The sequence below is a fragment of the Vibrio sp. 1-Bac 57 genome, assembly GCF_037546855.1.
Classification (GTDB): domain Bacteria; phylum Pseudomonadota; class Gammaproteobacteria; order Enterobacterales; family Psychromonadaceae; genus Psychromonas.
Genome location: NZ_JALAAC010000021.1, coordinates 1 through 57,671 on the forward strand (window position 1 = coordinate 1; position 57,671 = coordinate 57,671).

The 57,671-nt window shown below is 38.4% G+C and carries 52 protein-coding genes and 2 pseudogenes (1 of these 54 running past the window's edge); 25 read left to right on the top strand and 29 right to left on the bottom strand.

The window, feature by feature from the left end:
- From MT391_RS13635 to MT391_RS13645, 3 genes and pseudogenes are all read right to left on the bottom strand, one after another.
- A pseudogene (locus MT391_RS13635) lies at window positions 1–165 on the bottom strand (IS110 family transposase); the annotation flags it as partial.
- A 423-nt stretch (window positions 166–588) separates the two neighbouring features.
- On the bottom strand, window positions 589–1,491 hold the full coding sequence (locus MT391_RS13640) for a CPBP family intramembrane glutamic endopeptidase (RefSeq protein ID WP_499498565.1): 903 nt from the start codon (window positions 1,489–1,491) through the stop codon (window positions 589–591).
- Between the two features lie 167 nt (window positions 1,492–1,658).
- Window positions 1,659–2,837, bottom strand: coding sequence for a cystathionine beta-lyase (locus tag MT391_RS13645; protein ID WP_499442086.1), 1,179 nt, complete (start codon window positions 2,835–2,837; stop codon window positions 1,659–1,661).
- A gap of 174 nt (window positions 2,838–3,011) precedes the next feature.
- Between MT391_RS13645 and MT391_RS13650 the strand changes: the two genes are divergently transcribed.
- Window positions 3,012–3,503: a YcxB family protein gene (locus MT391_RS13650; RefSeq protein WP_499498566.1), complete on the top strand. Its 492-nt coding sequence runs from the start codon at window positions 3,012–3,014 to the stop codon at window positions 3,501–3,503.
- A gap of 36 nt (window positions 3,504–3,539) precedes the next feature.
- Here the strand turns inward: MT391_RS13650 and MT391_RS13655 are convergent, their stop codons facing one another.
- On the bottom strand, window positions 3,540–4,409 hold the full coding sequence (locus tag MT391_RS13655; RefSeq protein WP_166372163.1) for a LysR family transcriptional regulator: 870 nt from the start codon (window positions 4,407–4,409) through the stop codon (window positions 3,540–3,542).
- Between the two features lie 101 nt (window positions 4,410–4,510).
- Between MT391_RS13655 and MT391_RS13660 the strand changes: the two genes are divergently transcribed.
- Window positions 4,511–5,722: an MFS transporter gene (locus tag MT391_RS13660; protein WP_499498568.1), complete on the top strand. Its 1,212-nt coding sequence runs from the start codon at window positions 4,511–4,513 to the stop codon at window positions 5,720–5,722.
- A 30-nt stretch (window positions 5,723–5,752) separates the two neighbouring features.
- Here MT391_RS13660 and MT391_RS13665 read toward each other — a convergent pair whose 3' ends face one another.
- The 5 genes from MT391_RS13665 to MT391_RS13685 all read right to left on the bottom strand — a co-directional run bounded on the left by MT391_RS13665 (window position 5,753) and on the right by MT391_RS13685 (window position 8,655).
- The gene (locus MT391_RS13665) at window positions 5,753–6,088 is read right to left on the bottom strand and encodes an NGG1p interacting factor NIF3 (RefSeq protein WP_499498570.1); all 336 of its coding nucleotides are present in this window, start codon (window positions 6,086–6,088) and stop codon (window positions 5,753–5,755) included.
- Between the two features lie 20 nt (window positions 6,089–6,108).
- Window positions 6,109–6,435: a hypothetical protein gene (locus tag MT391_RS13670; RefSeq protein ID WP_499498572.1), complete on the bottom strand. Its 327-nt coding sequence runs from the start codon at window positions 6,433–6,435 to the stop codon at window positions 6,109–6,111.
- Between the two features lie 129 nt (window positions 6,436–6,564).
- On the bottom strand, window positions 6,565–7,398 hold the full coding sequence (locus MT391_RS13675) for a hypothetical protein (protein ID WP_499498574.1): 834 nt from the start codon (window positions 7,396–7,398) through the stop codon (window positions 6,565–6,567).
- Between the two features lie 2 nt (window positions 7,399–7,400).
- Window positions 7,401–8,180: a tRNA pseudouridine(65) synthase TruC gene (gene truC, locus MT391_RS13680; protein ID WP_499498622.1), complete on the bottom strand. Its 780-nt coding sequence runs from the start codon at window positions 8,178–8,180 to the stop codon at window positions 7,401–7,403.
- A 118-nt stretch (window positions 8,181–8,298) separates the two neighbouring features.
- Window positions 8,299–8,655: a YqcC family protein gene (locus tag MT391_RS13685; protein WP_499442079.1), complete on the bottom strand. Its 357-nt coding sequence runs from the start codon at window positions 8,653–8,655 to the stop codon at window positions 8,299–8,301.
- Between the two features lie 365 nt (window positions 8,656–9,020).
- Between MT391_RS13685 and MT391_RS13690 the strand changes: the two genes are divergently transcribed.
- The 13 genes from MT391_RS13690 (at window position 9,021) to MT391_RS13750 (ending at window position 23,227) form a co-directional block, all read left to right on the top strand.
- Window positions 9,021–9,683, top strand: a complete 663-nt coding sequence (locus MT391_RS13690; RefSeq protein ID WP_499498576.1) for a GntR family transcriptional regulator — start codon at window positions 9,021–9,023, stop codon at window positions 9,681–9,683.
- Between the two features lie 4 nt (window positions 9,684–9,687).
- Window positions 9,688–10,560 (top strand): methylisocitrate lyase, encoded by an 873-nt coding sequence (gene prpB / locus MT391_RS13695; RefSeq protein ID WP_499498577.1) that lies wholly within the window; start codon window positions 9,688–9,690, stop codon window positions 10,558–10,560.
- Window positions 10,561–10,647: 87 nt separating this feature from the next.
- The gene (gene prpC, locus MT391_RS13700; RefSeq protein ID WP_499498579.1) at window positions 10,648–11,799 is read left to right on the top strand and encodes a bifunctional 2-methylcitrate synthase/citrate synthase; all 1,152 of its coding nucleotides are present in this window, start codon (window positions 10,648–10,650) and stop codon (window positions 11,797–11,799) included.
- A 5-nt stretch (window positions 11,800–11,804) separates the two neighbouring features.
- Window positions 11,805–14,432 (top strand): Fe/S-dependent 2-methylisocitrate dehydratase AcnD, encoded by a 2,628-nt coding sequence (acnD, locus tag MT391_RS13705; protein ID WP_499498581.1) that lies wholly within the window; start codon window positions 11,805–11,807, stop codon window positions 14,430–14,432.
- Window positions 14,425–15,630: a 2-methylaconitate cis-trans isomerase PrpF gene (prpF, locus tag MT391_RS13710; protein ID WP_499498582.1), complete on the top strand. Its 1,206-nt coding sequence runs from the start codon at window positions 14,425–14,427 to the stop codon at window positions 15,628–15,630. Before acnD ends, prpF begins: the two co-directional genes overlap by 8 nt.
- A 219-nt stretch (window positions 15,631–15,849) precedes the next feature.
- Complete coding sequence (locus MT391_RS13715) at window positions 15,850–17,754, top strand: propionyl-CoA synthetase (protein ID WP_499498584.1); 1,905 nt, start codon at window positions 15,850–15,852, stop codon at window positions 17,752–17,754.
- Window positions 17,755–18,337: 583 nt separating this feature from the next.
- Window positions 18,338–18,997, top strand: a complete 660-nt coding sequence (locus MT391_RS13720; RefSeq protein ID WP_499498585.1) for a PEP-CTERM sorting domain-containing protein — start codon at window positions 18,338–18,340, stop codon at window positions 18,995–18,997.
- 337 nt (window positions 18,998–19,334) lie between these two features.
- Window positions 19,335–19,739 carry a hypothetical protein gene (locus tag MT391_RS13725; RefSeq protein ID WP_499498587.1) on the top strand — a complete coding sequence of 135 codons (405 nt, stop codon included), beginning with the start codon at window positions 19,335–19,337 and terminating at the stop codon, window positions 19,737–19,739.
- A gap of 369 nt (window positions 19,740–20,108) precedes the next feature.
- Window positions 20,109–21,227 (top strand): DUF3549 family protein, encoded by a 1,119-nt coding sequence (locus tag MT391_RS13730; RefSeq protein ID WP_499498588.1) that lies wholly within the window; start codon window positions 20,109–20,111, stop codon window positions 21,225–21,227.
- A gap of 13 nt (window positions 21,228–21,240) precedes the next feature.
- On the top strand, window positions 21,241–21,561 hold the full coding sequence (locus MT391_RS13735) for a DUF3301 domain-containing protein (protein ID WP_240923653.1): 321 nt from the start codon (window positions 21,241–21,243) through the stop codon (window positions 21,559–21,561).
- Window positions 21,562–21,573: 12 nt separating this feature from the next.
- Window positions 21,574–21,918: a hypothetical protein gene (locus tag MT391_RS13740; RefSeq protein WP_166372150.1), complete on the top strand. Its 345-nt coding sequence runs from the start codon at window positions 21,574–21,576 to the stop codon at window positions 21,916–21,918.
- Between the two features lie 2 nt (window positions 21,919–21,920).
- Window positions 21,921–22,697: a Zn-ribbon-containing protein gene (locus MT391_RS13745; protein WP_499498589.1), complete on the top strand. Its 777-nt coding sequence runs from the start codon at window positions 21,921–21,923 to the stop codon at window positions 22,695–22,697.
- A gap of 35 nt (window positions 22,698–22,732) precedes the next feature.
- Window positions 22,733–23,227 carry a CreA family protein gene (locus tag MT391_RS13750; RefSeq protein ID WP_499442111.1) on the top strand — a complete coding sequence of 165 codons (495 nt, stop codon included), beginning with the start codon at window positions 22,733–22,735 and terminating at the stop codon, window positions 23,225–23,227.
- A gap of 211 nt (window positions 23,228–23,438) precedes the next feature.
- Here the strand turns inward: MT391_RS13750 and hemH are convergent, their stop codons facing one another.
- From hemH to MT391_RS13790, 8 genes are all read right to left on the bottom strand, one after another.
- Window positions 23,439–24,461 carry a ferrochelatase gene (hemH, locus tag MT391_RS13755; RefSeq protein WP_499498591.1) on the bottom strand — a complete coding sequence of 341 codons (1,023 nt, stop codon included), beginning with the start codon at window positions 24,459–24,461 and terminating at the stop codon, window positions 23,439–23,441.
- 270 nt (window positions 24,462–24,731) lie between these two features.
- Window positions 24,732–25,481: a bifunctional 2-polyprenyl-6-hydroxyphenol methylase/3-demethylubiquinol 3-O-methyltransferase UbiG gene (gene ubiG, locus MT391_RS13760; RefSeq protein ID WP_499498593.1), complete on the bottom strand. Its 750-nt coding sequence runs from the start codon at window positions 25,479–25,481 to the stop codon at window positions 24,732–24,734.
- 140 nt (window positions 25,482–25,621) lie between these two features.
- Window positions 25,622–25,891: a DUF3081 family protein gene (locus MT391_RS13765; RefSeq protein WP_166372970.1), complete on the bottom strand. Its 270-nt coding sequence runs from the start codon at window positions 25,889–25,891 to the stop codon at window positions 25,622–25,624.
- 315 nt (window positions 25,892–26,206) lie between these two features.
- Window positions 26,207–27,541, bottom strand: a complete 1,335-nt coding sequence (locus MT391_RS13770) for a DEAD/DEAH box helicase (protein ID WP_166372971.1) — start codon at window positions 27,539–27,541, stop codon at window positions 26,207–26,209.
- A 267-nt stretch (window positions 27,542–27,808) separates the two neighbouring features.
- On the bottom strand, window positions 27,809–28,111 hold the full coding sequence (locus tag MT391_RS13775) for a DUF406 family protein (protein ID WP_499442069.1): 303 nt from the start codon (window positions 28,109–28,111) through the stop codon (window positions 27,809–27,811).
- Window positions 28,112–28,215: 104 nt separating this feature from the next.
- Complete coding sequence (locus MT391_RS13780) at window positions 28,216–30,636, bottom strand: glycogen/starch/alpha-glucan phosphorylase (protein ID WP_499498624.1); 2,421 nt, start codon at window positions 30,634–30,636, stop codon at window positions 28,216–28,218.
- A 579-nt stretch (window positions 30,637–31,215) separates the two neighbouring features.
- Entirely contained in the window at window positions 31,216–32,868 is a 1,653-nt protein-coding gene (pgm, locus tag MT391_RS13785) for a phosphoglucomutase (alpha-D-glucose-1,6-bisphosphate-dependent) (protein WP_499498595.1), read from the bottom strand.
- Window positions 32,869–32,901: 33 nt separating this feature from the next.
- Window positions 32,902–33,567 carry a hypothetical protein gene (locus tag MT391_RS13790; RefSeq protein WP_499498597.1) on the bottom strand — a complete coding sequence of 222 codons (666 nt, stop codon included), beginning with the start codon at window positions 33,565–33,567 and terminating at the stop codon, window positions 32,902–32,904.
- Window positions 33,568–33,718: 151 nt separating this feature from the next.
- Here MT391_RS13790 and MT391_RS13795 point away from each other — a divergent pair, with 151 nt between their 5' ends.
- From MT391_RS13795 to fur, 5 genes are all read left to right on the top strand, one after another.
- The gene (locus tag MT391_RS13795; RefSeq protein WP_499498598.1) at window positions 33,719–34,501 is read left to right on the top strand and encodes an alpha/beta fold hydrolase; all 783 of its coding nucleotides are present in this window, start codon (window positions 33,719–33,721) and stop codon (window positions 34,499–34,501) included.
- A 296-nt stretch (window positions 34,502–34,797) separates the two neighbouring features.
- A complete protein-coding gene (locus MT391_RS13800) occupies window positions 34,798–35,019 on the top strand; it encodes a DUF2788 domain-containing protein (RefSeq protein WP_166372977.1) in 222 nt (73 codons plus the stop codon).
- Window positions 35,020–35,121: 102 nt separating this feature from the next.
- The gene (ybfE, locus tag MT391_RS13805; protein ID WP_166372978.1) at window positions 35,122–35,400 is read left to right on the top strand and encodes a LexA regulated protein; all 279 of its coding nucleotides are present in this window, start codon (window positions 35,122–35,124) and stop codon (window positions 35,398–35,400) included.
- Between the two features lie 10 nt (window positions 35,401–35,410).
- Entirely contained in the window at window positions 35,411–35,938 is a 528-nt protein-coding gene (fldA, locus tag MT391_RS13810; RefSeq protein WP_166372979.1) for a flavodoxin FldA, read from the top strand.
- A gap of 27 nt (window positions 35,939–35,965) precedes the next feature.
- Window positions 35,966–36,394 (top strand): ferric iron uptake transcriptional regulator, encoded by a 429-nt coding sequence (gene fur, locus MT391_RS13815; RefSeq protein ID WP_166372980.1) that lies wholly within the window; start codon window positions 35,966–35,968, stop codon window positions 36,392–36,394.
- Window positions 36,395–36,635: 241 nt separating this feature from the next.
- Here the strand turns inward: fur and MT391_RS13820 are convergent, their stop codons facing one another.
- The 8 genes from MT391_RS13820 to clcA form a co-directional block, all read right to left on the bottom strand.
- Window positions 36,636–37,640, bottom strand: a complete 1,005-nt coding sequence (locus MT391_RS13820; protein WP_499498626.1) for a TAXI family TRAP transporter solute-binding subunit — start codon at window positions 37,638–37,640, stop codon at window positions 36,636–36,638.
- 68 nt (window positions 37,641–37,708) lie between these two features.
- A complete protein-coding gene (gene argA / locus MT391_RS13825; protein ID WP_166372981.1) occupies window positions 37,709–39,040 on the bottom strand; it encodes an amino-acid N-acetyltransferase in 1,332 nt (443 codons plus the stop codon).
- A 346-nt stretch (window positions 39,041–39,386) separates the two neighbouring features.
- A complete protein-coding gene (locus MT391_RS13830) occupies window positions 39,387–40,013 on the bottom strand; it encodes a trimeric intracellular cation channel family protein (protein WP_166372982.1) in 627 nt (208 codons plus the stop codon).
- A 318-nt stretch (window positions 40,014–40,331) separates the two neighbouring features.
- The gene (locus MT391_RS13835; protein WP_499498600.1) at window positions 40,332–43,484 is read right to left on the bottom strand and encodes an efflux RND transporter permease subunit; all 3,153 of its coding nucleotides are present in this window, start codon (window positions 43,482–43,484) and stop codon (window positions 40,332–40,334) included.
- Between the two features lie 5 nt (window positions 43,485–43,489).
- The gene (locus MT391_RS13840) at window positions 43,490–44,659 is read right to left on the bottom strand and encodes an efflux RND transporter periplasmic adaptor subunit (RefSeq protein ID WP_166372984.1); all 1,170 of its coding nucleotides are present in this window, start codon (window positions 44,657–44,659) and stop codon (window positions 43,490–43,492) included.
- A 353-nt stretch (window positions 44,660–45,012) separates the two neighbouring features.
- Window positions 45,013–45,363, bottom strand: a complete 351-nt coding sequence (erpA, locus tag MT391_RS13845) for an iron-sulfur cluster insertion protein ErpA (RefSeq protein ID WP_028868371.1) — start codon at window positions 45,361–45,363, stop codon at window positions 45,013–45,015.
- 79 nt (window positions 45,364–45,442) lie between these two features.
- A complete protein-coding gene (locus MT391_RS13850) occupies window positions 45,443–46,171 on the bottom strand; it encodes a DUF6776 family protein (RefSeq protein WP_499498602.1) in 729 nt (242 codons plus the stop codon).
- Between the two features lie 11 nt (window positions 46,172–46,182).
- Window positions 46,183–47,595, bottom strand: coding sequence for a H(+)/Cl(-) exchange transporter ClcA (gene clcA, locus MT391_RS13855; RefSeq protein ID WP_499442064.1), 1,413 nt, complete (start codon window positions 47,593–47,595; stop codon window positions 46,183–46,185).
- Between the two features lie 212 nt (window positions 47,596–47,807).
- Between clcA and hemL the strand changes: the two genes are divergently transcribed.
- From hemL to rraB, 4 genes are all read left to right on the top strand, one after another.
- The gene (gene hemL, locus MT391_RS13860) at window positions 47,808–49,085 is read left to right on the top strand and encodes a glutamate-1-semialdehyde 2,1-aminomutase (protein WP_499498604.1); all 1,278 of its coding nucleotides are present in this window, start codon (window positions 47,808–47,810) and stop codon (window positions 49,083–49,085) included.
- Window positions 49,086–49,481: 396 nt separating this feature from the next.
- Entirely contained in the window at window positions 49,482–51,761 is a 2,280-nt protein-coding gene (gene parC / locus MT391_RS13865) for a DNA topoisomerase IV subunit A (RefSeq protein WP_166372988.1), read from the top strand.
- 3 nt (window positions 51,762–51,764) lie between these two features.
- Window positions 51,765–52,508, top strand: a complete 744-nt coding sequence (locus MT391_RS13870; RefSeq protein ID WP_499498606.1) for a 1-acylglycerol-3-phosphate O-acyltransferase — start codon at window positions 51,765–51,767, stop codon at window positions 52,506–52,508.
- 70 nt (window positions 52,509–52,578) lie between these two features.
- Window positions 52,579–52,944, top strand: coding sequence for a ribonuclease E inhibitor RraB (gene rraB / locus MT391_RS13875; protein ID WP_166372990.1), 366 nt, complete (start codon window positions 52,579–52,581; stop codon window positions 52,942–52,944).
- Window positions 52,945–53,078: 134 nt separating this feature from the next.
- On the opposite strand, the gene MT391_RS13880 is transcribed toward rraB, so the two are convergent.
- The 4 genes and pseudogenes from MT391_RS13880 to MT391_RS13895 all read right to left on the bottom strand — a co-directional run bounded on the left by MT391_RS13880 (window position 53,079) and on the right by MT391_RS13895 (window position 55,857).
- Window positions 53,079–53,486 carry a DUF2750 domain-containing protein gene (locus MT391_RS13880; RefSeq protein WP_499498608.1) on the bottom strand — a complete coding sequence of 136 codons (408 nt, stop codon included), beginning with the start codon at window positions 53,484–53,486 and terminating at the stop codon, window positions 53,079–53,081.
- Window positions 53,487–53,605: 119 nt separating this feature from the next.
- Window positions 53,606–53,857, bottom strand: a pseudogene (ubiK, locus tag MT391_RS13885) (ubiquinone biosynthesis accessory factor UbiK); the annotation flags it as partial.
- 139 nt (window positions 53,858–53,996) lie between these two features.
- Window positions 53,997–54,878, bottom strand: coding sequence for an HTH-type transcriptional activator IlvY (gene ilvY / locus MT391_RS13890; protein ID WP_499498610.1), 882 nt, complete (start codon window positions 54,876–54,878; stop codon window positions 53,997–53,999).
- 109 nt (window positions 54,879–54,987) lie between these two features.
- Complete coding sequence (locus MT391_RS13895) at window positions 54,988–55,857, bottom strand: sulfurtransferase (protein WP_299668342.1); 870 nt, start codon at window positions 55,855–55,857, stop codon at window positions 54,988–54,990.
- A 384-nt stretch (window positions 55,858–56,241) separates the two neighbouring features.
- Between MT391_RS13895 and ilvC the strand changes: the two genes are divergently transcribed.
- Window positions 56,242–57,671, top strand: the 5' portion of a protein-coding gene (ilvC, locus tag MT391_RS13900; protein WP_028868380.1) for a ketol-acid reductoisomerase. The gene runs 52 nt beyond the window's last position; only the first 1,430 of its 1,482 coding nucleotides appear in the window; the start codon lies at window positions 56,242–56,244; the stop codon falls past the right edge of the window.

Sequence of the window (57,671 nt, forward strand, 5' to 3'; positions counted from 1 at the left end):
GCAAGATTCCATCGCCACCAGTGATTGTTTTTCCTTGATTAATAATTCTTTAAGTTTTTGTCTGGACATTGAACGATTAAAGATAACATGACCTCGATGATCGGTTTTACAAACCTGAAATGAATTTTTTGCCAAATCTATGGCAATAACGTTAAAATGATTCATGTATGGGCTCCTAAGTAAAAGTTTGCACTTATTACGTTACTCCTCTGGGAGAGGGAGTCCATACATCTTCGTGGTTAAATCGCCTTTGACTTTAAAAGAAATCAAGCAACCACGAAGCGCTGCGCTTCACGAAGAGCACGAAGGAAAACAACACAAACCCATTAATATTTAAAAAAGCTTTTGACCTTACCTTCTTCACCCTTCGAGCCTTCGTGGTTAAATCGCCTTTGATTTTAAAAAGAATAAGCAACCACGAAGCGCTGCGCTTCACGAAGAGCACGAAGAAAAACAACACAAACCCATTAATATTTAAAAAAGCTTTTGACCTTACCTTCTCCACCCTTCGTGCCTTCGTGGTTAATTAGCTTTTGACTTTAAAAAGCTTTTAATTTAACCATTTTTTACTTTTCGAGGTTTGCTTACTTATGCTTGAAGCTTAATCATCGGATAGGTGAATAAAAAGAAGTGGCACACATTTACTAACCAATGACATAAGATTGCCCACTCTAAACGCTGGGTTTTATAAAGAATATAACCGTAACCAAACCCTGCCACGACTGAAACCAAAATGTAATTAACTCCGCCCATAAAGTGCGCCAACGCAAAAACGCAGGCAATGATGATAGGTGCGAGTATTGCAAATCGAGGCGATATGATTTGTTGTGAAAGCTTAGTTTGCAAAAGTCCTCTAAATAAAGCCTCTTCTGCAACGCAGGTAAAAAGTAAATTGATCGCAATAAATGCCAACCAAAAATCAGGTACTTTAGGGTTAAAGCTGACAATACCAAGTAATAAAGCAACGCTGAGTGTCGCTAAAATAGTACCGATAATGATTAGAGCAGGTTGTTTTAAAGCTAGTTTTTTTGAAGCTAAGCTTTTTGAGTCTATGCCCTTTGAATCTAAAGTTCGCTGTCGTTTTGGCGCTAGCGTTGAAAAGTAGTAAGCGCTCAATAACAAGCCAGCAATGCCCTTATCGAAGTTAGCGTACAGCGTATAAGCGATAGCATCACTGCTAACCTGCTCGTTAACAACAATCGGTAAGTTATTAAAACCAGGTACATAATGCAGTGCAAGACTCAATGACGTGGCTATAAATAATATCGTTATTACTTTGTTTATTATGGGCTGTTTTATATTGAGTGTGCCGTAATATAAAGCAACATAAAACGTAATAGCCACCAGCCCAACTATATTGATATAACCTTCGAGAGCGGCACTGAGTACACTCAACATCAATAACCATAGCCAAATTGGTTGTTTGAAGAATGTTATTTTGCAGAACGGAAACACAGATAAAATCGCTAAGCCTAAAATATAAAAAGTCATTCTCTAGTGCTCATTTTTATTTTCTTGTTAATCGGCTTCAAAGTTGAATTCACTCAATGTGATAAATAGCGAATACTAAAACACAAAAGGAGCCTAAATGGCCCCTTCTTTCGATTCATTCAATAAGCATAAACTGATTATGCGAATTTAAGCTAGCTAGTTACTTACTATTTATTTAGCACAGCATTAAAACGATCAAAACCTGCTTCTAAATCGGCAATTAAATCATCAGGGCTCTCTAAACCAATATGAACACGGATCAAAGGTTTACTGCTATCCCATTTGGTCACAGTTCTAATCTTATCGATGCCCGATACACTTAAAATTAAGCTTTCAAATCCACCCCATGAAAAGCCCATTTTAAAATGATGCATATTCTCGACTAAAGCCGTTAAAGCATGACTATTACCTTCTTTTAATACAAAGGAAAATAATCCATTTGATGCGCTAAAATCACGTTTAAAGAACTCATGCCCAGGACAAGATTCAAAGGCAGGATGGCGAATATGATCCACTTCTGGACGTGTAGCTAACCAGTTGGCAACTTGTAATGCATTCTTTTCATGCTGCGCCATTCTCACACCTAATGTGCGAAGACCACGACTGGCAAGGTACACATCATCCGGTGATGTACATTGCCCCATCAAATAACTGTTTTCACGTAACTGTTCCCAATGCGCTTCATTCGAGGTCGCAGTCCCCATCATCACATCGGAGTGCCCTACTATGTATTTGGTCGCCGCTTGAATAGAAATATCAACGCCCATATCAAATGGACGAGAGTTAATTGGTGAAGCCCATGTATTATCTAACATCACCACCACACCGTGCTCGTGGGCTATTTTACTCAATGTAGGTACGTCTTGGATTTCCATGGTGATTGAACCTGGAGATTCTAAAAATAATACTTTGGTATTGTCTTGAATAAGGTCTTTAATGCCAGCACCAATCATTGGATCATAGTAGGTGGTTTCTATACCAAAGCCAGCGAGTAAAGTGTCGCACAATGCACGCGTTGGTTCATAAGCACTATCAACCATTAAGAGATGGTCGCCAGATTTTAAGAAAGACATAAGTGAATTACTAATTGCTGCAGAGCCTGATGGGTATAAAGCGGTGCCTACACCACCTTCTAACTCTGAAATGGCAGCTTGAAATGCAAAATGTGTTGGCCCACCACGGCGACCGTAAAACAATGAACCGTTTGCTTTATTTTTTGCAGCAAAACGCATCTCTTCCATGGTTTCAAATGTCATGGTAGAGGCACGCACTACCGGTGGATTAATGACGCCATTTGCCCATTTTTTATCACGGCCTAAAGTTACTATCTGCGTTTCTTTTTTCATTTTACCAATCCATCCCATTATTAATAAAGCATTGAAGAATATGATTATATGTTACCACTTCAAATGAAGATAAACAGCGACAAAATTATCATAAGATAGTCTCGATAAATTAGCTTACGGTGGAGAGAAGAAGGTATAATCGTTATTTATATTTTTAGACAAGATAGGTTAAGCATGCAGTTTGAAACGCACTTTATATTAGACCGAGCACATTATGGCGAATGCTTTGACCAATCGATGCTATTAAAAGGGCCACAAAAGCCGCGTTTAGTGTTTATGGCAGGTTTAATTTTAGCGGGTTTGTTTTTTTTGTTTGCAACTGAAGTGCAAGGTTTACTAGCATGGTTTTTCTTTGGGATTGCGGTATTAGAATATTTTAGCTTTAAATACCGTCGTTCATGGTGGTTAATGCGACAAATGATGAGTAAAAACGCAGGTAACAAAATCACCCTTATTTTCGATGAACAAGGTATTGAAAATAAAAGTGTTTACATCAACAACCAATTATCTTGGCAGTCTATTAATAGTTTTTGCGAAACAGATGTGGGCTTTATGCTGAATTTAGAGCAAGGTGGACAACAATATTTGAGTAAATCTTGTTTAGATGCACCTATTCAAGATTATATTGAAAAGCAGTTAAGTGGTAAAAAGATGACTGCCCCATAGCAAATTAAGTAATCAGTTATCTATCACACAGCCCCTTTAGTGATTTTGTTTTACAAACTCTAGGAAGGTTCGGTCAGCTATAGATAAGTAGCCTTTCTTCCTCCATGCGATGGAAATATCAAGGAAGATCGGCTCTTCAAAAGGAATGGAAATAATATCGGGCTCTTTTTCAGTCGCGAGTTCAAGTAAGGCTGAAATGGCAAAATCACGCTTTACAATCTTCAGCATAACCGCCAGTAAATTAGTCTCAAAGGAGAAGTTAGCCGTTAATTTTTGTTGCCGGCAAATATCATCTAATATTTCACGGTGAAAGTACCCCTGCTTAAACATGATTAATTCTTGAGAAAAGAATTCTGCAAAGGAAAGTGACTTTTTATCGGCAAACTCATGTTCAGTATGCACCACAGCTACCATTTGTGAACGGATCAGATGTTCTGAATCCAATGCTTCCGGCAAGTTACGCGCTTGAATAATCCCTAGGTCAATATCGCCATCGAGTAACATTTTTTGTATCGACTGCGCGCCTGCTTCAATCATCACCAGTTTTAATTTAGGATAGCGGCTTTTAAATGCCATTAGTACATCGGGAAAATAATAGGAGCCCATGATACTGGGCACACCTAAGCGCACTTCCCCCTTCTCTAGCCCTCTTAATTCTTTCATGGCAAGCGTTGCATCATCTAATTGTTGAATGATCTGTTTTGCATGACCCAGCAATATTTCACCTTCATGAGTAAGCGTAATTTTTCGTTCATTACGACGAAACAGATCCAGCTCTAGTTGTGCTTCTAATTTTTTAATTGCAACACTCAAAGCAGGTTGTGCGATATGAAGCGCCTTAGCGGCATGGGTGATATTTTGATACTTTGCTACTGCGGCAAAATAGGTGAGAAGTCTTGTATCCATACTATAACCAAAAACTATTGAAGTGATAATTATTATATATTTTCACTATTCCCAGTAACTTGCTACTGTTTTGCTCTTGTTTCCTATTGGTGATCACGTTGATGATTGAGTTTCGCAGTAAAGCCTATTATAAAGTTAGTGCCGCACTCGCTTTTGGTTCATTTTTAGTATTTTGTAATCTCTATTTATTTCAACCTATGTTACCCGTTTTAGCGGATCACTTTGCTGTATCGGCTACCCACATCAACTGGTTATTAGCAGCGGGCACCTTGACCCTAGCATTAATGTTATTACCTTGGGCCTTTGCCTCTGAACGAATAGGCCGCCGTAAAGTGCTGCTAATTAGTTTGTTTTTATTACCCGCCATTGGTTTAACTTCATTACTGACTGACAGTTTATTATTACTGATCATTAGCCGTGCTTTAATGGGCACGGCACTGGCTGGGTTCACCGCTGTTGCTGTTGCTTATATGGCTGAAGAGTTTTCAGCAAAAGCGTTTAGTCACGGCATTGGTGCGTATATCAGTGCCAACTCTCTGGGGGGAATTTCAGGGCGTTTGTTTGGTGGCATGCTTACGGACTACTTCGATTGGCAAACCGCGGTGGCTTGTATGGCGCTGCTAAGCTTAATTGGTGCGGTAGTGGTTGCTTGGGTGTTACCTCAACCTAATCAGCAAAATACAATACAAAGCAGTCCTTTATCTCAATACCATCATATTATTATTGAGCATTTAAAGAATAAAAAAATCTATTTTGCGATGTTAATTGGGGGAGTCAATTTTGCCATATTTATTAATTTATATACGGTGACAGGGTTTCGCTTGGTCAGTGAACCTTATGCGATGCCTGTTAGTATCGCGGCGATGATTTTCTTATGTTACTTATCGGGAACGGTCAGTTCTCGCCTAGTGGGGATATGGTGTCAACGATTTAGCCCTATTACAGGTATGTTAGCTGGTGCAATAATGGGTTTATTAGGCATGCTAGTCGCTAGCCATGATTCCTTAGTGGTCATTTTTATTGGCTTAAATTTATTAAGTTTTGGGGCTTTCTTCACCCATTCTTTAGCTTACGGTTGGGTTAGCCAACAGGCAAAAAGATCTAAAGCCACAGCGACTGCGTTATACCTAGTTCATTATTATGTTTCCGGCAGCTTGGGCGGTTTCTATCTTATTTACTGCTGGCAACATGGTGGATGGACGCAGGTAGTGATGGGAGCGGGGTTATTATACGCAGTTGTATTTTGGTTATGCTGGCGTTTAGGACATTTTGTGCATGACAAAAAAGAGCACACCTTGCAGGCGGCACAGTAAGTTATTTACGTTATGGATTAAGGTTATTTATTAGGAGCCTTTATTAAAGCTATCTAAGGTAACAATAGGTAGCGCACCATAGGCGACTTCTTGATAAGGATGAGCCTTGATTAATGCGCTCAATGCGGCTTTAAGTCGATTTTCTTTACACACCATTTCAACTCTGTATTCATTTAATTTGGTTAACTCATCTGGCAGCCCAATATGCGGAGTCGCATTTTCTGATGGCTTAAATTGTCCTTGCCCTAAGATTTGCCAAGCGCATTGTTGATACTCGCCAAGGTCACCCGCTCCCGCATCAAACATCGCTTTTTTCACGGCATCGAGTGCGTCTTCAGGTACATAAAAATAAATTTGATACAGCATATATTCCCTATACTTTTACGTTAGCGAGTTTTAGCACTTGCTCGCTTAGCAATGATAAAGCTCCCCCAGCAAGGCAAACAAACGATCATAGTTGAGAGAATATCAAACCATGAATGGTAGTGTAAAACGGTCATCAACCAGCCATAAATGAGGACACTAAGCAATGCATAAAACCCGACACTATAACTAAAGCTTAATAGCGCACAGGCTATCACCATTACCGCGGCGGTATGGGAACTAAAGTTAGCCCCCATTGCTAACCACCATCCAAAATGAAACTCTATGAAAGCGAAACCATAAACAGCCAAGTAAGCAATGATTAAAGATAACGCTAAACTTTTACTCATCTTTGTTCTTAAATAATACACACAAAATAGCGCTAATAGAGGCGAATACAAATCGGCAATAATCGCTAACATATTAAACTATTTCTAGTGTACTGAGGTTGTGTTTGAATTATAGAGTTGGGCTTCACTTTAGAGCTCGGCTTTAGCTTTAGAATAATCAACAGTATGATCGCAATTACCCTGTTGTTCACAATCATTAACACCGTCATGGTCAAGATCCCAGCTTTCATGGACCGCGGTAATACGTCTAAAGGTCGCATTCTTATCATCCTTCGGATCTAATGCCACCAGCTGTAATGTTATTTCATTTTGTTGTGTTGGGTATTGTGCTGCCGTTTGATCTGGGCCTAGACTTTTAAAGTTAACCTGGATTGAGCCTTCTTGCACAAATACATTATTTTTCACCACGCTACTTTCTTTTAATTCAATTTCTTCTTCTCGAATGCGGTTCCCCAATAACGCAGAACTTAGATGTTTGGCTTGCTGGCTAGTAAAATCATAAGAAAAAAGTCCAACATAAACAAACACACTATTCCCAGCAGTATTGATAATAAAAGGCGCAGCAAAATAAGTGAGATCTTTGGTGTGCTTATCTAACAATGTTACTTTGCTGATATTGAGGTAAACAGATCCACGATCATAAACGGACTCATTACCGTCGCTAGCCGCTTTTACTAAAGTTTCATAATGACCGCGAAAATAAACGTAATCCTCTATTTGTTCAACTTTATTCAAGCTAACTAAGCGTTCGCTGTCAGGGTAAACAATAGCAACCGGATGAGGTTTAGATAAAGATTGGAATATCACCTGTTGTGTTGGTGTTTTACAAACAGCTTCTTGTGCATCCCATAATCCATCAATATTGGCACAGGCTTCCGGAGTATTAGCGCGATTTTGCAAAAAATAAGCAACTATCATAATCAACACTAGGCCGAGTAATACTTTATTCAAGGTTGTAAACATAGTTATTCTCTAAACTTATAAGGTAAATTAATATCAGACAACACGCGTAAAAAGTCACCGGTTATTGGCGCGTGTACCTCAATTTTTTGCTCTGTTTTAGGGTGAGTAAAACTCAAGTATGCAGCATGTAATAATAAACGATGGATAGCAAAGTTCTCTCTGAACATAGTATTGTGTTTACCATCTCCGTGCGAGGTATCACCAACAATAGGGTGACGCAAATGCTTCATGTGTCGGCGTAATTGATGTTTACGTCCGGTTTTAGGTATTAGCTCCATCAGTGCATAACGAGAAGCAGGATAAGGGCCAACAGCAATTGGGATTTCAGTTTTAGCTAAACAGCGGTATTCAGTCACTGCCTCCTGCGGAGGTTTGGTCATATCGGCTTTTTTATCTGCTATTTTATCGTACTGATATTTTAAGGGGTAATCCAAAACCCCTTGGTCGAGATGACCTCGAACCACGGCAAGATAATTTTTCTCGGTGGTTTGATCGATAAACTGTTGCATTAAATGCCTTGCACTGTCTTTGTCTAATACAAATAACAATACACCTGAAGTCGGTCTGTCTAAACGATGTACTGGATAAACGTGCTGACCGATTTGGTCACGCAGCTTTTGCACAGCAAACTCGGTGGCGTGGGTATCTAACCAACTACGATGTACCAGCAAACCAGAGGGTTTATTGATCGCAACGACATAATCATCTTGATATAAAATTTCTAACTCAGGTGTGCTGCTTTGCACACTAATATCCTGTTGCTCAGCAACCGTGGCTAACATGCCCTCTATATTATCTAAGTTGTCTAGATGGTCAAAATTGTCTGATTGATCAAGGGTGTCAGGTTGATCAGGGTTGTCTGGGCCTTCAATGCCTGCAGTTGTTTTTTGTTGCGTCATATTATTCACTTACTAATAAATCGATTGTCGACAATAATTTAAAAATGGCTACGTCGTTAGGCAACACCTGAGCCGCCATCGGCGCAATACAGAGTGTCGATGGTAATGTTGATGGCTGTTTTAGCATCTGTTTAAAACGCACTAAAAAAATAAACTGCAGCCATTGTGGAAACGTCAAAGTATCAATTGCAAAAGGTTGAACACTGGCTAATTGTTGTTCGCTAGGCGCTTCATCTTGCCAGTATCCTCGATGCTTTAACAGGAGAGCGAGTTGATCTAATAAGTCCAACAGTTGGTGCGATTTTAGTAGTGCAGACGTTACAGGTAGTGATTGATTTAGTCTATTTGCAGTTGACATGATTTAGGCGCCTATATAATAAGCGGCTAATATACCCGTGATACCTCAAGATGCAAAGTCAGCGCGAAAATTAACACTCACTCTACCAACCCATCTTATTAATAATATTCCCCAATTGTTCACTCCATGTTGTCGTTTCTTTCTTCCCTTCGTCAAATTTATCATTGATACAGCATCTTTTAGTTATGTTACCAATGATTAATGTTTTATATAAAAAAGACTATTGTCCGTTTTGTGATCAACTAGATTCTTTTAAAATCAAATTCGCTAAAAAACCGAAATTGTTGACAATATTGTTGATAATCATATTTAAAGGGTTACTATTTACGCATAAAACACAAATAGTGTTAACAATAAGAAGAGTTATGATAGAAAACAAAGACCCAATAAAATCAGATAATTTAACGGCTCGCTTGATAGAAGCGATCGTCAATGGAGAATATCCGCCGGGAAGTAAAATATCTGAACCAGAGTTAGCGCGTGTCTTTGACGTGAGCCGAGGCCCTTTACGTGAAGCAATGATGCGCGTTGAATCATTAAATTTAGTGGAACGCGTTCCTCATGTAGGTGCTCGCGTTGTCACACTGAGCTTAGACAAACTAATAGAAATTTATGCAGTACGTGAAGCACTAGAGGGAATGGCGGCGAATCTTGCTTGTAAATATATTACCGATGCTGAAATAACAGTATTAGAGGATTTATTAAATCGCCATCAATCACATATAGAACAGGTTGATGGTGCTTCATATTTTTATCAACAAGGCGATTTTGATTTTCACTACTTGATTATTCAAGCCAGTAAGAATCACCAATTGATTGCATTATTATGCGACCAGTTATATCACCTAGTGAGAATGTATCGTTATCAATCGCCTCGTTCGCACGCACGCCCTGAAAAAGCCTTATACGAACATTTTGCTATTTTGAACGCAATCAAAGCACGCGATCCGGAATTAGCGGAAATGTTAATGCGCAGACATATTAAAAACAGTCGACTATTAATTGAAAACGAATTGTTAGAGGAGTAACACCATGAGTCCAGGTAAAAAATTTAGACAAGCCATTAGCAATAATAAACCACTGCAAGTAGTGGGCACCATTAATCCATATTGCGCAATGATGGCAGAGCAACTTGGTCATCAAGCGATTTATCTTTCAGGTGGCGGTGTCGCTAATGCCTCTTACGGTTTGCCTGATTTAGGCATGACCTCTTTAAATGATGTGATTGCAGATGTACAGCGTATTACGTCAGCCTCTAGTTTGCCTCTATTGGTGGATATTGATACTGGCTGGGGCGGCGCATTTAATATTGCAAAAACTATTCGCGATATGGAAAAAGCAGGAGCAGCAGCGGTTCATATTGAAGACCAAGTAGCTCAAAAACGTTGCGGACATCGTCCTAATAAAGAGATTGTTTCAACGCAGGAGATGGTTGACCGCATTAAATCAGCCGTTGACGCTCGTACAGATAAAGATTTCTTCATCATGGCGCGTACCGATGCTTTCGCTCAAGAAGGGTTAGAAGCAGCCATTGCACGTGCACAGGCTTATGTTGCTGCAGGCGCCGATGGCATTTTTGCTGAAGCGATAAAAACAGAAGAACATTACCGTGCATTTGCAGCTGCATTAGATGTGCCTATTCTAGCCAATATTACTGAATTTGGTGAAACTGAATTATGGAATAAACAGCAGTTAGGTGAATGGGGTTGCGCAATGGTGTTGTATCCACTGTCAGCTTTTAGAGCGATGAATAAAGCCGCTGAATTAGTCTATAAAACACTATTAGCAGACGGTGACCAAAAAGCAGTGATCGGTACCATGCAAACACGCATGGAGCTTTATGATTATTTAGGTTATCACGATTACGAACAAAAGTTAGATGCCCTCTTTTCTAGTGAAAAGTAGCAATTAATAAATAATAAGTAACAGATAACAAATACGGCGAGTTTATATAGACGCAATAAGTAAGTAATACCAACTATTAAGGAAAATATGATGAGTGATAAAAATATTGGCGGTGCAGGATTACGTGGTCAAAGCGCTGGCGAGACAAAGTTATGTACAGTCGGACAGTCTGGAAGTGGTTTAACTTATTGCGGTTATGATGTGGCTGATCTTGCGGAGAATACTACCTTTGAAGAGGTTGCATATTTATTATTTAATGGCGAATTACCAACCCAAACGCAACTCGATGAATACAAAAAAACATTATTTGCAATGCGTGATTTGCCAGATGCATTAAAAACAGTATTAAAGCTGATACCAGCCGATACACACCCGATGGATGTAATGAGAACCGGTTGTTCATTTTTAGGTAACCTAGAGCCTGAACAGAATTTTTCTCAACAGACACATGCCGCTAACCGTTTATTGGCGGCTTTCCCTGCGATCATGTGTTACTGGTATAAATTCTCACATCAAGGGATTGAAATAGATTGTGTCACTGATCAAGACAGCCTGGGTGGACATTTTCTAAAATTGCTTAATGGTGAAACTGCCTCTAAGCAACATCAGCGCGTGATGGATGTTTCCCTCATTTTATATGCTGAGCACGAATTTAATGCATCTACCTTTGCAGCTCGTGTTTGTGCATCAACGTTATCAGATCTATTTTCATGTGTGACAGGTGCTATCGGTACCTTACGTGGCCCCCTTCATGGTGGCGCAAATGAAGCGGCAATGGATATGATTGAAAAATTCAGTTCGCCACAGGACGCTAAAGTAAAAATGGCAGAAATGTTAGCTCGCAAAGAGAAAATTATGGGCTTTGGCCATGCCGTATACAGAACCTCAGATCCACGCAACATCATTATTAAAAAATGGTCTGAAAAACTCGCTCAAGAAAATGGCGACAGTAGCTTATATGATATTTCCGTCGCCTGTGAAGAGTTTATGTGGGATACCAAAAAGCTATTTTGTAATGCCGATTTTTTCCATGCTTCAACTTATAACTATCTCGGCATTCCTACCAAATTATTTACACCTATTTTTGTTTGTTCACGTTTAACAGGATGGGCGGCTCATATTATGGAGCAACGTTCAAATAACCGTATTATCCGCCCAAGTGCAGATTATACGGGCAGTGAACCACGCGTCGTCACTCCTATTGAAACACGTGAAAAAGCAACCGTAATGCAAGGATAAATGTGATGAACAATACTCAATATCGCAAACCGCTAGCAGGCAGCAATATAGACTATTTTGATACGCAACAAGCTGTGGATGAGATTAAACCTGGCGCTTATCAAAAATTACCTTATACCTCACGGGTATTCGCTGAAAATTTAGTTCGCCGTTGTGATCCTAAGGATTTGCATGATGCGCTATTACAGCTAATAGAACGTAAACAAGATTTAGATTTTCCTTGGTACCCAGCGCGTGTTGTTTGCCATGATATTTTAGGTCAAACAGCCTTGGTTGATCTGGCCGGTTTACGCGATGCAATTGCAGCAAAAGGTGGCGATCCCGCTAAGGTTAATCCAGTAGTACCGACTCAACTGATTGTGGATCATTCATTAGCAGTTGAACACGCGGGCTTCGAAAAAGATGCCTTTGAAAAAAACCGAGCGATAGAAGATAGACGAAATGAAGATCGCTTTCATTTTATCAATTGGACCAAAAAAACCTTTGAAAATATTGATGTGATCCAACCCGGCAACGGCATTATGCATCAAATTAATTTAGAAAAAATGTCGCCGGTTATTCAAAGCCGAGACGGTGTTGCTTTCCCCGACACGCTTGTAGGAACAGACAGTCATACACCACATGTTGATGCACTGGGTGTCATTGCAGTGGGTGTGGGAGGCTTAGAAGCAGAAAGCGTTATGTTAGGTCGCCCTTCTTATATGCGCCTACCTAATATTGTAGGCGTTAATTTATTTGGTAAACGCCAAGAAGGCATTACAGCTACGGACATTGTTTTAGCGATCACTGAGTTTCTTCGCCAACAAAAAGTAGTATCTTGTTATTTAGAGTTTTATGGTGAAGGTGCTGCTGATTTAACGTTAGGTGATCGAGCAACTATTTCCAACATGACCCCTGAATTTGGGGCTTCTGCTGGCATGTTTTATATCGATCAGAAAACTATCGATTACTTACGTTTAACAGGTCGAGAAGAAAAACAGATAAAACTCGTTGAAAACTACGCAAAACAAACAGGCCTTTGGGCTGATGCATTAAAAGAAGCGCAGTATGAACGTGTACTGAACTTTGATTTATCTGCCGTTGGACGCAATATCGCAGGACCTTCTAACCCGCATCGTCGCGTTGCCACTGCAGACCTTGTTAGCAAAGGTATTGCAGGTGTAATGGATAAACATGAGGATGGAAGTACTAAGATGCCCGATGGTGCTTGTATTATCGCGGCCATTACCAGTTGTACTAATACCTCTAACCCACGCAATGTGATTGCGGCAGCGTTGTTAGCAAGAAATGCCAATAAGTTAGGATTAACCCGCAAACCTTGGGTTAAAACCTCTTTAGCACCGGGTTCAAAAGCGGTGCAGTTGTACCTTGAAGAAGCAAATTTATTAACTGAATTAGAGCAGCTTGGTTTTGGCATTGTTGGGTTTGCTTGTACTACTTGTAATGGTATGAGTGGCGCGTTAGATCCTAAAATACAGCAAGAAATTATTGATCGAGACCTGTACAGCACCGCGGTGCTTTCCGGTAATCGTAACTTTGATGGACGTATTCATCCCTATGCTAAACAAGCATTTATCGCTTCCCCTCCCCTTGTAGTGGCTTATGCGATTGCAGGCACGATACGTTTTGATATAGAAAAAGATGCGCTAGGTGTTGACGCTCAAGGTAATAACATCACTTTAAAAGATATTTGGCCAAGTGATGCTGAAATTGATCAAGTGATTAAAGAAAGTGTTAAACCGGAGCAATTTAGAGCCGTCTATGAGCCGATGTTTGATATTAAAGTTGATTACGGTAATGACGTTGCCGCTATTGACCCACTTTATGATTGGCGACCTCAAAGTACCTATATTCGCCGCCCTCCATATTGGGAAGGTGCATTAGCAGGTGAGCGCGCTTTAAAAGGCATGCGCCCATTAGCTGTGCTTGGAGACAATATCACCACGGATCACTTATCGCCTTCTAATGCCATTATGTTAGATAGTGCAGCGGGTGCTTACCTCGATAAAATGGGATTACCTGAAGTAGATTTTAATTCCTATGCAACTCATCGAGGTGACCATTTAACAGCGCAACGTGCCACCTTTGCGAATCCTAAATTATTTAACGAAATGGTCACTAATAATGGTGAAGTAACACAGGGTTCACTGGCACGTGTTGAGCCTGAGGGTGAAGTAAAACGCATGTGGGAAGCGATTGAAACCTATATGCAACGTAAACAACCTTTGATCATTGTCGCCGGTGCAGATTATGGACAAGGTTCTTCTCGCGACTGGGCAGCCAAAGGGGTTCGTCTAGCTGGTGTTGAAGTAATTGTTGCTGAAGGATTTGAGCGTATTCATCGTACCAACTTAGTGGGTATGGGTGTGCTTCCAGTAGAGTTTATTAATAATGAAAATCGCCATACCTATGCCATTGATGGTACTGAAACCTTTGATGTGATTGGCGACCGTAGCCCAGGCGCGCAACTTACTTTAGTGATTAACCGAGTTAACGGTGACGTTGTAAATGTTCCAGTAAAATGTCGTCTTGATACCGCTGAAGAAGTGTCTATTTACGATGCGGGAGGCATTTTACAACGTTTTGCCGAAGATTTTCTGCAATCATCGCAGCAAGGAGCCGAACATGAGTAATACGTTAACAAGCGCTGCAAAAACATTTCAACCTCAGATCAAAATAGCAGCGACTTATATGCGTGGGGGCACCAGTAAAGGATTATTTTTTAATCTGCATGATCTTCCTGAAGTTGCACAGCAAGCAGGACAAGCACGCGATGCATTGTTGTTGCGTGTTATCGGTAGCCCAGATCCCTACGGCAAACAAACAGACGGCTTAGGTGGAGCAACATCTAGTACCAGTAAAACGGTCATTGTTTCTGAAAGTGATAAAGCCGATCACGATGTTGATTACCTATTTGGTCAAGTTGCAATTGATAAAGCCTTTATCGACTGGAGTGGTAATTGCGGCAATTTGTCTGCTGCCGTGGGTGCATTTGCTATCCATGCGGGCCTGATTGAACCGGCTAATATTCCTTACAATGGTTTTGCAGTGGTACGAATATGGCAAGTTAATATCAGTAAAACTATTATTGCGCATATCCCTATTTGTAATGGCCAAGTACAAGAAATTGGTGATTTTGAATTAGATGGCGTGACCTTCCCTGCTGCGGAAATTGTAGTGGAATTTGTCGATCCCTCAGATGCGGACAATTCTATGTTTCCAACCAATAATTTGGTGGATCAATTACATGTTCCTGATATTGGCACTTTTGATGCGACCATGATTAACGCAGGTATCGCTACGGTATTTTTAGAGGCCAAAGCTTTGGGTTATCTCGGTACTGAAGGACAAGATGTCATTAATTCTGATGCCGATGCACTGCAAAAATTTGAAACGATTCGTGCCCATGCGGCTTTGAAAATGGGCTTAATTAAGCACTTAGATGAAGCGGCTTCACGTCAACATACGCCAAAAATAGCATTTGTCAGCCCTGCTCATGATTATGTTGCTTCAAGTGGCAAACAGATCAGCAAGGCGCAGATTGACCTCAATGTACGAGCGTTATCAATGGGTAAATTACACCATGCGATGATGGGAACAGCTGCCGTAGCAATTGGTACCGCAGCTGCGATACCTGGCACATTAGTGAATATTGCGGCAGGAGGAGGCGAGCATCAATCAATCACCTTTGGACACCCTTCGGGGACTTTAAAGGTAGGAGCCAAAGCGACCCAACAACAGGGTCAATGGATTGTTGAGAAAGCAACAATGAGTCGTAGTGCTCGAATATTAATGGAAGGTTGGGTAAGAGTGCCTGCATCAACAATATAAAAGGCGCTTTAGCATCAATCGACTGCTAGCCACTATCAATAATGGCTGGCATGCAAAGGAAACGTATCAACAGAAAATTAGGCCAGATAAAAGAGGTCGTTGTCATCACTATCTGATGTTAATGACTATTGCGTGGTTAATTTATAGCTATTGAATAGTTATTGATGATAACGCAACCACAATACCTCTTTATCATGATTAATTAAAAGGAAGATAATTATGTCTGCATATCAAAAAGAATTTGAGCAAGCGAAAAATAATCCAGAAAAATTTTGGGAAGAGCAAGCAAAAGCAATTGAATGGTATAAGTTTCCAAAAACTATCTTACAAAAAGATGAAAACGGCATCGACCGTTGGTATGCAGATGGCCAATTAAATACCTGTTTCCTTGCCTTAGATTATCACGTAATTAATGGTCGAGCAGAGCAAACAGCCTTGATCTATGATTCGCCGGTCACTGGGAAAAAGCAACATTACAGCTATCAACAATTAACCGATCAAGTGGCTCGTACCGCAGGTATGCTTGCTGATCTGGGTGTTGTTAAAGGGGATCGCGTTATTATTTATATGCCAATGATCCCAGAAGCTGTAATGGCGATGCTTGCCTGTGCCCGCTTGGGCGCAATACATTCAGTGGTATTTGGTGGTTTTGCTGCAAATGAATTAGCGATTAGACTCGAAGATGCAGAGCCAAAAGTGATTATGACAGCGTCCTGTGGAATCGAAGTACAAAAAATCATTCCTTATATGCCAATGGTCAATAAAGCGATCATGGACAGTCGCTGGAAACCTGAAAAAGTGATCGTATTGCAGCGTGAACAATGCCCTGCTGAGCTTAACAGCAACCCAGGAGTAGAAGATCGTGATTTAGATTGGTCGTTACAATTAGAAAAATCCATGGCACATGATTGCGTGCCCGTGAATGCAAACGATCCGCTTTATGTATTATATACCTCTGGTACAACCGGAAAACCGAAGGGCGTGGTACGTGAACATGGCGGACATGCAGTCTCAATGAAGTACAGTATGTCGACAATTTATAACGCAAAACCAGGTGACGTATTTTGGGCGGCTTCGGATGTTGGTTGGGTAGTAGGACATTCTTATATCGTTTACGCTCCGCTTATTCACGGCTGCACCACCGTATTGTATGAAGGAAAACCAGTTAGAACACCTGATCCAGCGGCTTTCTGGCGAGTGTGTGAAGAACACCATGTTAATATTTTATTTTCTGCTCCGACTGCATTTAGAGCGATTAAAAAAGAAGATCCTGAGGGCGAATTGATTAAGCAATATCCGATGCCTGCATTACGTACCATCTTTATGGCCGGCGAGCGTTTAGACCCACCCACGTTAAAATGGGTAGAGCAAAAAACGCAGCGACCAGTGGTCGATCATTGGTGGCAAACGGAAACGGGTTGGGCTATTTCAGGCAATCCCCTTGGTTTGGAAAAATTTCCATTGAAACCTGGTTCTTCGACTAAACCAACCCCAGGTTTTGATGTGCAAATTTTAGATGAACTAAGTGATCAAGTTCCCGTCAATACACAGGGCATTATTGTTATAAAATTACCCTTACCACCGGGTTGTTTAGCAACGGTTTGGCGTAACCATGATCGCTTTCAAAGTGGTTATTTAACACAGTTTCCTGGTTATTATGTTTCCGGTGACGGTGGCTATATTGATTCCGACGGTTACTTGTTTGTGATGGGCAGAACCGATGATGTAATTAATGTGGCAGGGCATCGTTTATCTACCGGTGAGATGGAAGAAATCTTGAGTGCTCATGATGATGTCGCCGAATGTGCCGTAATTGGTGCGCATGACGAATTAAAAGGACAGATCCCCTTTGGCTTTGTAGTACTCAAAGATGGCCACTATTCAGTAGATGGTAATGTGGAAAAAGAGTTATTACAAAAAATGCGCGATGAAATAGGCGCGGTGGCGAGCTTTAGAAAAGTAGTGATTGTTAATCGCTTGCCTAAAACACGCTCGGGGAAAGTATTACGTCGAACAATTAAACAGGTTGCAGATGGAGAAAAATACGTCACGCCATCAACCATTGACGATCCAACTAGTTTGACTGAAATAGAGAATGTGTTTAATCAAAACAGACAAATTTAGATTCACGTAAATACGAAGAAAAACTAAACAATAAACGCTGTAGTAGTTGCTATTATATTTATTGTTTAGAGCTTATCTTCTTTACCCTTGGTGCCTTCGTGGTTCATTGCCTTTTGACTTTAAAAACTCAAGCAACCACGAAGCGCTTCACGAAGAACACGAAGCAAAAAACTAAAAATAATTCCCTTGTATTTATTGTTTTGCTCTTACTTCTTTACTCTTCGTGCCTTCGTGGTTAATTTGCTTTTTATTTTTGATTTTAAAACACCGAAGAGCATAAGCAACCCAACCACGAAGCGCTGCGCTTAACGAAGAGCACGAAGAGCACGAAGAAATCCTAAAAAGAGTAAAAATTATTGTTTCGACCTAACCTCCCCACCCTTCGTGCCTTCGTGGTTATTTGGCTTTAAAAGTAAAAAATACCGAATATGACCATCAAAAAGTGTCAGTTATTTTTACACTATTACTAATACTTAATATAAAGTTAAATTTAAACTCATAAAATCAGACGCTTAAAAAACAGGAACAATAATTGCATTAGATATTACTATTAGGGTAGAAATTAAAGCCAAGGAATTAAAATATGAATAAAATTATAAGCATGTTTGTTTTGTTATTTGCTAGCATAACTGCTAATGCAGGCATTTTATTAGATACAGGTGCACCAGATGACGACTCTGGTCTATGTGTAGCACAGGGCTGTGGCGCAGAGCAGTGGACGGCAATGTCAGCTTTTACAGCATCTACTGACTGGACTATTACTGGTTTTGAATTTTTTGCAGTTGATAGGGCAGCGGTAGGTAATGCAAATTATCAATCAACAACTTGGAAAATATTTGAAGCACCAAGTACAACCGGTATCGCTGATTTAGGTGCGGCAACTTATGAAGCTACAATTAAAGCATCAACATCTCAATCTCTATTAACGACCCCATTCGGTGACACGGTTAATATCACTTCATTTTTAATTTCAAATTTAGACATCGAATTATCTGCGGGTAATTATTTTTTAGCTCAACATCATGATTTTTCACAAGCAACAAACTTGACTATTGTAGGGCCAGCAACTGCTTCACTTTTTTATAATACTGATTTTGATGGGTCAGTTAATACATCGACTTATGGCATAGCACAAAAAATATTTGGTAAAGTATCGTCGATTCCTGAGCCTGCTTCAATTGCATTATTTGGTATGGGTTTACTTGGTTTAGGCTGGTCTCGCAAAAAAAAGCAACCTAAATAAAACTGAACTTATTATGCGAATCTAGAAATTAATAATATTATTTAGCCTCGTTAATTAACGGGGCTTTTTTATGTCTACTGTTTATATAAAAAGCTCTCGCCTTACCCTGCTTCATCCACGAGCCTAAAAAACAAGATTTACAGAGCAATTGTAATCTTGAACTCAAGCTTAGATTCAAGTAACAAGTTCAACCAGTTTCAAAAATAATAATTTGAAAGTAATAACAATGTAAATTACTCTTGGTGCATGATTTAGGTTTAAACTTAAGCCGATTTAAAATCATAACAATATCCCTAGTATCGATGACATAAAGAACAAAATAAAAAGGAAGTAAACAATGAATGGAGCAGGAGGAAACTCAGGTGGTACCGGGCATTTTTTTATTGGATTAATCATGATGTGTGGAGGCTTTTATATGTTACTTAATGCAATCACTGTCTCGTCAAATTTTGGCTTAAGTTCGCGCATTTATAGCTTACATAGTTTCGGTAGTGGCATTGGCATTACGGGTGGAACGATTATGATCCCTTTTATACTAGGAATTGGCATGATCTTTTATAATGCTAAAAATATCCTAGGCTGGTTACTTGCCATAGGCTCTATAACCGCTTTAATTTTTGGTGTTATTTCATCAATTCGCTTTAGTTTACATAGCATGTCATCTTTTGACCTGATTGTAATTCTAGTATTAGCGGTCGGCGGTTTAGGCTTGTTTCTTCGTTCTTTAAAATCACTCTCTTAATTTAGATTTCATATCCATATTAATATTCGTAAGCCGGCAACAATCAACTAACAATAATATGGATAGCAATACTCTAAGTTAATACTTTTACCTAGCATTTAGTCCATAGCCCAATTAATAGAGCCCTTCAATATAGGCCGAATAAATATGCACACATTTAATCCTTTATTTGAGTGAAATATTTACTGGAATTGATTAACGATATTAGTTAAAGGTATCGGTTAATATTATTGGTTAGTGATAGTGGTTAATGATCTTGATTGTCTGGCTTTTTATTTCAAATTACGGAGAGTTAGACATAACGGCATAGAGGTCTTGTGCAGACCTGTATATAATCATCCCTCCATTAATTACTAAGATAGCCTTTCTATGAGCATGAATACACTGACTGATTTTTTAGAACAAGCCCAATGCCAATATCGAGCGTATGATTTAGGACGTATTGTGCAAAAAATTAATAACAGCGAATTCCAAAAAATAGCTAAAAATGAAATGGCCTACCCTTTCCCGATTCAGCAGCATGCTTTCATTGCATTAACATTTTGGCAAGTCGCGGCTCAAAAAGAACATTTCATTTGGTTTTTAAAAATGCCTTTAGACGAACAAGGGCTAATAAAAATAACCGCGCAGACAAGCTTTATTCGAATGGTCGTTGAAGCAATGGGCGAAGACCTTACGGCAGATGTTAGTGATAAATTACAAGAAAGGCTGGCTAGTAACCCTTTTGTATTTAAACCGAGCGCTGAAAAACTTGCCATTTTCAATGCCAATATAAACAGCGCCTTTATTCGTCCTGCATCGTCTTTTTATGCACCTATCCAACACTATTTTTCAGGACAAGGTGACTGGCAGGATTGGCAAAACTTAGGTTTACAAGGTTTTGCTGATTTAGCAGCTCGTTTAGATCATGATAATAACCAGCAGAAAATAATTGATGCCTTGGATTATCTACCTGAGCAACCTCTACAAACTCTATCTTTGTGCCTTGAGAATCAAACACAAATAAGTAATGAACTGGCTACCAGCATTGCACAGCAAGCCAATAAACGTTTGCAACAAGGGCAAGAAACTAGTGCAATCTTATTATTAAGAGCATTAGCAAGCAGCACAGCAAGTGCTACAGCAAATAATCTAGAAAGTGACATAGAAAGTAGCTCAGCAAGTAGCTTAGAAAATAAAAATGAGCAGGCGTCTATTAAACAGCTTTTAAATGATCAGTTTTCATCGCAATTAGTACATCAAGCAGACTGGTACATCACCATAGCTGGACGCTGTTGGACACAATTAGAAGATGAAACCTTATTAAACCGATACTTTGAATCGTTAGCGAATCACCATAAAGCACTATTTCCACAACTTTTTGCTGATTTGGTCGCTATCCCCTCATTAAGAGATAAAGTATTAAAACAATTACGTTTAACTGCCCGTTCGCCTGCGTTATCAGAGGCTATTGGTTTATTATTTTCAGGCCTAAAAGCAAACACTTAAAAGCGAGTTAAGAATGATTATGTGGGATTTGTTGTTTATTCTTGGCATGGTGTTGATTGGTACCACCGTATGGCGGTTGCGCCAACAATCTGAGCTTGCTAAAACGTTAATAGAACAACACTGTAATAAACTTGATTTACAGCTTCTTTCCGTCGCTCGTTCTCGTTTTAATTTCAAATTAGGCAGCGATTTCTTACAAGCGAGTTTCATTTTTGAATTCAGTAGCGATGGAACCGATAGCTACCAAGGTACATTAACATTGAATGGTTTAGTGAAACCGCGCTTTCAACTGCCCGCTTATCGTTTTGTAGACGATGAAAATACATTATATTAAAAAGGTCACTTCATGGATCGCATTATCTTAGTTGCCCAACAACTTGCTAAAGAAGGCAAAACACCTAATACCGCTTTAATTAAAGCGCGTTTACCTAAAAACACCCCCTTGCCTGCAATTATACAAGGTTTAAAGCTATGGCAAGATAACCCTAATAAACAAATAGATATTCCTACTGAACCTTCCTTAACGGGAGCAACTTCTCAATCCGTAAATGGTAGTATTGATGAGATTATCAACAGTAAAATAGCACTGGCAATTAACCCGCTCAAAGAAGAGATCAATACGTTAAAAGTACAAATTGACACACTCAAAGAGCGTATCAAAAATACTTCTGATATTGCGATGGAAGAATAATAGTGTTTATTAAGGAATTAAGCTTTGAATGTTACCAGGATACGCAATATGCAAGTGTTGAACGGGCCATTAATAATTATTTAGACATGTTACGGTATAATGGACAAATTCTCGGTAGGGAGTTTCCTGTTGCCATGCAAGGCGCAATATTTACCACACGATTGGTTTGCCCAGAGGAACAGAGTTTAAGTGCCGGCTTTAATAGCCCGCAGGTTAATCACGCATTAGAGGGACTCACCAAAGCAGGTTTACTTTCACCTAAAATCAAAACTATTGCCGAAGATTTAAACTCGCAACAGTGCGCGACTAACTTTACGCCTAGTTGGCAGATTTTATATACCACTTTTTTAGATACATGCTCACCGATTCGCTGCGGTGAAACATTAGCCCCTATTCCACTTTACCGAACGTCTGAAGAAATTAGTAATGGCGACCGTAAAAGCGCGATAAAGTGGCAAGAAGAGTGGGTGAATTTAGATGAATTACAAATGAATGGCTCCGCAGTTTCTAGTGCAGCCTTAAAAGAATTAGGTGATATTAGTAGTAAATTTTTCCATCGCGGCAGCAATTTATGCAAGCGCATTCAATATATAACTAAAGTACCTACTTATTATTATTTGTACCGTGTTGCAGGTGAATCTTTAAAGCAAGAACAAGAAAGACCTTGTCCAAGCTGTGGTGGAGAGTGGCGATTAAAAATACCGTTATTTGATATTTTTGATTTTAAATGCGATCAATGCCAGTTAGTATCTAATCTATCTTGGGATTTCAAAAAATAGGAAATAATATGTTAAAAAAATTAAAATTAGTGGCAATGATACTAGTGCTGATCGTGGTCGGCTTCTTTGTATTAAGAGGCTGCTCGCAAGATGAAGTCGGTGATGTCAGCTTAGGTTTATTCACCACTCAAGATATTAAACTCAATATGTTAAAAGATCCTATTGTCTCTGGTGTGACTTGTCATGTTGCGTCAATAGAAGCGGATCTAAGTTTTTCAGATCCAAGTGATAGTGCAATATCATGTAGACAAACGGGCCCTATCACCTCAGCGATGATCGCTGAAATAGATAAAAGTAAATCGGGTGATGTTGTGTTTAAAAAATCAAAAAGCATCTTTTTCAAAACCATGAAAATTAGACGTGTATATGATCCAGAAAACCAAACCCTAATGTATGTTTCTTACTCTACTAAGGAAACATCAGGCAGTTTCAAACATAGCCTTTCAACTGTGCCGTTATGGGGTACAGATGCTTACCAAATGACAAAAGAAGTGGCGGCAAAACAAGAGCCAACAGAAAAAGCACTATAACAATATACAAGAACAAACCTTAGAAATACAAAAACCTCAATGAGCGATCACTCATTGAGGTTTTTTATTAGTGTATTATTTACGAGTACTTTTATTAATGCAGTGTTTACAACTTAGTGGGTAATTCTTGTTACGATTTAACTTTTTTCATTAACAAACACTTTTTATTTAAACAAATAAATACTAAAAAATAGAGACTAAAGAACTTCTGTTACAGATTTGGTTTTAGTATGTCTAACATTGCTTCGATATGATCATCTCGGTCATTTAAAGCGGCAATATATCGGTATTTTTCACCACCAGCATGTTCAAATATTTCTCTATTTTCACTCTCAATCTCTTCTAATGTTTCTAGGCAATCGGCACTAAAAGCTGGGCTGATAATTGCGATATCTTTAATGCCTTGCTCAGGAAAGCCTTTCAATGTTTCATCAGTGTAAGGTTTTAACCATTCAGCTTTGCCGAAGCGACTTTGGAAAGTACTAATCACCTTGTCTTTATCTAACCCTAACTTTTCAACAACTAAACGTGTCGTTTGTAAACATAAACAATGGTAAGGATCGCCATTGTCTAAAAACAGTTTTGGCATGCCGTGATAAGAAAAGACTAGTTTTTGTGGCATTCCATTTTTCGCTAAATCTTCACTAATGCTATTAGCAAGAGAGTCAATATAAGCTGAGTTTTTATGATAGCCATTTATAAAGTGCAACTCTGGTACCCAACGCCATTCACGTAATACATTGGCAATAGCATCAAATGTGGACCCCGTTGTTGGGCTTGAATATTGAGGGTATAAAGGTAACACGACAATACGAGTAAAACCTTTCTCACGCAGCTCCTCTAAACCCGACTTAATGGAAGGATTACCATAACGCATGCTCATCACTACTTCTGTATTTTCATATCCCTGTTGCTTTAAAAGAGCACTTAACTTATCTCTTTGCAAGCGGGTGATATGTGTTAGTGGCGACCCATCCTCGGTCCAAATACTTTGATACAGTTTTGCTGAACGTTTAGGTCGTATTCGTAAAATAATACCGTGTAAAATCATCATCCAAATTAAGCGTGGAATTTCTACAATTCGACGATCAGATAAAAATTCGTTTAGATAAGTACGCACCGAACTTGTTGTTGGCGCATCGGGACTTCCCAAATTAGTCAGTAAAATACCTGTTTTTTGATGGAAGCGGCCTTCTTGGTGAGGGTTATCGGTAATGCCTGAAAAACGTGACACAAAAAGCTCCTTTTGAGCATATAAATTTTAACGATGACTCGTTTAAACGAATAGATAATGATATTAGATCACTTTCTATTTAAGTTTATGATGATGGTTAATAATAAATCAAATGATATGATAACAAGTATAAAATAAAGCTTTAGATTAAAACATCTATAAAAAACACGTGAGTTAACCCTTAACTATGTTGTAGCTTATTTTGGCTGAGTTACTGAAACTTAGTTATTGAAACTTAATTATTGATAGTTAGACATTAAGGTTTGGTTATTAAGGTTTAGTCACCGCTATAACATAATTAACAGATAAATCTGACCTTGATAGTGACCAACGCCATAATACCGGGTTAAAAACAAATCCACTCTTATCATTCAATGACAGACTTGCCACTTTTAACATATTTGCAAGCTCAGGTGGTTTAATAAACTTATTCCATTGATGTGTGCCGATAGGTAGCCAACGCATCACTCTTTCGGCCCCAATAATAGCGACTATATAACTCTTGGGAGTGCGGTTGATAGTAGAGCAAAGCATTATCCCATCCTGTTTCAACAAGTCCGCACAAGCATTAATTAGCATCTGTGGTTGTGCAACATGCTCGATGACTTCCATATTAAGGATCACATCAAACAGTTCGCCTTCATCAACCAAGGCTTCAGCCACCGTATTACGATAGTCTATTGTTAAACCTGATTGTTTGGCGTGAGCTTGGGCAACTGGAATATTTTTGGGTGCTGCATCTGCTCCTATCACTTCAGCGCCTAAACGGGCCATGGGTTCACTTAACAAGCCGCCGCCACACCCAATATCTAATAGTCGTAAGCCTTTGAAAGGCATTAAGCTATTTAAGTCTCGATTAAACTGTGTAGCAATCTGCCCAACGATATATTGCACTCGTAAAGGGTTGAGCATATGCAACGGTTTAAACTTTCCTTTCGGATCCCACCACTCTTCAGCCATTGCTTCAAACTTAACAACTTCCGATGCATCAATTGTATTGTTGGATGTTAATTTACTCATGCTATGCCCTATAATAGAAAGGTTTAGTGGTTAAATTTAAAGCGAATTAAAGAATGTATTGATAGATTTAAACTTCACATCTATTTTTTTAGATTTTTCTTAGATTGTTAGTTCGATTGTTAATTAAATCGTTGAGATAATCAGAAACTGTCTTTATCAGCTAACATATTAGATATTTTTTTAAAAAATGCTTTCTGTGTGTCTTCGTCCTCATAATCCATATCAAAAGCACCATGGAATAATAAAGTCACCGTCAAATCTTTAAATGATAACCAGCATGTATAACCATCAAAATCCTGAGATGCTTTTACACCTGAGAGCTCATACACTCCATCTGTTTTTATTCCCTTAGTGGTGACTAAATCGAAAGCCTGTAGTAAGTCTCGTTTTTTTAATTTATTTACGTCCATAACTCGTGCCCCTATGGTTATTAAATACCGACATTATTTAGTTCAGCGATAAAGGCCTTAAAATCAGTAAGTTTATTAACTTTTCTAGCCTTATCTAACTAACATAATAAACATATTTGAGTTAATTAAGCACTATCGTAATTAATACGAATCAACAAAGAAAAAGATCAGCGAGTTAAATTGAAACTTTATATGCAAAAAAAATGCCTCAATGATCGCTCATTAAGGCATTTATTAAATGCTATTGCTTCGATATAAATCGTTCAATCAAAACTTATACAAATCAATTCTTATATAAATTAATACTTACGTATATTAGTCTTCGGAATCATCAACAATAATTCTTTTCTTACGACGCATTGGTGCAGCACCCACATCGATAGACTCATGAAAAACATGTTCTTGCTTTTTAGTACTTACTTTGGCTTTTTTAGCCATTGGTTTTTTCTTATCTTCAAGCACTTTTTTAGCTTTAACAACTTTCTTCTGTACTGGTTTTAAACCTTTAAATTTTGGGTTAATACCTTCTACTTTGTCAAAAGTGATAGTTTGTGCAACAAAGCTTTCTACTTTTTTAAAGTTGTCCCAATCTTTAGGACCAATAATAGAAATGGCATCACCTAATTCACCTGCACGTCCAGTTCGGCCAATACGGTGTATATATTCTTCAGTATGCTTTGGAATATCAAAGTTAAAAACGTGGCTAACATGGATTAAATCTAACCCACGTGAAGCGATATCCGTAGTCACTAATATTTTATTTTTACCGCGTGAGAAAGCATCCATTATTTGGTTACGATTACTCTGGGTAAGATCCCCATGTAAAGCGGCCGCAAGCATACCTTTCTCTATTAAAATAGCACTTAGACGTTCAGTATCAGCACGCGTAGCCGTAAAGATAATTGCTTGATCGATTTTTTCTTCTTTCAGAAAGTGAAACAATAACTTTTCTTTTTGGTTTAGGTTATCAGCCAAATAAAAGCGTTGCGTAATTTCACTGTGCTGCTGGTTTTCTTCACCCACTGCGATACGAATTGGTGACTTTAATAAATGTCCTGCAAATTCATTCACTTCACCATGACCGAGAGTTGCAGAAAACATCAACGTTTGGCGTAGACGATGATTTGCAGCTTCATTAATCGCAGTTAATTGCTCTGCAAAACCTAAATCAAGCATGCGATCCGCTTCATCTAAGATCAGTAATTCTAAGCCGGGTAAATGTAATAACCCTTTTTTAAGGTGATCAACAATACGTCCCGGTGTACCAACAATAAAGTGAGGGTGTTTATCAATCGCTTTCACTTGATCGTTAAAGTTTTCCCCACCCAACACTAGAATAGACTTAATACTGGTATTAGAGACTAACAAACGTAACTGCGAATAAACTTGTTTTGCAAGTTCGCGGGTTGGTGTCAGGATAAGTACACGAGGATCTCGACGAGTTAAAGCGCGTGTTTTTAATACACGCTGCATTGCCGGTAATAAATAAGCTAGCGTTTTACCTGAGCCCGTTTTAGATGATGCTAAAAGATCTTTCCCAGATACAGCAATCGGCACAGCTTCAGCTTGAATTTGTGTTGTTTCAGTAAAACCTAAATGTGAAACAGAAGTGATCAAACGCTGATCAATGGGTAAATCTTTAATTAGCAATGTATGCTCCAAGGAAGTAAAAATAGAAAATAAGTGCGTAGTATAACGATTAAGCGGAAAAACAAGAAATGAAGTTTGTAATAGCGGGTAAAAAAATCCATTAATTTAAGGATTAAATAAAAAAAGGAACAAGCAAACGCTTATTCCTCTCTTAAATTGGGATAATAATGGCTAATTCGGTAATGGAGTTTAATAGAAAAGTTGGAAGGAATTATTTACAAGGTCCTGTACTTCATTGGCCCTACTTATCCTAGTTTTTCAAAATAGCTAGATTGCACTTAAACCCATTTCAAAAATAAGTTTTTCAGCGGTACATTCAAACTGTAGTGAGACTTTGCTTTCAACACCGTCATTAGTTTGTTGAAAATCCACGTCTACTTTTACTGTTGCAAAACGTGCTTTTGCCGCTTTAATATATTTATCTGCTAACTGTTCAACACTGGCTTGATCTGGTCCGCTAAAAGGCAACACAAGTAGTGTGTCATTTTCTGCGATAACACTGCCTAGCTCAACAATAGTACCACATGCTTCGCATACATCGTTTTCTTGAGTTTGGATATTGTCAGACATATTTACCTCTGTGTTTATTATACAAGTGGTCAGATTGTAGCTCGCTTTAAACAAAAAAGGCGACATATAAAATGTCGCCTTTTACCTTTTAATGATTTAAATCATTAAGCTGCAGGAAATTTTTCTAATTTCCAAATTTTGCTTGCATAATCTTCAATTGAGCGGTCAGAGTTAAATTTACCCATTGCGCCTGCATTCAGAATAGCCTTTTCAGCCCAAGCTGACTGGTCACGATAAAGTGTATCGATATCTTGATGAGCAGCAACATAAGATGCGTAATCAGCAAGACATAAATATTCATCGCCCCATTCCAATAAACTACGTTTAATATCAGACAATAAGCCAGCATGCCCAGGTGTAAAGAAGTCAGTATCTAACCAATCAAGTACTGCTTTTAACTCTGGATTTTTGTAGTAATAATCATATGGATTATAACCACTTGCTTTTAATGCTTTTACTTCATCAACGCTTAAACCGAAGATAAACATATGTTCAGCACCAATCTCTTCAGCCATCTCGATATTTGCACCATCCATGGTACCGACAGTTAACGCACCGTTTAATGCGAACTTCATGTTACCTGTACCCGATGCTTCTAGGCCGGCTGTTGAAATTTGCTCAGAAATATCTGCTGCTGGGAACATTTTTTCTGCCAATGAAATACGATAGTTTGGTAAGAAGACAACTTTTAATTTGCCTTGAATACGCTCATCGTTATTCACTTTGTCTGCAATTTTATTCAATGCAAAAATAATTTCTTTGGCCATGTGGTAACCAGGAGCGGCTTTAGCGCCAAATAGGAATACACGCGGTACCATGTCATAATCAGGATTTTCAAGTAAACGTTTGTATAGCGTTAAAATATGGATCAAATTTAACTGCTGACGTTTGTACTCGTGTAGACGTTTGATTTGCACATCAAAAATAGCATCAACAGAGACTTCAACACCGGTTGTATCTTTGATGATTTTAGCTAGCTCTACTTTATTTTCTTTTTTAATGTCCATAAAGCGTTTTTGGAATGCAACATCTTTAGCTTTTGGCAGAATGCCTTTCAACTTATCTAAGTTAAGCACCCAATCATCACCAATTGTTTCATCTAATAACGTCGCTAAACCTTCATTACAAGCTTTCAACCAACGACGTGGCGTTACACCATTCGTTACATTAACTAATTTACCTGGGAACAATTCATGGAACTCAGGGAATAAATCTGTTTTAACAAGTTCTGAGTGAACCGCGGCAACACCATTGACTTTATACGCAGTGATAACACAAAGGTTAGCCATGCGTACCATGCGCTGTTGCGACTCTTCAATGACAGATAATTTTTCTTTTTTAAGGTCATCCCCAGGCCATTTTTTCTCAACAACATTAGCTAAGAATTGAGAGTTAATTTCATAAATTATCTCTAAGTGGCGCGGTAATACTTTTTCAAACAGTGCAACAGACCATTTCTCTAGTGCTTCTGGTAATAAAGTATGGTTGGTGTAAGCAAATGTTTCTTGACATATTTTCCATGCAGAATCCCAATCTAATCCCTCTTCATCAACTAAAATGCGCATTAATTCAGGAATAGCAATCGTTGGATGTGTGTCATTTAATTGAATTGCCACTTTTTCAGGTAATAACGATAAATCTTTATTTGCACGTTTGTAACGACGTAAGATATCTTTTACTGAACAAGCACAGAAGAAGTATTGTTGAATTAAACGTAACTCTTTACCTGCATCCGTTGAATCATTTGGATAAAGTACTTTAGAGACAGTTTCAGCTTTTGATTTTTCAACTTGTGAGTCGACATAACCACCGGCATTAAATACATCCCAGTCAAAAGCTTCATGGGCACGACTTTCCCATAAACGTAAAATATTAACCGTTTTAGCACCGTATCCGACGATGGGAATATCCCAAGGAACACCTTTTAATTTTTGTCCCGCATGCCAAACTTTACGAGAACCTTCTTTTTGATCAAACACAGTTTCAACATAACCATATAAAGGAATATGTTGAATAGATTCAGGACGGCAAATCTCCCATGGGTTGCCGTATTCACGCCATGTATCAGGACGCTCAATTTGACGACCATCTTGGAATTCTTGTTTAAATAGTCCATGTTCATAATGGATACCGTAGCCAATCGCAGGGTAACCAAGTGTTGCTAGTGAATCAATAAAACATGCAGCAAGACGGCCTAAACCACCATTACCTAATGCCATATCCGGCTCTTCATCGCATATTTCATATAGGTCTTTACCTAGACCTTTTAACGCTTCTTCAGTAACTTGGAAAACTTGTAAGTTTTGTAGGTTATTAGACAACAAACGTCCCATTAAAAACTCAAGGGATAAATAGTTCACTGCGCGAGTGTCATGCTCAGAGTGAGTTTGTTGTGTTTTTGTCAGTTTCTCAAAAACTAATTCGTTGACAGCCTGACAGGTTGCATTCCACCACGCTTTATTATTTGCTTTATGTTCATCAGTCCCAAGGCCTTTATGTAGGCGGTCGATGATTGCTTTTTGCATTTCAGCACTGCTAACCGTAGGCACTGCTACAGAATCCTTTGCTGCCGATTTTTTAGATTTTTTAGTCGCCATGTTATACCTATTAGTTAAGTGAGGATAAAGTTTTATTCCATATAAAACTCTTTGAAAATGTGATTGAGAAAGTACTAATATTTAAAATAATACCTTAACACCCCTCTAAAGTAATGCTTTAGAAAGTATGCCCTCAGTTTGGGTCGCAAGTTTAATAAATTGCTATTGAAACTAAGATTCAAAATAAACATTGTGATATATATCACAATAAATGGTCATGTAAAAATAAATTTTATTTTGAAATATAGTTTAAAAAACAAACAAACACTATTTTTTGGCTCGATATGATTGCTAAATGCCAAATTAAAATTTTGGAAAATTAAAGGGGATATGTAACTAATCAAGGTAACTAATTGTTCTAATTAAAATAAAATCTGTAGGTATTATTTTTTAAATCAAGAAGCTGATTATTGAAGGGGCATAAAAAAAGGCAAAGTAAACACTTTGCCTTTTTTTATTTGAATCTAAATTATTTTATCAATTCCTAAAATATATTTATATTTTTAATTAAAGACCAGCTTTAGCAAAAGCTTGAGCCACTATCTCTTGTGCTTCTTTTTGAATTAAAGCGATATGATCTTCACCTAAAAAGGATTCAGAATATATTTTATAAATATTCTCTGTACCCGATGGACGTGCTGCAAACCAACCATTTTCAGTGGTTACTTTTAACCCACCAATAGCGGCACCATTACCCGGTGCATGGGTTAATTTAACAGTTATTTTTTCACCGGCAAGTGTTTCAGCTTCCACCATTTCAGGCGTTAAGTTTGCTAATACTTGTTTTTGTTCAGGTGAAGCAGGCGCATCAAAACGCTGGTAAACTGGTGCGCCAAATTTTGCAGCAAATTCAGCGTAGTGTTCGCCCGGATCTTTTTTGGTCACGGCAATAATTTCAGCGGCTAATAATGCCAAAATAATACCGTCTTTATCTGTGCTCCAAACGGTACCGTCTTTACGTAAAAAAGAAGCCCCTGCACTTTCTTCACCACCGAAACCAAACTTACCTTCAAAAAGTCCATCTACAAACCATTTGAAGCCAACAGGTACTTCAGACATTTCGCGACCTAATTGATTAACAACGCGGTCAATCATTGAACTTGAGACTAAAGTTTTACCTACAATCGCTTTATCCGACCATCCTGTCCGATGGGTAAATAGGTAATTGATAGCAACCGCAAGGTAATGATTTGGATTTAACAACCCAGAAGATTTAGTCACAATACCATGACGATCATAATCAGGGTCATTAGCTATCGCCACATCAAAATGGTCTTTCTGTTTGATCAAACCCGCCATGGCATAAGGTGATGAACAATCCATACGGATCTTGCCATCCTTATCTAGTGTCATAAACGAAAAAGTAGGGTCGACACGGTCATTAACAACTTCAATATCAAGACCATAGGTTTTAGCAATCACAGGCCAGTAAGCAACACCTGAACCACCTAGTGTATCCACACCAATTTTAATGCCCGCTTTTGCAATGGCTTCTAAATCTAGAACATTTTTTAAATCATCAACATAAGGTTGAATATAATCGTATTCTTCTACTAAGTCAGACTGCATCGCCTCATCAAAGTCAGCTTGTAAAATATCATCATAATTATCATTTAAGATTTCATTAGCACGATCTTGAATAATTTTAGTAACATCACTATCTGCAGGACCGCCATTAGGTGGATTGTATTTGAATCCACCATCTTCAGGTGGATTATGCGAAGGTGTAATAACGATACCGTCGGCAAGAGAATCAGGATGCGCTTTATTGTATTGTAGGATTGCATGGGAAATAACAGGTGTTGGTGTATAACCACCACCTTTTTGTACCACTACTTTAATGCCATTTTCTACCAGCACTTGTACTGCTGAAATAAAAGCGGGTTCAGATAATGCGTGTGTATCTTTACCAATAAATACAGGGCCAGTATAACCCTTTTCCTTGCGATACTCGGCTAATGCTTGGGTAATGGCAAGAATATGTAATTCAGTAAATGCATACTTAAAAGAACTACCTCTGTGCCCCGAAGTGCCAAATGCAACTTGCTGCTCTGCCACTTCAACGTCAGGGAGATTAACATAGTATGCAGAGACTAATTTTGGAATATCAACTAAATCACTTGCTTGTGCAGGTTGACCTGCGCGCGGATGAATTGCCATAAGTACCTCAGATTGTGATGAAAATAAATAAAATTAAATTTCTTCTTTAATACGTTCAATTAAATTATGTGGATAGCCCATTGAAGCCATCATTTGCGTTAAAATAATACGCTTTCGCCCTGTATTTGCGTTGGTGATCACCCAATAAGGCGTTTGTGGAATCATTCTAGGCTTGCTCGCTTTAAATTGAGCCAGTTCTTCTTCGTTATCGGAATTCAATAAATCCTGTAAATCAGTACCTAAATAGGCACGAGTTCGACCTTTAGTTGTTTCAGCCGCCTCAATAAATGCATCTTTTTTCTCAAAATACATCGTTGTTAGCATCATCATGAACTTATTAGTAATAACGGATTCAGAAGTAAAAGCAGGGTCGGTGAATAGCTGTTTCACTCCTTGATGAAAATGTTCATTTTTTTCGGTTACTTTATTTTCGGATACATTGTTTTCACTTAGGTTATGGTCGGTTACATTGCTTTCTGTTCTATTTTTATTGGGTTGAGCAAGTTGTTGCGTCGAATGAGTTCGAGTAGAAGACTTATTTTCAACACTAACTTTTTTCTCAGGAGTGGTTTTCTCGACCGTATTATCTTCAGACAATGCCAGTAAACGACGAAGAATTTGGGAGGGTGTTTCACCGAAGGCTTCAATATTATTCAAAATATATTTATATAGATCATCTTCTATTTCGATCGTTTTCATTATTTCCCCATTACCTTACTTATTTGTACTAGCTGAATGGAATACAGTAAAATCACATAACCATTAATATGGAGGTGTAAATACTTTCAGCTTTAATGCATAATTTGTTATTATTTTTAACTTTATTTATTCTCACTTAAAATGAGCTTTTATGCTACTAAATTACCAACTAAAACAAACCGCTAAACATGAACCAGCTAATAAAAATGAGATTATTTTTATCATTCACGGTTTATTTGGTAGTTTATCTAACCTTTCCGGCTTAGCAAAAGAGTTGCAAGCTAATTTTGATGTCATTTTAGTGGACGTTCGTAATCATGGACAAAGTCCACGTAGTCGAAGCATGACTTACCCTGACATGGCAGAAGATATATTTGAACTAGCGGACTCATTGGGCATTGAAAAATTTTCGGTTGTTGGTCATTCCATGGGCGGAAAAATCGCGATGACTTGTGCCCTACTACAACCACAACGCATTAAAAACTTAGTAGTTGCAGATATTGCTCCGGTTGCTTACGGCGATAGGCACAGCGACGTATTTACTGGTTTACAATCCGTCAGTTTATTGCAGGCAAAAAACCGTACTGAAGCTGAAAAAATATTAGCAGGTTATGTGGAAACACCGGAAGTAAGACAATTTTTATTAAAGTCTTATCAACGTGGTGATGATGGTTTTGACTTCGTTTATAATGTTGACAATTTACACCACAATTATCACTTGATCAGTGGCTGGCCAATGATTGAGGGTGAATACACAGACTCAGCCTTATTCATTAAAGGTGAGCGCTCTGATTATATTAATGAAAAAAGTATGGAATCAGTGATGACATTATTTCCCAATGCGCGGCTTAAAATCATTAATGATACTGGTCATTGGCTGCATGCAGAGAAAGCAAAAACCTTTAACCGGTTAGTCGTTAACTTTTTTGCTTAGATGTGAGTAGTGAAAATCGTCATTTGAAAGCACAAGTGAGTAATTAAAACCTGTGTCATGCTGTACAGAGTATTTAGACAAGGTCGACTGTTTGTATTTTACTTACTATTATGTACAAAATCGCCTATTTAATTAGAATAGCCAGACATAATAGGCATCACCTTGTTACAAAAAGTGAATAAATAACAATACAAATGAACACAAAAGATTAATAGAGACTAGGCTTTTACAAACATATTTGCCTATTTTCGATAGCATCTATATGCTATATTCCCTTTTTTAAAAGAAGCTAAAATATGCTGCAAGAATATACTGAGCAAATTGAAACAATTGGTTTATATGGTTTTTACCTTTTACTTTTTTTATTCATCGGTTTAGCCATTCAAGACGTACTAAAAAAAGGTAATGTACCAAAATTTGGACGTCAGGTTGTATGGGCAGTATTATTTTTTGGTTGCATCGGTTTCATCTCAAAAGCAGTTATAGAAATTGTATGGGTTAATTCAGGTATTGGTTAAATAATTCTCTCGGTAATGATGACCAAGTAATGATGGCTAAGTAATGTTACTCGGTCAGGTTGCTAGGCAAGAATTATTAGGTAAGTATTGTTAGGTAACAAAATGGCAAAGGAATCATTTGATCGCATTACTAGCGATCTATTTGCAAACGAGGTACGCCGAGGCAGACCTAAAAGCAATCCTCATTCGCGTCAAGTTCAGCTAAAAATAAATAAGCAAAAACAGACGTTAAGAGATAAGCAAAACGGTTTAAAACGAATCGAATTAAAAGTAGATAGCGAATTATTTGAACAATTAAATAAGCTATCTGACACACTATCAATAAGTCGTGCAGAGTTAATTAATAAACTGCTACATGCACAGTTAAATCAAATAAATTAAGGTATAGAGTATGTCAAGCGTAGGTATTTTCTTTGGTAGCGATACAGGTAACACTGAAGCTGTAGCAAAAATGATACAAAAAGAATTAGGTAAAAAACTAGTTGAAGTAAAAGATATCGCTAAAAGCAGCAAAGAAGATATCGCTGAATTTAGCCTTATTTTATTTGGCATTCCTACCTGGTACTACGGTGAAGCGCAATGTGATTGGGATGATTTTTTCCCAGATTTAGAAGAGATTGATTTCACTGATAAATTAGTTGCTATTTTTGGCTGTGGCGATCAAGAAGATTATGCAGAATACTTTTTAGATGCAATGGGACAGTTAGGCGATATAGTTGAAAGTAAAGGTGCTATTATTGTTGGTAATTGGTCATCTGAAAGCTATGACTTTGAAGCTTCAAAAGCTTCAATTGATGATAAAACGTTCATTGGTTTAGGGATTGATGAAGATCGTCAACCTGAATTGACTGCATCACGTGTTAAAGCTTGGTCTGAGCAAATTTATAATGAAATGTGTTTAGCGGAATTAGCCGACTAAATCCAATTACAGCAGTTAGGAAATGACATGAGTAATGAAAATTTAGCCCTTAAAGAAGCGGGTTTAAAAGTAACATCACCACGTTTGAAAATTTTAAGCTTATTACAGCTGCCAGAGAATCAACACTTAAGTGCTGAAGATCTTTATAAGAAATTGCTTGAACAAGGCGATGAAGTAGGTGTAGCAACGGTTTACCGTGTATTAAACCAATTTGATGATGCTGGTATTGTTACTCGTCATCATTTTGAAGGCGGTAAATCAGTTTTTGAATTAACCCATCAAGAACATCATGATCATTTAGTTTGTTTAAAATGTGGTGAAGTAATTGAATTTAATGATCCACTTATTGAAGAGCAGCAAAAACTTATCGCTGCAAAATATGGCATTAAATTAACCAACCACAGTTTGTACCTTTACGGTGAACCTGTTGATGGTGAGTGTAAGCATAATACTTAAGTAACTTATCTTTTGATGCATGTATTTAAATGCTAATACGATAAAAATAGCCTGTTTAATAACGGGCTTTTTTGTGCCTGTTTTTTGCTTATAGCGAATGATAAATATGAGTTTAATTGTTATGGCGATAATCGCAGCCAATAATCGCCAATAAAGTATTGTGAAGGTAAGCTTAAGATTGCTTGATGTTGCTTGGCTTGAGTTTGCCTAGTTAGGTTTAATTAGTAAGATTTTTGGCAGATTAGTTTTGCACTACCGTACTCGAATCATCTTGAATTAATCCAACCTCTTTATAATACCGTAATGCGCCAGGGTGTAACGGAGCAGATAAATATTGAGTAACCATTGCATGCTTAGTGAGAAATTCAAAAGAGGGATGTAGCTGTACAAAGTCAGTATGGTTTTCAAAGACTGCTTTAACTATTTCATAGGCGATTTGTTCCGGTAAATCTGTTGTGGTCACTACCGTAGCCCCAACACCAAATGTGGTCGTTTTTTTAGGGCTGCCACGATACATTTTGGCAGGGATTGATGCCTTATCGTAGTAGCTATGTGTCGCTATCAGTTGCGATACTTTTTGACCTTTAACGTTCACTAAGTTAGTTTGACAAGCACTACTCGCTTCTTTAATCGAGCTATTAGGGTGGCCAACAACATATACAATCGCGTCTATTTTATTATCGCATAGCGCCTGTGCTTGTTCGCTGGGTGGTAATGATGTCGCTTCTGCAAAATCAGATTCTTGCCAACCGTAGATATCTAACAGCATTTCCATAGTGCCACGTTGGCCTGAATTGGGAGCACCTATGTTGACGCGCTTACCTTTTAGCTGTTCAAAGCTAGTAATTTTAGCATCTTTCCTTGCTAACACAGTAAAGGGTTCAGAGTGCACTGAAAATAAAGATCTTAACTGAGCAAACTTTCCCTCGTCTTTAAAGATAGAAGTGCCGTTATAAACATGATATTGCCAATCAGATTGCACTACTGCGATATCAAGCTTATGGCCTTTTAATGCATTCAAGTTATAGATAGAACCCGGTGTACTTTTAATTTCACAGCGAATACTATCGATACCTTTTAACTGATTAACTAAAAAACAAATCGCACCACCGGTTGGATAATAAACACCACTGATGCCACCGGTACCAATGGACACATAGTCTACTTTCGCACTCACATTAGCATGTAAAAAGACCGTACAAAGCGCAACAATAAGAGAGCGTACAGGTAAATTTAAACCGCGCATAGGATTAGCGTTGGTAATCGCTAAATGGCAGTTTAAAATTCCTTGCTTAAACACTTCTCTTATTTTATTCATATTTTTTTTATTAATACCTTTGAGTTACGCTTTAAGTTATACATCTCTTTTTTAGCAGCGGGCAATTGGTTAATTTCTGCAAATGCAAATCCCCTCTCTCTAAACCAATGAATACTTTGTGTTGTTAACACAAAAATCGACTCTAACCCTAACTGTCTGGCTTTACGCTCAACGTGTGCAACAAGATTATCAGCACGAGCTGCTCTACGATATTTAGGATGGCTTACTAAACAAGCTAATTCGCCCATGTTATCATCCATAAATGGATATAAAGCCGCACAACCAATAACCATGCCGTCTCGTTCTACAATCAAAAAGTGTTCAATTTCATTCTCTAACAATTCACGAGAACGTTTAACTAAAATACCTTGTTTTTCAAGTGGTTCAATTAATTGTAATAAACCACCAATATCATCGATAGTAGCTGTTCGAATTTTTTCATAACTTTCTTTTACAATCTGCGAACCAGTACCATCGCGCGTGAATAGCTCTTTTAATAATGCACCATCTTGATGATAACTAATGAGGTGACAACGTGTTACATCGGCTTGACAAGCAGCTACAGCGGCACGTAGAAGACGCAATGTACCCGATGCATGCTCTGATTCTTTTTCCATTGCATCAATATGGGCTTGAGCTTCCTCTGGTAATAACTCTGAAATCACTTCGCCATTTTCATCTAACACACCTTGATGAGAACAAAAGCCTATTAACTTATCTGCTTTCATATCAATCGCAACTTGGGTTGCAACTTCTTCTGCAAGTAGATTAAATACTTCACCCGTTACTGAATAACCAATCGGAGAAATAATTGGGATCGCTCCAGAAGAGAGCTGAGCTTTAATGCCATCAACATCAATACGGCGAACCTTGCCAGCATGACAAAAATCTACGCCGTCTTTGACACCAATTGGTTGAGCAGTGACAACGTTACTGATCACCGTACGAATTGCCGCACCTTGCATTGGAGAGTTTGCTAAGCCCATCGATAGCCCAGCTTGTAATTCGATTTGTACTGCACCTACAGCTTGCTTGATGAGAGTCAAACTACGATCATCTGTTATCCTAAGATCATCGTGAAATTGACTACTATGACCGTGCATATCAAGTTGTTTTTGAATTTGAGGACGTACTCCATGTACTAAAATCAACTTCACACCAAGACTGTTAAGTAACGCAATATCATTAATGATATGTTGAAAATTATCTGTTTCTAATGCTTCGCCACCAATCATTAAAACAAAGGTTTTATGTCGATGTGCATTGATATATGGGGCTGAATTACGAAACCAATTTATCAATTGTGTTGAATTTGTTACTGCTTCCATTTGCCTACCTATTGCTCACAATAATCCACTAAACATTTAGGCCGAGTTGATCTTTCAAATTTAATTGTGCAACGAACTGCTGGCTCTTTATATAAGGCTAAGCTTATAAAGCAGAATTATTCCGCATAAATAAGCAAAAAAACAGTATAAATAGTCAGTACACGTTACCCTTTGATTTCACCACAAGATACCTTATGGTGAACAGATTTAAATAGTAAAGATCAACCGCCCCTAGTATAGGGAGTCTACCAAGTACATGTTTGTGTTGGCAAAACAATTGTTTAAACAATGTTAAATCAACGCTCTTTAGTGATTAAGTATTGCCTTTAAATGACAAGATCGCTGGTTATGCTTCTCGATCGTTACTAAATACAGGTAAAGAAAGGTGGTAATAAATAGCGCATAAACGCAATGATAAGGTACCTAACATTGCCACAGCCATAGAGAAAATAGGGCCTAGTTCAATATAATCACACAACACATATAGGGTTGCGCCCAACATAGAAGCTGTTGCATAAATCTCTTTTTGTAACACAAAAGGTATTTGCCCGCTTAATATGTCACGGATCATGCCGCCCACGACTCCGGTAATACATCCCATCACAATAGCAACAGGACCACTAAAGCCTAACATCAAGGCTTTTTGTGCACCGATAATAGTAAAAATAGCGAGACCAAAAGCATCAAAGATGGGTAGCAAATAAGCAGGAAAACGGTGGATTCGCTGTAACCATATAAGGCTTAATATCGCAGTAACGACAATAACGTAGATATAAGTGTTATCCACAATCCAAAAAACCGGTGTAGCCCCCATCATCATATCTCGCAAGGTGCCGCCGCCAATACCAGTCACGCCAGCTAATACGGTAATACCAAAGGGGTCCATACGTAACCGAGTAGCAACTAATACACCAGAAATAGCACAGGTGATCACACCAATCATATCTGAAACATAAATAAAACTATCTAACATCTGATTAACCATTCCTTATTAGGCTTTAAGCTATATTTTGGTGTCACACTTTATAAAAATAACAGGCATTAAATAATGTTAACTTTTGAGTTAATTCCAATATAGAAATATCTAACTGAACCTCTGTAGTGAACAGTTTATATCTGTAGAGAAGTTACCCATCGTCCTCAAAACTGACAATAATACTATTTGATTAAGTACTAACTCTTTAATATCAAGAGGAAAAAAGGTCATAAAATGCGTCTTCGGCGTTACTTTTTATCATTCAATAAACAGCATAAATAAAAGCACACCTTTAATTTCAGCGCATGTTAAACATCATTCAGCAGAGTTGCAAGTGTTGTCAGCAGTGCTTTTATCTTTACCTTGTAAGCATTTTCTCCACCAAACGCCAACGTTTGCACCGAGCATTAATAAACAAGGCGTTAGAATTAAAGTTAATACCGTTGCAAAGGTTAAGCCACCCGCAATAGCAGTCGCCAATTGTGCCCACCATTGTGTTGATGGGGCGCCAAATTCAATGGTTTGATTAAAAAAGTCTAAGTTTACTTTCATCACCATCGGCATTAACCCTAAGATAGTCGTAAATGTCGTTAATAAAACAGGACGTATACGCTGCGCGCCAGTCATTAAAATAGCTTGTTTAGTCGCAATACCTTGTGCTTTTAATACGTTGTAAGTGTCAATCAAAACAATATTGTTATTTACCACAATCCCAGCTAGGGCGATCACACCGATCCCTGACATAACAATGCCAAAGGCACTTTGACTAATAAACAAACCAATAAACACACCTGCAGTGGAAAAAATAACCGCACTTAAAATTAAAAAGGCTTGATAGAAGGAGTTGAATTGTAATATTAAAATTAATGCCATTGCTGCCAGAGCAACCATAAATGCATTTTTTAGAAAAGCAGCCGCTTCTTCTTCATCTTCATTTTGCCCTCGTATTTTAAGTGAAATACGAGGATCGAGTTGTAAGCTAGGGAGTTGTTTTTCTAATTCAGGTAAGAGTAAGCTCAAGTTATAACCTGCTGCCATATCTGCACCTACCGTCATCACAATACGACTATCTACTTTTTGTATCGCCGATTTTTTAGCGACTGGGGTTAAGGCAACAAAATGGCTCACTGGTATATGACCCAAAGGGGTTTGTAGACGTAAATCGGCGAGTTTTCCTAAACTACGCTCCTGTTCAGGGTAACGCACTCGAATATCTAATTCATCATCAACATCATCGGGGCGATAAGAACCAAGCATTAAACCATTAGTTAAAAACTGTACACTACTACCTAATAATGTCGCATCTGCACCATAACGTGCGGCATCAGCTCGATTAATCTGAAACTGCCATTCCACGCCAGGCTTGGCACTGTCGTCTTCGATATTTACTAAATATGATTTTTGTAATAACGCATCGTGAATTTTGTCTGCAGCTTGCTGTAACAACTCAGGAAAGCGAGAACTAATTTCGATTTGTAAATCTTTACTTGAAGGCGGTCCCGCTTGATCTTTCTTTAACTCGATCTCTACTCCCGGTAAATCCTCAGTTCGGTTTTCAATATCACTTATAATTTGATTAGCCGCACGCCTGTCTTGCCAATCCTTTAAGTTAATACGCATGCTGCCAACGATTCCCTCCGTTGAATCTCCCGTTTTCACATATAACGTTTCTATTTCATCAGCTAGCGGCAGAATACGCTGTTCAATACGCTGCATAATTTGATCTTGTTCATCAATTGAAAAATCACCATAGGAGCGAACTTTGACATTGATACCATTGGGTTCAACTTGAGGAAAAAACTCAACGCCTAAATTAGATTGCTGGAATAAAAAAATGCCCGATGACGCAATTAATATTGCCGCCAATAAGACTAACCAAGGAAAATGAAGTGCTTGGTTTAATGTCTTAACATAACATCCAGTGAATCCAGAAAGCTTTAATAGTTCGCCTTCTTCTGCCATTTTTGCATTATGCTTTTCTTTTGCCGTTAATAGCCGAGTTTTACCAAAAACGCTGCCTAATACCGGAATAAAAATAAGAGCCATCAATAACGATGCGGTTAATGTTGCCATCAAGGTTAATGGCAAATACATCATGAATTCACCAGTCACACCAGGCCAGAATAATAAGGGTGAAAACGCGGCTAAAGTGGTGGCAGTGGAAGCTATAATTGGCCATGCCATACGTTGTGCGGCATCTAGATACGCTTTATGCTTAGCCACACCAGCACTCATTTCACGATCCGCAAATTCAGTGACCACTATCGCACCGTCAACCAACATACCGACAGCCATGATCAAAGCAAAAAGCACCACAATATTAACGGTAATGCCTGACCCCCATAACACTAAGATACCGGTTAAAAATGACCCTGGAATGGCAATTCCGACTAGTGCAGCACTGCGAATACCGAGTACCGCAATAATTACAATAACCACTAAAAGTACAGCACTGAGTACATTATTTTGTAAGTCATTGAGCATTATTTTTACATCTTTAGAACTGTCTCCGGCATAACTGACATGAATATTATTAGGTAACAGCTCTTGGCTCTCAGCCATCGTTTGTTTTACTTTCTCAACCGTTTCAATAATATTTTCGCCAGGTCTTTTAATAACCTCTAACGAAACAGTAGGTAAACCATTCACTCGCACAAATGAACTTGGGTCTTTAAAGGTACGACGGATTTTAGCGACATCGGCAAACGTGATCACACTATCACCCGTCACTTTTATTGGCATCGACATGACATCTTTTATGGTCGAAAACACAGAAGGTACTTTTATAGGAAAGCGCCCTTTCCCTGTATCCAGCACTCCCGCTGCAACTAAACGATTATTGCGTGAAACTAAATTATAAATGTCGTTCATATTAAGCTGGTAGCTTTCCATTAACAGTGGATCAATAAGAATTTCCACCATGTCTTCTCGGTCACCACCAATATTCACTTCTAAAATTTCAACAAAGCCTTCCAGCTTGTCTTGCATTAACCTAGCAATATTTATTAATGCCCTTTCAGACACACTCCCCGAGAGTAAAACCGTTAATGCCGGATTTTCTGTTGCAAGCGTTACTTGCTTAATAATCGGCTCTTCACTTTCCTGCGGTAGTTTTCCCTTTGCTTGATCAACTTTTTCGCGCACATCTATCAACGCCGCTTTTATATCAATATCGATATAAAACTCAAGTACAACGGAAGCATGCCCCGAGCTGGCGGTTGATTTCATTTCTTTAACACCTTCTAAACTCCGTAACTCTTGCTCTAGAGGTCTTAAAATAAGGCGTTCACCATCCTCAGGGGAAATTCCTTCATGCGTAATAGAAACATATATAACAGGGATTTTAACGTCGGGATCAGCTTCTTTGGGAATATTAATATAAGCATAAAGCCCGGATATCAGTAAGAATACAAGCAACATTAATACCGCACGTTTTCTAGATAATGCACCATGAATAATTGTTTTCATGGTGATTACTCCTGACTGCTAATAGACGTATTCTCGAGCGAAGATTTACTTTCTGACTTATTTGTCTCAAATTCAGCTTGATCCACCGCATCAACCTGATCGCCAACTTTAACAAAACCTTGTCCTAAGGTAATAATATCAACGTCGCCCTTAAAGCCTGATAACCAAACACCATCGTTATCAGTTTCAACTAAAGTAATACCTTGAAATCTAACTACACCATCTTGCACCAGTTTTACACCAAGGTTACCTTGTTCATCTAACGCCAATGCGGAAGGAGAAACATAGATTGCCTCAACTTGATATAAAGGAATGGCTAACTTAGCACTAATACCCGACAGTATTTTTTGTTCTGGATTAGGGAATTCAATTTCTACTCTAAAGGTACTACTATTACTATCTGCCATAGCGGCAATAAAGGAAATTTCCCCTTCTATTATCTCACCAGACAATAAGGTTGCCGTCACTGTTTTCCCTAACTTTAAATCATTCATATGATGCTCAGTGGCATCGCCTCTAATCACAATCGGATCCACATTTTCAAGGCGAAATATTGGGTCACCTACTTGTAAATAATCACCTAAATCAGAAAATTGTTGTTGCAAAATACCGTTAAAGGGAGCGACTACATTGGTACGTTTCAATGATAACTGTAATTGTGCGAGGTCCGTTTGCGCAGATAAAAACAGACTATTTTCTTCCGCAAGGCGAACACGCCCTTGCAAGCCTTTGTCATTTAATGATTTTACCGCTTTATAGGTGAGTTCTCGTTCAATCAAACTCGCTTTAGCTTGTTTTAATTTTGCCGGTAACTCACTCTGTTCAATATTAACAATACTTTTATTACGGTCTACATAATCACCTTTACGGCTGTTCATTCTGATTATTTTACCCGCGACTTCAGCGCGAATAATAGCACCACTATTAGCTTCGCTTTTTCCATAAAGCGTCAGGAATTTAGTGATTTTTTTAGTCTTAAAATGTGTTGTTTGCACTTTAGGCAGGTTTTTTTCTTGCTCATCAACCGTGGCTTGATTGCTGATAGGGGCATGATCTTCGCTATCTTCAGTTTTTGTATAAGCAGGCAGTAGCATCCAAACTAACAATATCAATACAATCGCTAGCGCAATCAGGTAGGGTCTTAAGGTAATAAAAGTAATAATGCGTGAGAACATAAGTTGCCCTAAAAAATAAATGACCGTATTAGGTTATCGCCAAGGCATTATGTTTACGCAGTAGATTTAAGTCATCAGCAATGAGTCCAATAAAAATAAGACTTTAGCACTTACTTTGATTAAATAGTCTGAGCTTGTACACAACAATTACAATACACAGAATTTAATAAAGAATGACGTATAGAGGATTGGTCTAAGAAGTTGAGGGGTTGATCTAGAGTTGGGAGTTTATATAGAGATATTAATGTTCACTAATAACAATAAAAGGATTTAATGCCCACTAATAACAATAAAGTGAGCATTGGCATTTTCAACGGTAGCGCTTGGCACCGAATAGTAGACCCGTAAAGAATTTAGATAGAGAATGAAGATCCACAACCACAAGTTGCTGTAGCATTCGGGTTATTAACTAAAAAACGAGAACCTTCTAAACCATCAACAAAATCCACTGTACCACCAACAAGATATTGCAAGCTCATAGGGTCAACAGATAAAGTAACACCACTATTCTCAATTAAAGTATCGTCATCATTTACTTTTTCATCAAAAGTGAAACCATATGAAAAACCAGAACAACCGCCGCCTGTGACATAAACACGTAATTTCAGATCAGGATTTTCCTCTTCTGCAATCAACGTTTTAACTCGATTTGCTGCGTTATCACTGAAATAAATCGGTAACGCTATTTCCACTTCGCTTGTCATTATAATTTTTAGTCCTATTAGTTTGCCCGAACCTATTATCTAATACCTGACTAATTTGTTCAAGTATAAGCGGAATGATTTATTCACTCTCTTCTTGAGTTTCTAATTCTTTAAGCGATGAACCACCATTTTCGATAAAATCTTTCCAGTCATAAATTTTTTCTACACGTTGAGAGCGACTCCAACGAGAACCTTTGGCATCAGCAGATACAAATATTTGCTCCACTTTTGCCTTTTTAGGTAACACAAATTCGCCTTTTAGCGTTTGGAAATATTTAAACTTAAATGCACCACTAAAATCTTTATCAAGCTCGCTCAACTTAATTGGTTTTGCAGTTCCCTCACTGTCATCGGCACCAGCAAAAGTAATATCTACATTTCCCGTTAAAACATGTCGCCCAGTTTGAGTTTGCATTAACACTAACTCATATGACCAATGATTTTTTTCTGCAGCCTTAGTGACGGTAAATGAATAAACATTTAACCCGCTTACAGAAAGACCAGGTGCAACCACTTGCTCATAAAAATATAATTTATTATTACTCGCATCTAGCGCTTGGTTCAGCGTTTTATTTTCAACGACTAATGTTTCATTAACTTGCTTTTCAGCGATAAAATCGGCTTGAATTAAACTTAACTGTTGGGTTAGCTCTTGATTTTCTGCATTTAGGCTGGCGGCATCTAACTCTAATAAATGAATACTATTGTATAAAATATCTTGTTTAAATTTGCCTACCATAAAACCAAAATATGCAAACAATAAGCTGATAATTAACCATTTAAAAAAGCTCTTTCTATAACCGCGCATACACGTCCTTCTTACTTATATTTGTCATTAATACGGAACATCGCTTTATCCGTTGTTTGTTGACGTTTGGCACGCATTGATAATTTCAATGTTCTTTCTAATAATTGAGTATAAATAGGACGTCCCCCTAACGTTTGAGCAACCATAGTGGCACCTAAACAAGTAACAATTAATGGTAAAATCATTTCATAATTACTGGTCATTTCTATTACCAATAAAATGCCAGTGATCGGCGCACGTACTGTTGCCGCAAATAACCCGCCCATTCCAGCAATCGCAAAAGCGCCAGGGTCAGTTATCAAGTCAGGAAATAATGCCTGTGCAATAACACCAAATAACATGCCAAATAAAGTACCTAACGCAAGCGTTGGTGCAAACACGCCGCCGGGAGCACCTGATCCAAAACTGATTAGGGTGGTAAATGTACGTAAAATAAATAAAATCAACAACCCACCAGCAAGGTATTGCCCGCCTTCAACATGCGGAATTAATTCAAGACCGCTGAATGCAATATCTGGTTCAACTACTGATAACGCACCAAATAATGCACCTAAAAACAAACCAATCGCCACAAAACGCCAACGCTGACTTTTATGAATAGATAAAAACATATCCTGTGTCGCTAAGATCATTTTATTAAAAAAGATACCAATTACACCAAAACAAAAACCTAAAATAAGGTAAAAACCTAGTGTATATAAATCAGGGTGAGAGTATTGAGTAACCGTTACAACGGCATCTTGATCAGTGAACAAGCGCATCACAATAGTCGCCATAACCGCACTCATGAATACACTCTTAGTAGAAGTTAGACTGTAATTGAATTGTGACCGCATCTCTTCAATAACAAACATGATGCCTGCTAAGGGGGCATTAAACGCGGCGGCTAAACCACCGGCAGCACCGGCAGCTAATAAAGCTTGAGCATCCACTTTATCCACTTTGAATAAATCTGAAATCATTCGACCAACATTAGCACCAAGCTGAACAGAAGGTCCTTCACGTCCTAATGCCATGCCACTACCTAAGGCCAGCAAACCGCCAAAAAACTTAACCGGTATGACACGCTTCCAACGTACTGGTCGCATCCCTTCCATCGCCCCTTCAATTTCAGGAATACCACTACCGCCGGCTTCAGGTGCAAAACGATGTGTGATGTAAAAAGCAGTTCCAGCCATTAAAGATGAGACAGGAATAGCAATCAACCATAATGGCAGACCGCTGTCACCATAGGTATGAATGAACTCAAGACGCATTTCTGATACCCAAACAATACCATGGTCAAACAATGCAGAGACAGTCCCCGCTATGATCCCAATAAAAATAGAAAGCCAAATTAATAGAGCACTGCTTTTTCTAGTGAAAAAACGGTCAATAAAACTTTTTAAGCCATTAATAAACAACGAGGGCAATGCTATTTTCATAAATGCAGTACAACCTAAAACGATAAAGTGAAGGAAAACTAATATAATAAAAAATAATGATTAAAATTACTTGATTGGTATCATGTTAACAAACATTTAGCCGATAAACCTCTGTTAAAAATCATTATCTACTCAGCTTTGCCAGTTGCATCTTCATTTATGATGGGTATATTGCAGTTTCTCTCAACTTAAAAATAATTAATGGGATGCTTATGAGCAAATCAACAGAACTATTTAACCGTGCACAATCTATTATTCCTGGTGGCGTTAATTCACCAGTTCGCGCATTTAATGGCGTTGGTGGCGGCCCGTTATTCATACAAAAAGCACAAGATGCTTACATCTATGATGTAGATGATAAACAATATATCGATTACGTGGGTTCATGGGGTCCAATGATTCTAGGGCATAACCACCCAGCGATTAAAAAAGCTGTGATTGATGCCGCTGAAAATGGACTTAGCTTTGGTGCGCCAACTGAAATTGAAATCATCATGGCAGAAAAAGTACAGCAGCTAGTACCATCTATGCAACAAGTTCGCATGGTAAGTTCAGGTACTGAAGCGACGATGAGTGCAATTCGTTTAGCTCGCGGATTTACAGGCCGAGATAAAATATTAAAATTTGAGGGTTGTTATCACGGCCATGCTGATTCTTTATTAGTCAAAGCCGGTTCTGGTGCATTAACTTTGGGTCAGCCAAGTTCACCGGGTATTCCAGCTGATTTTGCTAAACATACTTTAACGGCTACCTTTAACGATCTCGCTTCTGTTGAAGCATTATTTACAGAATATAAAGATCAAATATCTTGTATTATCGTTGAGCCAGTTGCAGGTAACATGAACTGTATTCCACCAGTACCAGGTTTCTTACAAGGGTTACGAGATATTTGTGACCAGCACAAAGCATTGTTGATTTTTGATGAAGTGATGACCGGCTTTCGTGTTGCTTTAGGTGGTGCTCAAGCGCTTTATAACATCAAACCAGATTTAACAACCTTAGGTAAAGTGATTGGCGGCGGCATGCCTGTCGGCGCATTTGGTGGTAGCCGTGAAGTGATGCAATTTATCGCACCTACTGGCCCTGTTTACCAAGCGGGTACATTATCAGGCAACCCAATAGCAATGCATGCAGGTTTAGCGTCATTAACGGCTTTAGATACTCCTGAATACGATCAATTAGCCATTAAAACCAAGCAACTTGCAGAAGGCATAAAGCAAGCCGCGGATGAAGAAGGTCTTGCACTTAGTATCAACTATGTTGGTGGTATGTATGGTTTATTCTTTACAGATGAGCCTAAAGTGACTAATTTCCAACAAGCTTGTGCATGTGATATTGAAAAATTCAAAAAATTCTTCCACTTGATGTTAGATCAAGGTATTTACCTTGCACCTTCTGCATTTGAAGCAGGGTTTTTATCATTAGCGCATACTGAGCAAGATATTAACAATACGATATTAGCGGCTAAAAAAGCATTTTCACAAATGTAAACATTATTACCTTCTTCAAAAGAGAAGGTTAAAGTGTATTACCGGCATAAGATTGCAAGCTAGACAGTCACTGTGATAGTGATTATTTAGCTTTTAACTTATTTCGCTTTACCTTGTTTCGCTTTTATTTTGATGCATACACCTTTTGATATTGCCCTTGTTATATGTATCCTACTACACCGAACCTTTATCAAATCACAGCACAACTTTCCTGCTATTTAATCTTTATTTTTAGCACCAAAACAATCCATTAAAGCTAACTGATTGTAATTTAGTCCTATAAGCGCAATTTTTTCCCACTTAATTCGCACAAATTCATTTCTATTTCAGTCTTAGAATGCAAGTGCTGTATACTCTCGCTTTATTTATTCAATATCAATGATAGGACCGTACAATATGAGTGATGTGTTAGACATGAGTTTAGAAGGCGTGGAGCAATTATCGCTCGCTAAATTTACTGAAGATGCTTATCTCAACTATTCCATGTATGTGATCATGGATCGTGCACTTCCGCATATCAGCGATGGTTTAAAACCCGTACAACGTCGTATTGTTTTCGCGATGTCTGAATTAGGTTTATCGGCTTTAGCAAAATATAAAAAATCAGCTCGTACCGTCGGTGACGTATTAGGTAAGTATCATCCCCATGGTGATAGTGCTTGTTATGAAGCAATGGTATTAATGGCACAACCCTTCTCTTATCGTTATCCGCTAATTGATGGCCAAGGTAACTGGGGAGCACCCGACGACCCTAAATCATTTGCGGCAATGCGTTATACCGAATCCCGTTTGTCTGCTTTTTCTGAGTTATTACTATCAGAAATTGGCCAAGGTACTACCGATTGGAAACCTAACTTTGATGGCACCTTAAAAGAGCCAGAGTTATTACCCGCTCGTTTACCGCATATTCTATTAAATGGCATCACAGGTATTGCCGTCGGTATGGCGACAGATATTCCGCCGCATAATGCACGAGAAGTGGCCGACGCTTGTTTACATTTGATTGATAATCCTAAAGCGTCTTTAGAAGATCTAATGCAATTTGTGCAAGGCCCTGATTATCCTACTGAAGCAGAAATAATCACACCGCGCAGTGAAATCGTTAATATTTATAAAACAGGACGAGGCAGTTTTAAAAGCCGAGCTGTGTACGTAGTAGAAAGTGGTGAAATCGTGGTCACTGCTTTGCCGCACCGAGTATCCGGCGGAAAAATATTAAAAGACATCGCTAAACAAATGCAGGATAAAAAGCTACCGATGGTCGCTGATTTACGCGATGAATCAGACCATGAAAATCCAACGCGCTTAGTGATCATTCCGCGCTCCAATAGAATCGATATTGAAGCCTTAATGAATCATCTTTTTGCTTCTACGGATTTAGAGGTCAGCCACAAAGTAAACCTTAACATGCTTGGATTAAACCAACGCCCAAGTGTTAAAGGCTTAGTCACGATTTTAAGTGAATGGTTAGTGTATCGTCGCAATACGGTTCGTCGTCGCTTACAACACCGTTTAGATAAAATACTTGCGCGTGTGCATATATTAGAAGGTTTATTAATTGCTTATCTTAATATTGATGAAGTGATTGAAATTATTCGTACCTATGATGATGCCAAAGCTGAGTTAATGTCTCGATACCAATTATCGGACACACAAGCGCATGCTATTTTAGAAATTAAATTACGCCAACTAGCCAAACTTGAAGAGATTCAAATTCGCGCTGAAATGGCCGAGCTATCTGAAGAGCAAAAGAAATTAGAGCAACTACTTAGCTCAGACAGACGTTTAAATACGCTAGTGAAAAAAGAGATCAAAGCGGATGCTGAGAAATACGGTGATGATCGACGCTCACCAATGGTTGAAAGGTTAGAAGCAAAAGCATTAACTGAAAAAGAATTAATGCCAAGTGAATCCGTCACCGTTGTATTATCAACACAGGGTTGGGTACGCAGTGCAAAAGGACATGATGTTGATCCGCAAGCCCTAAGTTTCAAAGCCGGTGACGAATATTTAACAAGTTGTCAGGGTAAAAGCAATCAAAGCTGTTTATTCATTGATACCACAGGGCGAGTTTACTCTTTAGATGCGCACTCATTACCGTCAGCTCGATCTCAGGGTGAACCATTAACGGGGCGTTTTAATCAAAATGAAAACGTGCCTTTTGCCTGTGTATTAATGGGAGATGATTCCGACCGCTATATTATCAGCAGTGACCATGGTTATGGATTTGTCGCTAATTTAAGTGATATTAATAGCCGTAATAAAAACGGTAAAGCATTAATCAACTTAACCACTAATGCTCATTTACTTGCGCCACAGAAATTATCAAATAACAAACTCGATTTATGCTTAACCATCAGTAATGAAGGTCGTATGTTAATTTTCCCAGTTGCAAGCTTACCAAGCTTGAGTAAGGGTAAAGGTAACAAGATGATAAACATCATGACAGCTAAAGCGACTAAACGAGAAGAGTTTGTTACTATGCTGAAAATTATCTCGCCAGAAAGTGCAGTCACCTTGCACGCAGGTAAACGTAAGCTTACTTTAAAGCCAAATGATTTAGCGCATTATCAAGGTGAACGTGGTCGTCGTGGTAATAAATTACCACGAGGTCTGCAACGCGTTGATAATGTTGAAGTCATTACATCTGAAGTTGAACAAGAAGAGAACCAATAAACTATGTTATTTATTATCAGAGCAATTTTAATTATTGTTGCCGTTATTTTAATGAGTATGTACTCACTCTTTTATTGTATTTTGAGTCCACGCAATCCTAAAAACACCTATCATTTTGCGATGTTATTTAGCAAAATGTCACGTTTAGTCGGATTAAAAGTGACTATTCGTGTGCCTGAAAGTGCTAAAAATAATGGCTCGGTTGTGTATATTGCAAATCATCAAAATAATTACGATATGGTGACAACAACAGGCGCAGTACAACCTGGTTCTGTAACCATCGGTAAAAAAAGTCTGGTATTGATTCCATTCTTTGGCATTATTTATTGGTTAACAGGTAATATCTTAATTGACCGTGATAATAAGGATAAATCTAAAAATACGATCACCGATGTAGTAGATCAAATGCGCGATAAAAATTTAGGCGTTTGGATTTTTCCTGAAGGCACTCGTAGCCGAGGCCGTGGTTTAATGCCATTTAAAATGGGGGCATTCCATACGGCGTTACAAGCCGGTGTAAATGTAGTACCAACGGTTGTCTCTAATACACATCAACAAGTTAACTTAAATCGTTGGGATAATGGCGAAGTGATTGTTGAAATGTTAGAGCCGATTGATATTACCCAATACAAAAAGCGTGAAATTCGTCGTCTCATGAATGATTCATACGACATCATGTTAGCAAAATACAAACAACTTAATAAAGAAGTGAATCGTCCAGATTCTAATAGTAACTGTTGTGATTAATTAAACTGTCTCTATTCATTGAAAAGCACCATGAATAGAGGTTGTAAACCTTGATATAGAAGAGATAAAAATGTCAGAAGAACTTACACACGAAGAATTATTAGCAGAATTAGCTGAAGAAACAGCAGACATTGTTGAAGCTATTTTAGAAGATGGCAGTAACCCTGATGCTGTTTATATGATAGAACATCACTTATCTTGTGATAACTTTGACGTATTAGAAAAAGCAGCGATTGCTTGTTTCAAAAAAGGTTATGAGGTAACTGACCCTGAGGAGCTAGAGTTAGAAGATGGCTCAATTATTCTTAGCTTTGATGTCGTTGTTGAAATGAATTTAGATGAAGAAGCTATTTTTGAAGACGTAGAAAAACTAGTCGCATTAGCTGAGTCATTTGATATTGATTATGATGGTTGGGGCACTTACCCTGAAGAATAAGGTTTAACTACCTTATTAAAATTGATAAAAAAACCAAGCGACGAGCTTGGTTTTTTATATTTTAGCCATTTATTTCAAAAAACAATCATTTTACAAAACACAATCTCTGCACAAAGAAACAATCGTTCTCAAAATCAAACTGCTTCTGTTGCTTCAGGTTCTACTTCAACGTCTGCATCATCAACTTGAAATTTTTCAATTAATGCATTTTTTAAGACCATTGCTTCAATCTCTAAACCACACAACTCTTCATCCCAGTTAACGCCCGCAAAAACTTGCTGTTTTTGCATGCCGTCTAACCATGATTCAAAGAAAACCTCTAAAGCAATAGGTTCAACTTTGTAGTTTGCCCACTCTTCTGATTTTAACTTCTCAGCCAAAGCGGCATCAGACCAAAATAAATAAACAGCACTGGCATCTTTGTTGTCATGTGCATGGCAATTTGCCCAGCCTAGCGTTTCATCAAATAAACCAAATAATTCATTGTTTGCAGCGACTTGTTCTACAAATAGTTCTGCACGTTTTAAATATTGTTCTTTCATTTGATTCCTACTTACGCTTGTTCGTTGTTTTGTGAAACATTTTTTGAAAGGTTTGTTGAATTCTTTTCTGACTGACTTTCTGTTTCGCTTTGTGGCTGACTTTGAGCTGCATTAGGTGCTTTATTCTGCTCTAACTTAGCTTCTAATTGTGCAAATTTCTCTTCCATTTGGTTGAGTTTTTCACGAGTGCGCAATAGTACATGTGTTTGCACATCAAACTCTTCGCGGCTAACCATGTCTAACTTGCCTAGTTGAGCTTGTAATACTTGCTTCACTTTTCGGTCAATTTCATTACCAAAGCTTTTTACACCTTCAGGCATTGCATCACTGACTTGCTTTGCTATTTCTTCTAATTTCTGTGGATTAAACATAAAAAGCTCCTTAATATTTAACCGCTATTGTAAACCCCAGTCCATTTAATTTCTATGGGAATATCCGGCATTGCTTATTTTTTGACAAGTAGAGGAGCAATAATCAATTGCCACAATCTATAAATTTGATGCTCTCTGTTTAACTTTCAACACAATTCAAAAAAGCATCAATCAAGGGTTCAGATAAACGAGTTTTGTAACAGCAAACACCCAAATTAAAAGACGCGATTTCCCCAATCCCAGACAAGCTTTGTACACGGTATCGGACAGGACTATTTTCCACAACAACATCCGGGACAATTCCCACTCCACAACCTAAAGCCACCATGCTGATCAAGGCTTCATGGCCTGCTACTTTTGCATATATTTGTGGTTTACCTGATTTTAGTGATCGGAACCAAGTATCGAAACGACGACGTATTGGGCCATGCTCAGGTAAAATAAAGGGGATATTTTTCCAGTCCATCGACGATTGTTTGATCATTTGAGTCACTGCGCAAGGTATGGTCGGAGCGACAATCGATAAAGGAATTTCAGCTAATTGGCTAAAATGTAAACGTGCGGGAAAGTTATCGGGAAAAGCCGTGATCGCAAAATCGACTTGGTGCTGCATTACTTGCTCAATCGCGACGGCACTATCACCCGTAGATAGTTTAATATCGACATTAGGATGAATACGCCTAAATCGTTCTAGAATAGGAGGAAGATGGCTATAGGCAGCGGTAACCGAGCAGTATAAATTAATTTCACCTTCTAATTCATTCGTACCTTTAGTGATTGAATGCTTAAGCAGTTCCCATTGCTCTATTTGTTGAGTGGCAAACTGTTTAAAAGCCACGCCCGCTTCAGTTAATAACACTGATCGATTATCGCGTATTAACAAGCTACAACCAAGTTCGTCTTCCAAACGTTGAATAAGTCGGCTTAAAGTAGACGGACTCACGTGCATGGCTAACGCGGTTTTTGAAAAATGTAAGCTTTGACTTAAATGGACAAACGTTTGCAATGACTTAATATCCATTTAAAGTGCCCCATTTATTTTATTTAGCATTCTTTTATTTGGTATTATGATTTTCACACTATGGTCTTCGTATTATGGTTTTACTCTGTTGCGTGACTTTTTAAAAAAGCTAATCTGTCACTTTTTGCACAACAGGTAAATTGTCATTTGCGCCCCACTCACTCCATGATCCGTCATAAACACTTAATGCATCATAACCTGCAATTTTAGCGGCTAAAGCAAGAATACAAGCAGTCACACCGGAGCCACAACTGAATACCAAGCGTTGTTTTTGCGGCATTAAAGCCTCAAATACTTGCGCCAATTGGTAAGCACTTTTCATGGTTTTATTATTCAATATTTCTTCAATCGGTAAATTTATTGCTGATGGCATATGCCCTGAACGTAATCCAGGTCTAAATTCAAGCTCTTCGCCTAAAAAGCGGGCTTTAGGTCTGGCATCAATAATCGATACCCCTTGTTTATCAATAGCATCATGTACCTGTTCTTTATTGCTGATTAATTCAGGTTGATAGATTGCTTTAAAATCACCTTGTTGATACCCATCAATACTAGGTGGTTGATTATCCACGCTCAATCCTGCTTCTTTCCAAGCTGGCAAACCACCATCTAATACGGCAATATTATTAAACCCCATCGCTTTAAACATCCACCACACTCTTGGACTGGAGAAAATACCAACACTGTCATACACCACAATCGCATGGTCATTATTAATACCCAATAATTGTGCTGACAATTCAAAATGCTGTGCAGTCGGCATCATATGAGGTAATGCACTTTTTTTATCACACACTTCGCGGTCAAAATCAAAAAAACGAGAATTATCAATACGTTCAGTCAACCACTCTTGATAACCGTTGCGCATTGTCATCGGCATATGCCAGCTTGCATCTAACAAAATCAAGTTTGTATGGTGCAAGTGTTCAGCCAACCATTCGATCGATACCAAGTCACTCGGCAATACCAGTGAAGACATAAAAATTCCTTTTAAGACAACAAGATAAGAAAGTGTAAACGTTAACAATTACTAATTATAAAGCAACCTATACAAATCAACAATAACTCTACAAGGGTTCAACATACCGTATTGTTAAATTGGGTGTGATAAAAAAGTAATGCTTTTTCTATAAATGCAATAATAACGGCAGTATATTTCATTTATTGCAACATGACATTGCTAATATATCATTTTGCGCAATATTACTTATACGTTATAGTGACCACCGAAATGTAAACAACGTTCAATATTAAACGTTATATATAATTGTATTAAGTATTAGATCTAAGTTTTCAGTAAAAATAGAACACTTAAAGATTACAATTAATTTACCCCTATTAATTTATTTTGGAGCTCAGCTAAATGGCTAACTACTTTAACACTCTTCCTCTACGTGAGAAGTTACATCAACTAGGTCAATGTCGTTTTATGGATCGCAGCGAATTTGCTGAAGGAAGTGAAGCATTAAAAGGCAAAAAAGTAGTTATCATCGGTTGTGGTGCACAAGGTTTAAACCAAGGTTTAAACATGCGTGATTCAGGCCTTGACGTTTCTTACACTTTACGTGCTGCAGCTATCGCTGAAAAACGTCAATCATGGAAAAATGCTACGGAAAATGGTTTCACAGTAGGTACTTACGAAGAACTCATTCCACAAGCTGACTTGCTATGTAACTTAACACCTGATAAACAGCATACAGCGGTAGTCGGTGCGGTTATGCCTCTTATGAAAGAAGGCGCTACACTAGCTTACTCACACGGTTTTAATATTGTTGAAGAAGGTATGCAAGTACGTGAAGATATCACTGTCATCATGTGTGCACCTAAATGTCCTGGTTCTGAAGTGCGTGAAGAATACAAACGTGGTTTCGGTGTTCCAACACTAATCGCTGTTCACCCAGCAAATGATCCACAGGGTCACGGCCTTGCATGGGCTAAAGCATACGCATCTGCTACAGGTGGTGATCGTGCTGGTGTTCTTATGTCTTCTTTTGTTGCTGAAGTTAAATCTGACCTGATGGGTGAGCAAACTATCCTTTGTGGTATGTTACAAACTGGCGCAATCTTAGGTTACGAAAAAATGGTTGCTGATGGTCTTGAGCCAGCATACGCTTCTAAACTAATTCAATACGGTTGGGAAACAGTAACTGAAGGCCTTAAATACGGCGGCATCACTAACATGATGGATCGTCTATCTAACCCTGCTAAAATCAAAGCGTTTGATATGTCTTTACAACTTAAAGATATCCTACGTCCACTATTCAACAAGCACATGGATGACATCATTGAAGGCGAATTCTCTGCAACTATGATGGCTGACTGGGCTAACGATGACGTTAACCTACTTAAATGGCGTGCAGCAACAGCTGAAACTGGTTTCGAAAAACAACCAGCTGGTGACATGGAAATCGGTGAGCAAGAGTTCTACGACCACGGTATCTTCTTAGTTGCAATGATCAAAGCAGGTGTTGAGCTAGCATTTGAAGCGATGACTGCATCAGGTATCATCGAAGAGTCTGCATATTACGAGTCTCTACATGAAACACCACTTATTGCTAACACTATCGCTCGTAAGAAACTTTACGAAATGAACGTTGTTATCTCTGATACAGCGGAATACGGTTGTTACCTGTTTGATCACGCTGCAAAACCACTACTTGCAGACTTCGTTAAAGCAATGAGCCCACAATACCTAGGTTCAGCACTTGAAGTTAAGTCTAACTCTGTTGATAACGCGCGTTTAATCGAAATCAATGAAGAAATTCGTAGCCATCCAGTAGAAATCGTAGGTAA

Excerpts from the sequence above, each read along its gene's own strand:
- MT391_RS13640 (WP_499498565.1), bottom strand. The coding sequence starts at position 1,491 with ATGACTTTTTATATTTTAGGCTTAGCGATTTTATCTGTGTTTCCGTTC.
- MT391_RS13645 (WP_499442086.1), bottom strand. The coding sequence starts at position 2,837 with ATGAAAAAAGAAACGCAGATAGTAACTTTAGGCCGTGATAAAAAATGG.
- MT391_RS13650 (WP_499498566.1), top strand. The coding sequence starts at position 3,012 with ATGCAGTTTGAAACGCACTTTATATTAGACCGAGCACATTATGGCGAA.
- MT391_RS13655 (WP_166372163.1), bottom strand. The coding sequence starts at position 4,409 with ATGGATACAAGACTTCTCACCTATTTTGCCGCAGTAGCAAAGTATCAA.
- MT391_RS13660 (WP_499498568.1), top strand. The coding sequence starts at position 4,511 with ATGATTGAGTTTCGCAGTAAAGCCTATTATAAAGTTAGTGCCGCACTC.
- MT391_RS13665 (WP_499498570.1), bottom strand. The coding sequence starts at position 6,088 with ATGCTGTATCAAATTTATTTTTATGTACCTGAAGACGCACTCGATGCC.
- MT391_RS13670 (WP_499498572.1), bottom strand. The coding sequence starts at position 6,435 with ATGAGTAAAAGTTTAGCGTTATCTTTAATCATTGCTTACTTGGCTGTT.
- MT391_RS13675 (WP_499498574.1), bottom strand. The coding sequence starts at position 7,398 with ATGTTTACAACCTTGAATAAAGTATTACTCGGCCTAGTGTTGATTATG.
- truC (WP_499498622.1), bottom strand. The coding sequence starts at position 8,180 with ATGTTAGCCACGGTTGCTGAGCAACAGGATATTAGTGTGCAAAGCAGC.
- MT391_RS13685 (WP_499442079.1), bottom strand. The coding sequence starts at position 8,655 with ATGTCAACTGCAAATAGACTAAATCAATCACTACCTGTAACGTCTGCA.
- MT391_RS13690 (WP_499498576.1), top strand. The coding sequence starts at position 9,021 with ATGATAGAAAACAAAGACCCAATAAAATCAGATAATTTAACGGCTCGC.
- prpB (WP_499498577.1), top strand. The coding sequence starts at position 9,688 with ATGAGTCCAGGTAAAAAATTTAGACAAGCCATTAGCAATAATAAACCA.
- prpC (WP_499498579.1), top strand. The coding sequence starts at position 10,648 with ATGATGAGTGATAAAAATATTGGCGGTGCAGGATTACGTGGTCAAAGC.
- acnD (WP_499498581.1), top strand. The coding sequence starts at position 11,805 with ATGAACAATACTCAATATCGCAAACCGCTAGCAGGCAGCAATATAGAC.
- prpF (WP_499498582.1), top strand. The coding sequence starts at position 14,425 with ATGAGTAATACGTTAACAAGCGCTGCAAAAACATTTCAACCTCAGATC.
- MT391_RS13715 (WP_499498584.1), top strand. The coding sequence starts at position 15,850 with ATGTCTGCATATCAAAAAGAATTTGAGCAAGCGAAAAATAATCCAGAA.
- MT391_RS13720 (WP_499498585.1), top strand. The coding sequence starts at position 18,338 with ATGAATAAAATTATAAGCATGTTTGTTTTGTTATTTGCTAGCATAACT.
- MT391_RS13725 (WP_499498587.1), top strand. The coding sequence starts at position 19,335 with ATGAATGGAGCAGGAGGAAACTCAGGTGGTACCGGGCATTTTTTTATT.
- MT391_RS13730 (WP_499498588.1), top strand. The coding sequence starts at position 20,109 with ATGAGCATGAATACACTGACTGATTTTTTAGAACAAGCCCAATGCCAA.
- MT391_RS13735 (WP_240923653.1), top strand. The coding sequence starts at position 21,241 with ATGATTATGTGGGATTTGTTGTTTATTCTTGGCATGGTGTTGATTGGT.
- MT391_RS13740 (WP_166372150.1), top strand. The coding sequence starts at position 21,574 with ATGGATCGCATTATCTTAGTTGCCCAACAACTTGCTAAAGAAGGCAAA.
- MT391_RS13750 (WP_499442111.1), top strand. The coding sequence starts at position 22,733 with ATGATACTAGTGCTGATCGTGGTCGGCTTCTTTGTATTAAGAGGCTGC.
- ubiG (WP_499498593.1), bottom strand. The coding sequence starts at position 25,481 with ATGAGTAAATTAACATCCAACAATACAATTGATGCATCGGAAGTTGTT.
- MT391_RS13765 (WP_166372970.1), bottom strand. The coding sequence starts at position 25,891 with ATGGACGTAAATAAATTAAAAAAACGAGACTTACTACAGGCTTTCGAT.
- MT391_RS13775 (WP_499442069.1), bottom strand. The coding sequence starts at position 28,111 with ATGTCTGACAATATCCAAACTCAAGAAAACGATGTATGCGAAGCATGT.
- MT391_RS13780 (WP_499498624.1), bottom strand. The coding sequence starts at position 30,636 with ATGCAAAAAGCAATCATCGACCGCCTACATAAAGGCCTTGGGACTGAT.
- pgm (WP_499498595.1), bottom strand. The coding sequence starts at position 32,868 with ATGGCAATTCATCCGCGCGCAGGTCAACCTGCACAAGCAAGTGATTTA.
- MT391_RS13790 (WP_499498597.1), bottom strand. The coding sequence starts at position 33,567 with ATGAAAACGATCGAAATAGAAGATGATCTATATAAATATATTTTGAAT.
- MT391_RS13795 (WP_499498598.1), top strand. The coding sequence starts at position 33,719 with ATGCTACTAAATTACCAACTAAAACAAACCGCTAAACATGAACCAGCT.
- MT391_RS13800 (WP_166372977.1), top strand. The coding sequence starts at position 34,798 with ATGCTGCAAGAATATACTGAGCAAATTGAAACAATTGGTTTATATGGT.
- ybfE (WP_166372978.1), top strand. The coding sequence starts at position 35,122 with ATGGCAAAGGAATCATTTGATCGCATTACTAGCGATCTATTTGCAAAC.
- fldA (WP_166372979.1), top strand. The coding sequence starts at position 35,411 with ATGTCAAGCGTAGGTATTTTCTTTGGTAGCGATACAGGTAACACTGAA.
- fur (WP_166372980.1), top strand. The coding sequence starts at position 35,966 with ATGAGTAATGAAAATTTAGCCCTTAAAGAAGCGGGTTTAAAAGTAACA.
- MT391_RS13820 (WP_499498626.1), bottom strand. The coding sequence starts at position 37,640 with ATGCGCGGTTTAAATTTACCTGTACGCTCTCTTATTGTTGCGCTTTGT.
- argA (WP_166372981.1), bottom strand. The coding sequence starts at position 39,040 with ATGGAAGCAGTAACAAATTCAACACAATTGATAAATTGGTTTCGTAAT.
- MT391_RS13830 (WP_166372982.1), bottom strand. The coding sequence starts at position 40,013 with ATGTTAGATAGTTTTATTTATGTTTCAGATATGATTGGTGTGATCACC.
- MT391_RS13835 (WP_499498600.1), bottom strand. The coding sequence starts at position 43,484 with ATGAAAACAATTATTCATGGTGCATTATCTAGAAAACGTGCGGTATTA.
- MT391_RS13840 (WP_166372984.1), bottom strand. The coding sequence starts at position 44,659 with ATGTTCTCACGCATTATTACTTTTATTACCTTAAGACCCTACCTGATT.
- erpA (WP_028868371.1), bottom strand. The coding sequence starts at position 45,363 with ATGACAAGCGAAGTGGAAATAGCGTTACCGATTTATTTCAGTGATAAC.
- MT391_RS13850 (WP_499498602.1), bottom strand. The coding sequence starts at position 46,171 with ATGCGCGGTTATAGAAAGAGCTTTTTTAAATGGTTAATTATCAGCTTA.
- clcA (WP_499442064.1), bottom strand. The coding sequence starts at position 47,595 with ATGAAAATAGCATTGCCCTCGTTGTTTATTAATGGCTTAAAAAGTTTT.
- hemL (WP_499498604.1), top strand. The coding sequence starts at position 47,808 with ATGAGCAAATCAACAGAACTATTTAACCGTGCACAATCTATTATTCCT.
- parC (WP_166372988.1), top strand. The coding sequence starts at position 49,482 with ATGAGTGATGTGTTAGACATGAGTTTAGAAGGCGTGGAGCAATTATCG.
- MT391_RS13870 (WP_499498606.1), top strand. The coding sequence starts at position 51,765 with ATGTTATTTATTATCAGAGCAATTTTAATTATTGTTGCCGTTATTTTA.
- rraB (WP_166372990.1), top strand. The coding sequence starts at position 52,579 with ATGTCAGAAGAACTTACACACGAAGAATTATTAGCAGAATTAGCTGAA.
- MT391_RS13880 (WP_499498608.1), bottom strand. The coding sequence starts at position 53,486 with ATGAAAGAACAATATTTAAAACGTGCAGAACTATTTGTAGAACAAGTC.
- ilvY (WP_499498610.1), bottom strand. The coding sequence starts at position 54,878 with ATGGATATTAAGTCATTGCAAACGTTTGTCCATTTAAGTCAAAGCTTA.
- MT391_RS13895 (WP_299668342.1), bottom strand. The coding sequence starts at position 55,857 with ATGTCTTCACTGGTATTGCCGAGTGACTTGGTATCGATCGAATGGTTG.